The sequence below is a fragment of the Methylomonas paludis genome (genome assembly GCF_018734325.1).
Lineage (GTDB): Bacteria > Pseudomonadota > Gammaproteobacteria > Methylococcales > Methylomonadaceae > Methylomonas > Methylomonas paludis.
In genome coordinates this window covers 2,881,368-2,935,983 of the sequence record NZ_CP073754.1, presented here as the reverse complement: position 1 = coordinate 2,935,983, position 54,616 = coordinate 2,881,368, and the positions used below count along the sequence as shown (strand labels likewise).

Annotated in this window: 67 protein-coding genes and 5 tRNA genes (2 of these 72 only partly in view); 60 read left to right on the top strand and 12 right to left on the bottom strand. The window is 46.3% G+C overall.

The genetic code is table 11. From position 1 onward, the window contains the following. The 50 genes from ispE to rplQ form a co-directional block, all read left to right on the top strand. Positions 1–726, top strand: partial view of a 4-(cytidine 5'-diphospho)-2-C-methyl-D-erythritol kinase gene (gene ispE / locus KEF85_RS13270; RefSeq protein ID WP_246534950.1) — the 3' portion only. The gene continues 144 nt to the left of window position 1, outside the view; only the last 726 of its 870 coding nucleotides appear in the window; the start codon falls outside the window, past its left edge; it ends in the stop codon at positions 724–726. Between the two features lie 14 nt (positions 727–740). Next, positions 741–815: transfer RNA gene (locus KEF85_RS13265), tRNA-Gln, on the top strand. Positions 816–850: 35 nt separating this feature from the next. Beyond that, positions 851–1,804 carry a ribose-phosphate diphosphokinase gene (locus tag KEF85_RS13260; protein WP_215581320.1) on the top strand — a complete coding sequence of 318 codons (954 nt, stop codon included), beginning with the start codon at positions 851–853 and terminating at the stop codon, positions 1,802–1,804. 45 nt (positions 1,805–1,849) lie between these two features. Beyond that, the gene (locus KEF85_RS13255) at positions 1,850–2,443 is read left to right on the top strand and encodes a 50S ribosomal protein L25/general stress protein Ctc (RefSeq protein WP_215581318.1); all 594 of its coding nucleotides are present in this window, start codon (positions 1,850–1,852) and stop codon (positions 2,441–2,443) included. Positions 2,444–2,459: 16 nt separating this feature from the next. Beyond that, positions 2,460–3,026: an aminoacyl-tRNA hydrolase gene (gene pth / locus KEF85_RS13250; protein ID WP_215581316.1), complete on the top strand. Its 567-nt coding sequence runs from the start codon at positions 2,460–2,462 to the stop codon at positions 3,024–3,026. 130 nt (positions 3,027–3,156) lie between these two features. After that, positions 3,157–3,241 (top strand) — tRNA-Tyr (locus KEF85_RS13245). A 19-nt stretch (positions 3,242–3,260) separates the two neighbouring features. Next, positions 3,261–3,334 (top strand) — tRNA-Gly (locus KEF85_RS13240). A 22-nt stretch (positions 3,335–3,356) separates the two neighbouring features. Then, positions 3,357–3,432: transfer RNA gene (locus KEF85_RS13235), tRNA-Thr, on the top strand. Positions 3,433–3,467: 35 nt separating this feature from the next. Then, positions 3,468–4,658 (top strand): elongation factor Tu, encoded by a 1,191-nt coding sequence (gene tuf / locus KEF85_RS13230; RefSeq protein ID WP_215581314.1) that lies wholly within the window; start codon positions 3,468–3,470, stop codon positions 4,656–4,658. A gap of 29 nt (positions 4,659–4,687) precedes the next feature. Further along, a tRNA-Trp gene (locus KEF85_RS13225) sits at positions 4,688–4,763 on the top strand. A gap of 36 nt (positions 4,764–4,799) precedes the next feature. Further along, positions 4,800–5,180, top strand: coding sequence for a preprotein translocase subunit SecE (gene secE, locus KEF85_RS13220; RefSeq protein WP_215581312.1), 381 nt, complete (start codon positions 4,800–4,802; stop codon positions 5,178–5,180). Beyond that, entirely contained in the window at positions 5,180–5,713 is a 534-nt protein-coding gene (gene nusG, locus KEF85_RS13215) for a transcription termination/antitermination protein NusG (protein WP_215581310.1), read from the top strand. The genes secE and nusG overlap by 1 nt, the downstream gene beginning before the upstream one ends. Before the next feature lie 100 nt (positions 5,714–5,813). After that, positions 5,814–6,245, top strand: coding sequence for a 50S ribosomal protein L11 (gene rplK, locus KEF85_RS13210; RefSeq protein WP_215581308.1), 432 nt, complete (start codon positions 5,814–5,816; stop codon positions 6,243–6,245). Continuing rightward, positions 6,245–6,940 carry a 50S ribosomal protein L1 gene (rplA, locus tag KEF85_RS13205; protein WP_215581306.1) on the top strand — a complete coding sequence of 232 codons (696 nt, stop codon included), beginning with the start codon at positions 6,245–6,247 and terminating at the stop codon, positions 6,938–6,940. The genes rplK and rplA overlap by 1 nt, the downstream gene beginning before the upstream one ends. 193 nt (positions 6,941–7,133) lie before the next feature. Next, complete coding sequence (rplJ, locus tag KEF85_RS13200) at positions 7,134–7,628, top strand: 50S ribosomal protein L10 (RefSeq protein ID WP_215581304.1); 495 nt, start codon at positions 7,134–7,136, stop codon at positions 7,626–7,628. 51 nt (positions 7,629–7,679) lie between these two features. Continuing rightward, positions 7,680–8,051, top strand: coding sequence for a 50S ribosomal protein L7/L12 (gene rplL, locus KEF85_RS13195; protein WP_215581302.1), 372 nt, complete (start codon positions 7,680–7,682; stop codon positions 8,049–8,051). Between the two features lie 126 nt (positions 8,052–8,177). Then, positions 8,178–12,254, top strand: coding sequence for a DNA-directed RNA polymerase subunit beta (gene rpoB / locus KEF85_RS13190; RefSeq protein WP_215581300.1), 4,077 nt, complete (start codon positions 8,178–8,180; stop codon positions 12,252–12,254). Between the two features lie 61 nt (positions 12,255–12,315). Continuing rightward, a complete protein-coding gene (gene rpoC, locus KEF85_RS13185; RefSeq protein ID WP_343222096.1) occupies positions 12,316–16,527 on the top strand; it encodes a DNA-directed RNA polymerase subunit beta' in 4,212 nt (1,403 codons plus the stop codon). A 150-nt stretch (positions 16,528–16,677) separates the two neighbouring features. Continuing rightward, positions 16,678–17,052: a 30S ribosomal protein S12 gene (gene rpsL / locus KEF85_RS13180; RefSeq protein WP_013820393.1), complete on the top strand. Its 375-nt coding sequence runs from the start codon at positions 16,678–16,680 to the stop codon at positions 17,050–17,052. 13 nt (positions 17,053–17,065) lie between these two features. Continuing rightward, positions 17,066–17,536: a 30S ribosomal protein S7 gene (rpsG, locus tag KEF85_RS13175; RefSeq protein ID WP_215581298.1), complete on the top strand. Its 471-nt coding sequence runs from the start codon at positions 17,066–17,068 to the stop codon at positions 17,534–17,536. A 20-nt stretch (positions 17,537–17,556) separates the two neighbouring features. Further along, on the top strand, positions 17,557–19,641 hold the full coding sequence (fusA, locus tag KEF85_RS13170) for an elongation factor G (protein ID WP_215581296.1): 2,085 nt from the start codon (positions 17,557–17,559) through the stop codon (positions 19,639–19,641). A gap of 25 nt (positions 19,642–19,666) precedes the next feature. Beyond that, positions 19,667–20,857, top strand: coding sequence for an elongation factor Tu (gene tuf, locus KEF85_RS13165; protein ID WP_215581294.1), 1,191 nt, complete (start codon positions 19,667–19,669; stop codon positions 20,855–20,857). 5 nt (positions 20,858–20,862) lie between these two features. Continuing rightward, positions 20,863–21,174: a 30S ribosomal protein S10 gene (rpsJ, locus tag KEF85_RS13160; protein ID WP_013820389.1), complete on the top strand. Its 312-nt coding sequence runs from the start codon at positions 20,863–20,865 to the stop codon at positions 21,172–21,174. A 30-nt stretch (positions 21,175–21,204) separates the two neighbouring features. Further along, a complete protein-coding gene (gene rplC, locus KEF85_RS13155; protein WP_215581292.1) occupies positions 21,205–21,855 on the top strand; it encodes a 50S ribosomal protein L3 in 651 nt (216 codons plus the stop codon). 3 nt (positions 21,856–21,858) lie between these two features. Continuing rightward, positions 21,859–22,479: a 50S ribosomal protein L4 gene (gene rplD, locus KEF85_RS13150; RefSeq protein ID WP_215581290.1), complete on the top strand. Its 621-nt coding sequence runs from the start codon at positions 21,859–21,861 to the stop codon at positions 22,477–22,479. Then, on the top strand, positions 22,476–22,775 hold the full coding sequence (gene rplW / locus KEF85_RS13145; protein ID WP_215581288.1) for a 50S ribosomal protein L23: 300 nt from the start codon (positions 22,476–22,478) through the stop codon (positions 22,773–22,775). The genes rplD and rplW overlap by 4 nt, the downstream gene beginning before the upstream one ends. 31 nt (positions 22,776–22,806) lie before the next feature. Continuing rightward, positions 22,807–23,634: a 50S ribosomal protein L2 gene (gene rplB, locus KEF85_RS13140; protein ID WP_215581287.1), complete on the top strand. Its 828-nt coding sequence runs from the start codon at positions 22,807–22,809 to the stop codon at positions 23,632–23,634. 12 nt (positions 23,635–23,646) lie between these two features. Continuing rightward, positions 23,647–23,919, top strand: a complete 273-nt coding sequence (rpsS, locus tag KEF85_RS13135; RefSeq protein ID WP_215581284.1) for a 30S ribosomal protein S19 — start codon at positions 23,647–23,649, stop codon at positions 23,917–23,919. 9 nt (positions 23,920–23,928) lie between these two features. Further along, entirely contained in the window at positions 23,929–24,261 is a 333-nt protein-coding gene (gene rplV / locus KEF85_RS13130; protein ID WP_215581282.1) for a 50S ribosomal protein L22, read from the top strand. A gap of 12 nt (positions 24,262–24,273) precedes the next feature. Next, positions 24,274–24,945, top strand: coding sequence for a 30S ribosomal protein S3 (gene rpsC / locus KEF85_RS13125; protein WP_215581280.1), 672 nt, complete (start codon positions 24,274–24,276; stop codon positions 24,943–24,945). A 19-nt stretch (positions 24,946–24,964) separates the two neighbouring features. Beyond that, positions 24,965–25,378, top strand: coding sequence for a 50S ribosomal protein L16 (gene rplP, locus KEF85_RS13120; RefSeq protein WP_020484808.1), 414 nt, complete (start codon positions 24,965–24,967; stop codon positions 25,376–25,378). Next, the gene (rpmC, locus tag KEF85_RS13115) at positions 25,378–25,575 is read left to right on the top strand and encodes a 50S ribosomal protein L29 (RefSeq protein WP_215581278.1); all 198 of its coding nucleotides are present in this window, start codon (positions 25,378–25,380) and stop codon (positions 25,573–25,575) included. Before rplP ends, rpmC begins: the two co-directional genes overlap by 1 nt. Next, positions 25,572–25,835 (top strand): 30S ribosomal protein S17, encoded by a 264-nt coding sequence (rpsQ, locus tag KEF85_RS13110; RefSeq protein WP_215581276.1) that lies wholly within the window; start codon positions 25,572–25,574, stop codon positions 25,833–25,835. Before rpmC ends, rpsQ begins: the two co-directional genes overlap by 4 nt. Positions 25,836–25,865: 30 nt before the next feature. After that, the gene (gene rplN / locus KEF85_RS13105) at positions 25,866–26,234 is read left to right on the top strand and encodes a 50S ribosomal protein L14 (RefSeq protein WP_215581274.1); all 369 of its coding nucleotides are present in this window, start codon (positions 25,866–25,868) and stop codon (positions 26,232–26,234) included. Positions 26,235–26,249: 15 nt separating this feature from the next. After that, positions 26,250–26,564, top strand: coding sequence for a 50S ribosomal protein L24 (gene rplX / locus KEF85_RS13100; RefSeq protein ID WP_215581272.1), 315 nt, complete (start codon positions 26,250–26,252; stop codon positions 26,562–26,564). Between the two features lie 12 nt (positions 26,565–26,576). Further along, positions 26,577–27,116 carry a 50S ribosomal protein L5 gene (gene rplE, locus KEF85_RS13095; RefSeq protein WP_215581270.1) on the top strand — a complete coding sequence of 180 codons (540 nt, stop codon included), beginning with the start codon at positions 26,577–26,579 and terminating at the stop codon, positions 27,114–27,116. Between the two features lie 10 nt (positions 27,117–27,126). Next, on the top strand, positions 27,127–27,432 hold the full coding sequence (rpsN, locus tag KEF85_RS13090) for a 30S ribosomal protein S14 (RefSeq protein WP_215581268.1): 306 nt from the start codon (positions 27,127–27,129) through the stop codon (positions 27,430–27,432). Between the two features lie 30 nt (positions 27,433–27,462). Next, complete coding sequence (rpsH, locus tag KEF85_RS13085) at positions 27,463–27,858, top strand: 30S ribosomal protein S8 (protein WP_215581265.1); 396 nt, start codon at positions 27,463–27,465, stop codon at positions 27,856–27,858. A gap of 19 nt (positions 27,859–27,877) precedes the next feature. Further along, positions 27,878–28,411 (top strand): 50S ribosomal protein L6, encoded by a 534-nt coding sequence (rplF, locus tag KEF85_RS13080; RefSeq protein WP_215581263.1) that lies wholly within the window; start codon positions 27,878–27,880, stop codon positions 28,409–28,411. 9 nt (positions 28,412–28,420) lie between these two features. Beyond that, positions 28,421–28,774: a 50S ribosomal protein L18 gene (gene rplR / locus KEF85_RS13075; protein ID WP_215581261.1), complete on the top strand. Its 354-nt coding sequence runs from the start codon at positions 28,421–28,423 to the stop codon at positions 28,772–28,774. Positions 28,775–28,783: 9 nt separating this feature from the next. Then, positions 28,784–29,290, top strand: a complete 507-nt coding sequence (rpsE, locus tag KEF85_RS13070) for a 30S ribosomal protein S5 (protein ID WP_215581259.1) — start codon at positions 28,784–28,786, stop codon at positions 29,288–29,290. A gap of 3 nt (positions 29,291–29,293) precedes the next feature. Beyond that, the gene (rpmD, locus tag KEF85_RS13065) at positions 29,294–29,479 is read left to right on the top strand and encodes a 50S ribosomal protein L30 (protein ID WP_215581257.1); all 186 of its coding nucleotides are present in this window, start codon (positions 29,294–29,296) and stop codon (positions 29,477–29,479) included. Continuing rightward, positions 29,479–29,913 carry a 50S ribosomal protein L15 gene (rplO, locus tag KEF85_RS13060; RefSeq protein WP_215581255.1) on the top strand — a complete coding sequence of 145 codons (435 nt, stop codon included), beginning with the start codon at positions 29,479–29,481 and terminating at the stop codon, positions 29,911–29,913. The genes rpmD and rplO overlap by 1 nt, the downstream gene beginning before the upstream one ends. Then, the gene (gene secY / locus KEF85_RS13055; protein WP_215581253.1) at positions 29,914–31,236 is read left to right on the top strand and encodes a preprotein translocase subunit SecY; all 1,323 of its coding nucleotides are present in this window, start codon (positions 29,914–29,916) and stop codon (positions 31,234–31,236) included. 20 nt (positions 31,237–31,256) lie between these two features. Continuing rightward, the gene (rpmJ, locus tag KEF85_RS13050; protein WP_215581251.1) at positions 31,257–31,370 is read left to right on the top strand and encodes a 50S ribosomal protein L36; all 114 of its coding nucleotides are present in this window, start codon (positions 31,257–31,259) and stop codon (positions 31,368–31,370) included. Positions 31,371–31,451: 81 nt separating this feature from the next. Next, positions 31,452–31,808, top strand: coding sequence for a 30S ribosomal protein S13 (gene rpsM / locus KEF85_RS13045; RefSeq protein WP_215581249.1), 357 nt, complete (start codon positions 31,452–31,454; stop codon positions 31,806–31,808). Between the two features lie 25 nt (positions 31,809–31,833). Further along, positions 31,834–32,220, top strand: a complete 387-nt coding sequence (rpsK, locus tag KEF85_RS13040) for a 30S ribosomal protein S11 (RefSeq protein WP_215581247.1) — start codon at positions 31,834–31,836, stop codon at positions 32,218–32,220. 17 nt (positions 32,221–32,237) lie between these two features. Continuing rightward, positions 32,238–32,858: a 30S ribosomal protein S4 gene (gene rpsD / locus KEF85_RS13035; RefSeq protein ID WP_215581245.1), complete on the top strand. Its 621-nt coding sequence runs from the start codon at positions 32,238–32,240 to the stop codon at positions 32,856–32,858. Between the two features lie 19 nt (positions 32,859–32,877). After that, a complete protein-coding gene (locus KEF85_RS13030) occupies positions 32,878–33,885 on the top strand; it encodes a DNA-directed RNA polymerase subunit alpha (RefSeq protein ID WP_215581242.1) in 1,008 nt (335 codons plus the stop codon). Positions 33,886–33,902: 17 nt separating this feature from the next. After that, positions 33,903–34,283 carry a 50S ribosomal protein L17 gene (gene rplQ / locus KEF85_RS13025; protein WP_215581240.1) on the top strand — a complete coding sequence of 127 codons (381 nt, stop codon included), beginning with the start codon at positions 33,903–33,905 and terminating at the stop codon, positions 34,281–34,283. Between the two features lie 73 nt (positions 34,284–34,356). Here the strand turns inward: rplQ and KEF85_RS13020 are convergent, their stop codons facing one another. Continuing rightward, a complete protein-coding gene (locus tag KEF85_RS13020; protein WP_215581238.1) occupies positions 34,357–35,658 on the bottom strand; it encodes a replication-associated recombination protein A in 1,302 nt (433 codons plus the stop codon). Positions 35,659–35,905: 247 nt separating this feature from the next. Here KEF85_RS13020 and accA point away from each other — a divergent pair, with 247 nt between their 5' ends. The 4 genes from accA to KEF85_RS13000 all read left to right on the top strand — a co-directional run bounded on the left by accA (position 35,906) and on the right by KEF85_RS13000 (position 38,879). After that, positions 35,906–36,868 carry an acetyl-CoA carboxylase carboxyl transferase subunit alpha gene (gene accA, locus KEF85_RS13015; protein ID WP_215581236.1) on the top strand — a complete coding sequence of 321 codons (963 nt, stop codon included), beginning with the start codon at positions 35,906–35,908 and terminating at the stop codon, positions 36,866–36,868. Positions 36,869–37,030: 162 nt separating this feature from the next. Beyond that, complete coding sequence (gene tilS / locus KEF85_RS13010; protein ID WP_215581234.1) at positions 37,031–38,353, top strand: tRNA lysidine(34) synthetase TilS; 1,323 nt, start codon at positions 37,031–37,033, stop codon at positions 38,351–38,353. Positions 38,354–38,487: 134 nt separating this feature from the next. Beyond that, positions 38,488–38,685, top strand: coding sequence for a hypothetical protein (locus KEF85_RS13005; protein ID WP_215581232.1), 198 nt, complete (start codon positions 38,488–38,490; stop codon positions 38,683–38,685). Beyond that, positions 38,685–38,879 (top strand): hypothetical protein, encoded by a 195-nt coding sequence (locus KEF85_RS13000; protein WP_215581230.1) that lies wholly within the window; start codon positions 38,685–38,687, stop codon positions 38,877–38,879. Before KEF85_RS13005 ends, KEF85_RS13000 begins: the two co-directional genes overlap by 1 nt. Before the next feature lie 161 nt (positions 38,880–39,040). Here KEF85_RS13000 and apbC read toward each other — a convergent pair whose 3' ends face one another. After that, a complete protein-coding gene (gene apbC / locus KEF85_RS12995; RefSeq protein WP_215581228.1) occupies positions 39,041–40,132 on the bottom strand; it encodes an iron-sulfur cluster carrier protein ApbC in 1,092 nt (363 codons plus the stop codon). A gap of 287 nt (positions 40,133–40,419) precedes the next feature. Between apbC and metG the strand changes: the two genes are divergently transcribed. From metG to KEF85_RS12970, 5 genes are read left to right on the top strand one after another with little or no spacing between them, the layout of a single operon-like run. Further along, on the top strand, positions 40,420–42,465 hold the full coding sequence (metG, locus tag KEF85_RS12990) for a methionine--tRNA ligase (RefSeq protein WP_215581226.1): 2,046 nt from the start codon (positions 40,420–40,422) through the stop codon (positions 42,463–42,465). Positions 42,466–42,483: 18 nt separating this feature from the next. After that, positions 42,484–43,203 (top strand): glycosyltransferase family 25 protein, encoded by a 720-nt coding sequence (locus KEF85_RS12985; RefSeq protein WP_215581224.1) that lies wholly within the window; start codon positions 42,484–42,486, stop codon positions 43,201–43,203. Then, positions 43,194–44,429, top strand: coding sequence for an O-antigen ligase family protein (locus KEF85_RS12980; protein ID WP_246534947.1), 1,236 nt, complete (start codon positions 43,194–43,196; stop codon positions 44,427–44,429). The genes KEF85_RS12985 and KEF85_RS12980 overlap by 10 nt, the downstream gene beginning before the upstream one ends. Next, positions 44,429–45,178 carry a glycosyltransferase family 2 protein gene (locus KEF85_RS12975; protein WP_215581222.1) on the top strand — a complete coding sequence of 250 codons (750 nt, stop codon included), beginning with the start codon at positions 44,429–44,431 and terminating at the stop codon, positions 45,176–45,178. Before KEF85_RS12980 ends, KEF85_RS12975 begins: the two co-directional genes overlap by 1 nt. Beyond that, positions 45,171–45,995 (top strand): glycosyltransferase family 2 protein, encoded by an 825-nt coding sequence (locus KEF85_RS12970; protein WP_215581220.1) that lies wholly within the window; start codon positions 45,171–45,173, stop codon positions 45,993–45,995. The genes KEF85_RS12975 and KEF85_RS12970 overlap by 8 nt, the downstream gene beginning before the upstream one ends. A 10-nt stretch (positions 45,996–46,005) precedes the next feature. Here the strand turns inward: KEF85_RS12970 and fabG are convergent, their stop codons facing one another. From fabG to KEF85_RS12940, 6 genes are all read right to left on the bottom strand, one after another. Beyond that, positions 46,006–46,734 carry a 3-oxoacyl-ACP reductase FabG gene (gene fabG / locus KEF85_RS12965; protein ID WP_215581218.1) on the bottom strand — a complete coding sequence of 243 codons (729 nt, stop codon included), beginning with the start codon at positions 46,732–46,734 and terminating at the stop codon, positions 46,006–46,008. Then, on the bottom strand, positions 46,727–47,677 hold the full coding sequence (gene fabD / locus KEF85_RS12960) for an ACP S-malonyltransferase (protein ID WP_215581216.1): 951 nt from the start codon (positions 47,675–47,677) through the stop codon (positions 46,727–46,729). Before fabD ends, fabG begins: the two co-directional genes overlap by 8 nt. A gap of 11 nt (positions 47,678–47,688) precedes the next feature. Continuing rightward, positions 47,689–48,657: a beta-ketoacyl-ACP synthase III gene (locus tag KEF85_RS12955; protein WP_215581214.1), complete on the bottom strand. Its 969-nt coding sequence runs from the start codon at positions 48,655–48,657 to the stop codon at positions 47,689–47,691. Then, entirely contained in the window at positions 48,654–49,682 is a 1,029-nt protein-coding gene (plsX, locus tag KEF85_RS12950) for a phosphate acyltransferase PlsX (protein WP_215581212.1), read from the bottom strand. The genes KEF85_RS12955 and plsX overlap by 4 nt, the downstream gene beginning before the upstream one ends. Positions 49,683–49,767: 85 nt before the next feature. Further along, positions 49,768–49,956 (bottom strand): 50S ribosomal protein L32, encoded by a 189-nt coding sequence (gene rpmF / locus KEF85_RS12945; RefSeq protein WP_215581210.1) that lies wholly within the window; start codon positions 49,954–49,956, stop codon positions 49,768–49,770. 1 nt (position 49,957) lies between these two features. Beyond that, on the bottom strand, positions 49,958–50,479 hold the full coding sequence (locus tag KEF85_RS12940; protein WP_215581208.1) for a YceD family protein: 522 nt from the start codon (positions 50,477–50,479) through the stop codon (positions 49,958–49,960). Positions 50,480–50,549: 70 nt separating this feature from the next. Here KEF85_RS12940 and KEF85_RS12935 point away from each other — a divergent pair, with 70 nt between their 5' ends. Further along, positions 50,550–51,128: a Maf family protein gene (locus KEF85_RS12935; protein ID WP_215581206.1), complete on the top strand. Its 579-nt coding sequence runs from the start codon at positions 50,550–50,552 to the stop codon at positions 51,126–51,128. 11 nt (positions 51,129–51,139) lie between these two features. Here the strand turns inward: KEF85_RS12935 and KEF85_RS12930 are convergent, their stop codons facing one another. The 4 genes in view from KEF85_RS12930 to hemH are tightly spaced (at most 28 nt apart) and all read right to left on the bottom strand, a layout consistent with a single transcriptional unit that may run on beyond the window. After that, positions 51,140–51,712, bottom strand: a complete 573-nt coding sequence (locus tag KEF85_RS12930) for a lytic transglycosylase domain-containing protein (RefSeq protein ID WP_215581204.1) — start codon at positions 51,710–51,712, stop codon at positions 51,140–51,142. Positions 51,713–51,734: 22 nt separating this feature from the next. Next, positions 51,735–52,937: a formate-dependent phosphoribosylglycinamide formyltransferase gene (purT, locus tag KEF85_RS12925; protein WP_343222094.1), complete on the bottom strand. Its 1,203-nt coding sequence runs from the start codon at positions 52,935–52,937 to the stop codon at positions 51,735–51,737. Further along, on the bottom strand, positions 52,934–54,529 hold the full coding sequence (locus KEF85_RS12920; protein ID WP_215581201.1) for a MutS-related protein: 1,596 nt from the start codon (positions 54,527–54,529) through the stop codon (positions 52,934–52,936). Before KEF85_RS12920 ends, purT begins: the two co-directional genes overlap by 4 nt. A gap of 28 nt (positions 54,530–54,557) precedes the next feature. Beyond that, a protein-coding gene (gene hemH / locus KEF85_RS12915; protein WP_215581199.1) for a ferrochelatase crosses the window boundary here: on the bottom strand, positions 54,558–54,616 show its 3' end. Its footprint extends 919 nt past the window's final position; the window shows 59 of its 978 coding nt (coding positions 920–978); its start codon lies off the right edge, out of view; it ends in the stop codon at positions 54,558–54,560.

Sequence of the window (54,616 nt, the reverse complement as noted above, 5' to 3'; positions counted from 1 at the left end):
GACTGGCTGACATTCCATCCATTATCTGAGGATAAAGTCTGTTTACAAGAACAGATCCCAGGTGTTGCCGAGACGGATGAATTGACGGTGCGTGCGGCTAAATTGCTCAAGCAGCATACTGGCTACGCGGGTGGTGTCAGGATAGAGCTGGAAAAAAATCTGCCGATGGGCGGCGGTTTGGGTGGAGGTAGTTCTGATGCGGCAACTACTTTGGTGGTTTTGAATCGGCTTTGGGATTTGCGTCTGAGCCAGCAACAGCTCATGCAATTAGGTTTGCAATTGGGTGCAGATGTGCCGATATTTGTATTCGGCCATTCGGCCTGGGGTGAGGGAGTAGGTGAGGAATTACAAGCTATTACCTTGCCTGAGTACTGGTTATTGATCATAAAGCCAGATTGTCATGTCAATACAAGGCAGATTTTTTTAGCAGAAGGCTTGACAAGAAACAGTGCATCCATCAAAATGATCGACTTTATCGCAGGGGATTACAGTAACGATTGCACGGCAATTGTTACCAGTATGTATCCGGAAGTTAAAAACGCCATTAGGGCTTTGTCAGAGTTTGGCGAGGCCAGATTGACAGGGACAGGCGCTTGTGTGTTTGCAGTATTTGTTGATGAAAATGCTGCGCGCGCTGCTTATGCAGCGCTGCAAAGTGAGTGGGTTGTGTATTTGGCTAGAGGTCAAAACCAGTCGCCACTGTACAAGAAATTAGACAGGGAATAAGTCAATCAGTTAATTGGGCTGTCGCCAAGCGGTAAGGCACGAGGTTTTGATCCTCGCATACCTAGGTTCGAATCCTAGCAGCCCAGCCATAATCTCCATACGATCAAATCCCTGGGAGTCTTGAATGCGTGAGGCCTCGATAATGGTATTTACGGGTAATGCCAATAGAGCGTTGTCCGAAGGTATTGTGAGGAAGCTCAATATGCGTCTCGGCATGGCGACAGTTGGGCGGTTTAGTGACGGCGAGATTTATGTCGAGATAGAAGAAAATGTGCGTGGCCGCGATGTTTTTATCGTTCAGCCCACCTGCACGCCAACAAATGAAAATTTGATGGAATTGCTGGTGATGATAGATGCGATGAGACGGGCGTCAGCCGCAAGAATAACTGCCGTTATTCCGTATTATGGTTATGCGCGTCAAGATAGACGCTCCCGGTCAGCTCGGGTACCTATAACAGCCCGATTGGTTGCTGATATGATAGGTAATGCCGGTGCAGACAGGGCGCTGACAGTTGATTTGCACGCCGACCAGATTCAGGGTTTTTTTGGGATTCCGGTCGACAATGTATATGCGTCTCCAATTTTACTTGGTGATGTCTGGCGGCAAGAGTACGAAAATTTAATCGTGGTTTCGCCGGATGTGGGTGGTGTAGTACGTGCCAGGGCCTTGGCCAAGCGTCTTGATGATGCTGATTTGGCGATTATAGACAAACGCCGGCCTAGGGCAAATGTATCGGAAATTATGCATATCATAGGTGATGTAGAAAGCAGAACCTGTGTTATGGTCGATGATCTGGTCGACACTGCTGGTACTTTGTGTCACGCCGCTGAGGCTTTAAAAAAGCATGGTGCCAGTAAGGTGGTGGCTTATTGTACCCACCCGGTTTTGTCTGGCTCGGCATTATCTAATGTCAGGAATTCGGTGCTGGATGAATTGGTAGTAACCGATACCATTCCGTTGACGGAAGAGGCGTTGGCAATAGGTAAGATTAGGCAGTTAAGCGTGGCGGAAATACTGGCGGAAACCATACGACGCATAGCAGTCGGCGAGTCTGTTAGCTCGCTTTACGTTGATTAGATAAACAATTAAGTAGTGCTTGTATAACAGGCTTGTGGAGATAAAATGGCTAACGTTTTTGAATTTGTTGCGGAAGCCCGCAGTGGTTTAGGTAGTATTGCGGCGAGAGCTGAGCGTCGTCAAGGCAAAGTGCCTGCGGTAATCTATGGTGGTGAAAAGCAGCCGGAAAATTTGGTGCTGGATCACAATGAAGTAGTCAAGCATCTGGCTCATGAGGCGGTTTATTCGCACGTGCTGGATCTGAAAATCGGTGACAGAACTGAAAAAGCGGTGCTCAAGCATATTCAGCGTCATCCAGCTAGACCGCAAATCCTGCATATCGACTTTTTGAGGGTTGATAATACCCATAAATTAAAAGTGCATGTACCTTTGCATTTCATCAATGAAGCGACATCGGTTGGTGTAAAAAAGGGTGGTGTTGTTACTCATTTGTTGGTTGATGTAGAGGTTTTGTGTCTGCCTACTGCTCTACCGGAATATATTGAAGTGGACTTGGCGGCAGTTGATGCTGGTGCTACCATTCATTTGTCCGATTTGGTGTTGCCGCACGGTGTTGAGATTTTGGCCTTACAGCACGGTGCTGAGCATGATCACCCTGTTGTGCAAATTGTTAAAGCCAGAGCGTCTGACGAAGCCTAGGCAAAACTGGTCTTAAATGATAAAGCTAGTCGTTGGCCTGGGTAATCCAGGTCATCAATATGAAAAAACCCGGCATAACGTCGGGTTTATTTTTTTGGATGAGCTGGGTTTTACGTATCGGGCTGGCTGGTCGACGGTGTCACAGTTTCAGGGTGAAGTTGCCAGTTGTGTTATTGCTGGGCAGCAGTTGATTTTATTAAAGCCGCAGACTTTTATGAATAAAAGTGGTGGTGCAGTAGGTAAATTGTTGCGCTACTACAAGATTAAGCCGGAACAGATGCTGGTTGTGCATGATGAGTTGGAGTTGGCCGAAGGTGTCTGCAAATTAAAGCGGGACGGTGGTCATGCCGGGCACAACGGATTGCGTGACATCATTGCCAACATTGATAGTCGGGATTTTTACCGCTTACGCATTGGTATAGGTCGTCCGCAAACCGGGGCGAATATAGCTGACTATGTATTGTCAAAGCCCAGCCAGGATGGTCTTATTCAGTTGGAAAATGCGGTTCGTTTTGGTTTGGCTCATATGGATGAATTATTGGCAGCCAAGTTGGTAGAATTTAATCAACTGGCGCAAGTTTAGCCGGTCCAAGGCTGAATGTTTGCGTTTTGGCTGGCCTTGCCGAGTGGATTAAGTAAGAAAATATACAAAAATAAAAAAAATAGACTTGACCTAGGATAAGAACATAGGCATAATTTATTGATTAAATGAAGGAGGGGTTCCCGAGCGGCCAAAGGGATCAGACTGTAAATCTGCCGGTTCTACCTTCGGAGGTTCGAATCCTCCCCCCTCCACCATCTTATTTGAATTGGATCTGCGGGTGTAGTTCAATGGTAGAACTCCAGCCTTCCAAGCTGATTGCGTGGGTTCGATTCCCATCACCCGCTCCATCTCTTGATTAAAGTTTAAGATGCTCATATAGCTCAGTAGGTAGAGCACTTCCTTGGTAAGGAAGAGGTCACCGGTTCAAATCCGGTTATGAGCTCCAGTTTTTGATTGTTTCTGTTGTAGGGTGTTTTCGTAATGGCAAAAGAAAAGTTTGAAAGAAAAAAACCGCACGTTAACGTAGGAACCATTGGTCACGTTGACCACGGTAAGACCACATTAACAGCGGCATTGACCAAAGTAATGGCCGAGCTGCAAGGCGGCGAAGTAAAAGCTTTCGATCAAATCGACAATGCGCCAGAAGAGCGTGCGCGCGGTATTACTATTTCGACCTCGCACGTAGAATACGAATCAGCCAAACGCCACTACGCTCACGTAGACTGCCCAGGCCATGCTGACTATGTTAAAAACATGATCACTGGTGCGGCGCAAATGGATGGTGCGATTCTGGTTTGCTCTGCAGCGGATGGCCCAATGCCACAAACCCGTGAGCATATCCTGTTGTCAAGACAGGTTGGCGTACCTTATATCGTGGTATTCCTGAACAAAGCCGACATGGTCGACGATGCTGAATTGATCGAACTGGTTGAAATGGAAATTCGCGAACTGTTAAACCAATACGAATTCCCAGGCGACGACACCCCGATCATCGTGGGTTCAGCCCTGAAAGCCCTGGAAGGCGACACCAGTGAAATCGGCGTACCTTCAGTGGTCAGACTGGTAGAAGCATTAGACAGCTATATTCCAGAGCCAGAGCGGGCAATCGACGGTAAATTCCTGATGCCTATCGAAGACGTTTTCTCCATTTCCGGTCGTGGTACTGTCGTAACCGGACGTGTTGAGCGTGGCATTATTAAAGTAGGTGAAGAGGTCGAAATCGTTGGCATTAAACCAACCGTTAAAACCACTTGCACCGGTGTGGAAATGTTCCGCAAACTGCTGGATCAAGGTCAGGCAGGCGATAACGTAGGTGTACTGTTACGCGGCACCAAACGTGATGACGTTGAACGTGGTCAAGTATTGGCTCACGTTAACAGCATCAAACCACACGCACATTTCAATGCCGAAATTTACGTATTATCCAAAGAAGAGGGTGGTCGTCATACGCCATTCTTCAACGGCTACCGTCCACAGTTCTACTTTAGAACGACCGACGTAACCGGAGCTGTGGATTTGCCCGAAGGTGTGGAAATGGTTATGCCTGGCGATAATATCTCGGTAATCGTCAAACTGATTTCTCCCATTGCGATGGAAGATGGTTTGCGTTTTGCCATCCGTGAAGGTGGCCGTACCGTTGGTGCTGGTGTAGTTGCTTCCATCATCGCATAATACAGAGCAATAAAAGCAGGTTTCTGAATAGGTCAGTAGTTCAATTGGTAGAGCAGCGGTCTCCAAAACCGCAAGTTGGGGGTTCGAGTCCCTCCTGGCCTGCCACTCAGAAAATGTTAGATATTTTTACAAGTTAATTAAATGAATGCACAGGCAGAAGAAGTCACATCAGTAGTTGACATTGTAAAGCTGGTTCTATCGCCAATATTTGTGGTAGCCGGTGTCGTAGGGTTTTATTATTTCTCCGACTTGCAATTGTTATATAGAGTGCTGTTGCTGCTGGCAATAGTCGGCGCAGCCGTTGCTGTCAGTTTTAGAACTGCCAAAGGCCGTAGCGTTTGGGGGTTTATACTGGAATCTAAGCAAGAGTTTGCCAGGATCGTATGGCCCACACGTGATGAAGCAGTCCGTACAACCTTGCTGGTTATTGCAATGGTGTTTATTGTTGGATTGGTGCTTTGGTTACTCGACATGTTCTTGTTTTGGGGAATTCAGCTGTTGATGAACCAAGGAGTAAAATAATGGCCCTGCAATGGTATGTGGTACATGCCTATTCCAACTTCGAAAATAAAGTTAAGCAGGCCTTGGAAGAGCGCATAGTTCGTGATGGTTTGCAGGAATATTTCGGCAAAATCTTGGTGCCGACTGAAGAAGTAGTTGAAATGCGCATGGGTCAGCAGCGCAAAAGTGAAAGAAAATTTTTTCCAGGCTATGTTCTGGTGCAAATGGAATTGAATGACATAACATGGCATTTAGTCAGAAATGTGCCTAGAGTATTAGGTTTTATCGGTGGTGCATCCGATAAACCGTCGCCGATTACCGAAAAGGAAGCCATGGCTATCCTGAGTCGAGTTGAAGAAGGCGTTAATAAGCCTAGGCCAAAAGTATTGTTTGAAGTTGGCGAAGTGGTCAGAATTATCGACGGTCCATTCAAAGATTTCAATGGCAACATAGAAGAAGTTAATTACGAAAAAAGTCGTCTGCGCGTGTCGGTACTTATTTTCGGTCGTTCTACTCCTGTCGAGCTTGAGTTTGGCCAGGTAGAAAAAGTCTAATTAATTTTCTGAAGCGGTTTACGAATCCCTGCTATTCCACTGGCGGGGATTTTTGTTTGTTGGGGAGCTGAAAAGCGTTTGTACCCGTTGGGAGCATAAAATGGCAAAAAAGATTGATTCATATATCAAGTTACAGGTAAAAGCCGGTGAGGCAAATCCAAGTCCACCAATTGGCCCAGCGTTGGGTCAGCGCGGCGTCAATATCATGGAGTTCTGCAAAGCGTTCAATGCCAGAACTGTAGAAGTAGAAAAAGGCTTACCATTACCAGTTGTAATCACCGTTTATAGTGATAAAAGCTTTACCTTCATCACTAAAACACCACCTGCTACCGTATTGCTGAAAAAAGCTGTTGGTATCAAAAGTGGCAGCAGCAAACCGAACACCACTAAAGTTGGTACGGTCACTCGCGCCCAATTGGAAGAAATTGCCAAAACTAAAATGGAAGATTTGAATGCTGCAGACTTGGAAGCAGCGATAAAAATTATTGCGGGAAGCGCTCGCAGCATGGGTTTGAACGTGGAGGGCGTGTAATGGCTAAAATCAGTAAACGAGCTAAGGCTATCAAAGAAAAAGTAGTCAGAAGCAAGCAATACAGTGTTTCTGAAGCTGTTGGACTGTTAAAAGAATTTGCAAACAGCAAATTTGATGAATCAGTTGATGTCAGTGTTAACTTGGGTGTTGATCCTAGAAAATCCGATCAAAATGTTCGTGGTGCTTCAGTATTGCCAAACGGTACCGGTAAAACCGTGCGTGTGGCTGTATTTACCCAGGGCCCAAATGCTGATGCCGCGCGTGAAGCCGGTGCAGATATCGTCGGTATGGATGATCTGGCTGAACAGGTTAAAAGAGGCGAGCTGAATTTTGATGTCGTGATTGCCTCACCGGATGCTATGCGCGTGGTTGGTCAATTAGGTCAAATCTTGGGTCCTAGAGGCCTGATGCCTAATCCAAAAGTCGGCACTGTGACCGCTGATGTGGCAACTGCAGTGAAAAATGCCAAATCCGGTCAGGTCAGATACCGTACCGATAAATCCGGCATTATCCATTGCACCATCGGTAAAGTTTCATTTGATGAACTGTCGCTAAAACAAAACCTGGAATTTTTAATTGCAGATTTGAAAAAAGCCAAACCAACCGCAGCCAAAGGCATCTACCTGAAAAAAATCTCCTTGTCTTCGACTATGGGGCCAGGGCTGTGGTTAGATCAAACCAGTATTGATATTTAATACCAAATCAAATCGTAAGACTTTGGGTTGCCGTGTAAACGGCAGCCGTCAAAGACCGTAGGGGCCTCAGGCTTAATAATCCTACGCAGACGGAAGCTGGAGCCGCAAAGCTGGTGATAGGGACCGTAAGGGGCATCTGCAAAGATGCGTTTTATAGCTGCCGACGCAAGTTGGTAAAGTACCGGAGGTAGAAATGGCACTCAATTTAGATAGCAAAAAAGTTGTCGTAGAAGAAGTTGCTGAATTCGCCGCTAAAGCCCATTCAGCAGTAGCCGCTGAGTATCGTGGTTTAACAGTAACTCAATTGACGTTGCTGCGTAAAACTGCGAGAGAAACAGGCGTTTACTTACGCGTAGTAAAAAATACGCTGGCAAGACGCGCTGTTGCTGGAACAGAGTTTGAATGTATGCAAGCTGGGCTGGTCGGGCCGTTAATTCTGGCGTTTTCATTAGAAGATCCAGGTAGCGCTGCCAGACTTATTAGCGATTTTGCCAAAACCAATAACAAACTGGTTGCCAAAGTTGTGGCAATCGGCGGACAGGCCTTTGATGGTTCTGAACTTGAGCGCTTGGCAAGATTGCCGACTCGCGATCAAGGCATCAGCATGCTGATGTCAGTCATCCTGGCTCCTGTTGAGAAATTGGCACGCACTCTGGCTGAAGTCAGAGAGCAAAAGCAAGCTGCATAATTCACTTGGTTACAGTTAAATAACTCATATAAATTTTAGAGGAAATTCATAATGGCAATTTCGCAAGAAGATATTTTAGAAGCAGTCGCTAACATGACTGTATTGGAAATCGTTGATTTAATTTCAGCGTTTGAAGAAAAATTTGGTGTTTCTGCTGCAGCTGCTGTTGCGGTTGCTGCACCAGCTGCTGCTGCGGCAGTGGTTGAAGAGCAAACTGAATTTGATGTCATTCTGACCAGCTTCGGTGAAAACAAAGTATCAGTTATTAAAGCAGTTCGCGGCTTAACAGGCTTAGGCTTGAAAGAAGCTAAAGACGCTGTAGAAGGTGCGCCAACTACTGTTAAAGAAGCTGTCAGCAAAACTGAAGCTGAAGCGGCTAAAAAAGAGCTGGAAGCTGCGGGCGCTACAGCTGAAATCAAATAATTACTTTGATAGTAATTCAGGCATAAGCCTACCAAACTGGGCTGGCGGCATTCTGTCGTCGGCCTTTTGCTGTTTGTAAAACAGACAGTAGTAAATAATCTCTGACGAAGAAGGTATAGAAGCAATATGACCTATTCTTTTACCGAAAAAAAACGTATCCGTAATAATTTTGGAAAAGGTACTGAAGTACTTGAAGTTCCCTATCTTTTGGCAACGCAAATCGATTCGTATGCAAACTTTTTGCAATCCGGCATAGAGCCGGAGAAAAGACGTAATCAAGGTTTGCATGCCGCATTTTCAAGTGTATTTCCGGTAGTAAGTCACTCCGGATATGCGGTACTGGAATATGTCAAATATCGTCTGGGCGAACCTGCATTCGACGTAAGAGAGTGTCAGCAGCGTGGTGCTACTTTCTCGGCACCACTAAGAGTTTTAGTGCGCCTGGTCATCTATGATAAAGATGCGCCGGCCAGCACCAAGGTAGTCAAAGATATTCGTGAACAGGAAGTTTACATGGGTGAACTACCGTTAATGACCGAAAATGGTACTTTCGTCATCAATGGCACTGAGCGCGTGATTGTTTCGCAGTTACACCGTTCCCCGGGTGTGTTTTTCGACCATGATAAAGGCAAAACTCACTCCTCTGGAAAATTATTATTCAACGCCAGGGTCATCCCCTATCGCGGCTCATGGCTGGACTTTGAATTCGATCATAAAGATGCCGTATATGTGCGGATAGACAGACGCCGTAAAATACCGGCCACCATCCTGCTTCGTGCCCTGGGCTATGATAACGAAGCGATGATCAACATCTTCTTTGAAACCAACAAGTTTCTGTTGAGCAGCGACAAATTCATGTTCCAGGTGGTGCCTGAGCGTTTGCGCGGCGAAATGGCCGTGTTTGATATCAAACACGAAGGAAAAGTCCTGATCGAAGAAGGTCGGCGGATTACCGCCAAACACGTGCGCCAGCTGGAAAAAGCTGGTGTCAACGTAATTGAAGTGCCGCGCGATTATCTGTATGGCAAAATTCTCGGCCACAATGTCATTGATCAAAGTACAGGCGAATTATTGGCCAATGTTAATGACGAATTGACCGATAATCTGCTGCAAAAATTAATTGATGCCGGTATTGAAGAAGTCAATACATTGTACGTCAATGACTTGGATCGTGGCCCTTATATATCCAACTCCATGCGCCTGGACGCCACAACCAACCGGATGGAAGCGTTGGTTGAAATTTATCGGATGATGCGTCCCGGTGAGCCACCCACTGCAGAATCAGCCGAAAATCTGTTTGAAAACCTGTTTTTTACCGATGAGCGCTATGACTTGTCTGCCGTTGGGCGGATGAAATTTAACCGCCGCTTGGGTCGGGAAGAAATCGAAGGCACCGGCACCCTGAGCAATTCGGACATCATTGATGTGCTGAAAGAACTGATTAAAATCAGAAACGGCAATGGAACAGTCGATGATATCGATCATTTGGGTAACAGACGTGTGCGCTCTGTCGGTGAAATGATAGAAAACCAGTTCCGCATCGGTCTGGTCAGAGTTGAACGTGCTGTTAGAGAGCGTTTGACCTTGGCGGATTCCGAGGGCTATATGCCGCAGGAAATTATCAATGCCAAACCGGTTTCTGCTGCCGTAAAAGAGTTTTTTGGTTCCAGCCAGCTTTCCCAGTTTATGGATCAGAACAACCCATTGTCTCAAGTTACCCACAAACGCCGGGTTTCGGCACTGGGTCCTGGTGGTTTAGCCAGAGAACGAGCAGGTTTTGAGGTGCGCGACGTACATACCACCCACTATGGTCGGGTATGTCCTATTGAAACGCCTGAGGGACCAAACATCGGTTTGATCAACTCTCTTTCAGTCTACGCCAGAACCAATGAATACGGTTTTCTGGAGACCCCGTACCGCCGGGTAGTTAGTGGTACAGTGACTGATCAGGTTGATTATATTTCTGCGATTGAAGAAGGCGAATATGTCATCGCTCAGGCCAGTGTGGCCGTTGATGAAAACGGTAAACTGGTTGAGGGCTTAGTATCTTGTCGTTATAAAGACGAGTTTACCCTGGCTTCATCCGATACAGTACAGTATATGGATGTGTCATCAAAACAGATCGTTTCGGTAGCAGCATCCATTATTCCGTTCCTGGAGCATGACGACGCCAACCGGGCCTTGATGGGTTCCAACATGCAACGTCAGGCCGTTCCTACCTTGCGCGCGGAAAAGCCGCTGGTCGGTACTGGTATGGAACGTGTGGTAGCCAAAGACTCAGGTGTAACTGTAGTAGCTACTCGGGGTGGTCGGATTGAAGCCGTCGATGCAGCGCGTATCGTGGTACGGGTTAATGATGATGAAACCGTAGCCGGCGTACCCGGTGTGGATATTTATAATCTGATCAAATATACCCGATCCAACCAGAACACTTGTATTAACCAAAAACCGCTGGTGAAATTGGGCGATATCGTCACAAAAGGCGATATCCTGGCAGATGGTCCATCCACAGATTTGGGTGAATTAGCGCTGGGTCAGAATATGCTGATTGCCTTTATGCCCTGGAATGGTTACAACTTCGAAGACTCCATCCTGGTGTCGGAACGTGTGGTTAAAGAAGATCGTTTTACCACCATTCATATCGAAGAAAAAACCTGTGTGGCGCGCGAAACCAAACATAGTCCAGAAGAAATTACTGCTGATATTCCGAATGTCAGCGAAGAAGCCTTATCCAAATTGGATGAGTCCGGTATTGTTTATGTAGGTGCCGAAGTAAAAGGCGGCGATATTCTGGTCGGCAAGGTTACTCCTAAGGGTGAAACCCAATTGACACCGGAAGAAAAACTGCTGCGTGCCATTTTCGGGGAAAAAGCTGCTGATGTGAAAGACACTTCCTTGCGGGTACCTGGTAATGTTCGCGGTACAGTTATCGATGTGCAAGTGTTTACCCGTGATGGCGTCAAAAAAGACAAGCGTGCTTTGGAGATTGAAGAAGCGGAAATCAAACGCTACCGCCAGGATCTCGATGACCAGTTAAAAATTGTCGAACACGATATCTTTGCCCGGGTAAAAGCCTTGCTGGTTGGTAAAAAAGCTGAAAAAGGTCCACAAAACCTGAAAAAAGGCGAAGAAATAGCGCTGGATTATCTGGATACCCTGACCAACAGCGAACTGTTGAAAATCAAAACTCAGGATGAAGATGTCAATCTGCGCCTGGAAACCGTTGCCGAGCAAATTGAACAGCAACGCAAAGAGTTTGAAGAACGTTTCGAACAGAAAAAGAAAAAAATCACCATGGGCGACGACTTGGCGCCGGGTGTATTAAAAATGGTCAAAGTTTATTTGGCTGTGAAAAAGCGCATTCAGCCCGGTGATAAAATGGCCGGTCGACACGGTAATAAAGGGGTTATCTCCCAAATCGTGCCGATTGAAGACATGCCATATACCGCAGACGGTAACCCGGTCGATATATTATTAAACCCATTGGGTGTTCCATCGCGGATGAACGTTGGACAGGTGTTGGAAACTCATTTGGGTTGGGCAGCCAAAGGTCTGGGCATCAAGATCGGCAAAATGCTGGAAACCCAGGCCAAAATTGCTGAAATCAGAGGCTTCCTGGAGCAGATCTACAACTGCAGCGGCAGAAAAGAAGATTTACAATCGTTCTCGGATAAAGAAATTGTGGAATTAGCCGTTAATCTGGTTGGTGGTGTACCAATGGCCACTCCGGTATTTGATGGCGCCTCGGAAGAAGATATCCGTACCATGCTGAGACTGGCTGATTTGCCGGAACATGGTCAAACCGTGCTGTATGACGGCTTGACTGGTGAACCGTTCGAACGCAAAGTTACGGTAGGTTATATGTATATGTTGAAACTGAATCACTTGGTGGATGACAAAATGCATGCCCGGTCAACCGGTCCATACAGTCTGGTGACTCAGCAGCCGTTGGGTGGTAAAGCCCAGTTTGGTGGTCAACGTTTCGGAGAGATGGAGGTCTGGGCTTTGGAAGCATACGGAGCAGCCTACACCTTGCAGGAAATGCTGACGGTTAAGTCTGATGACGTGACTGGCAGAACCAGGATGTATAAAAATATCGTTGACGGTAATCATTCAATGGAAGCCGGTATGCCGGAATCCTTCAACGTATTGGTAAAAGAAATACGTTCGCTGGCGGTCAATATCGAAATGCGTGAAGATTGATTGCTGACTGAACGATACTGATTCAGAATAAAACCGGATAACATTTAAAGAGGATAAGCTCTTGAAAGATTTAATGAATTTCCTTAAGCGTCAAGGTCGTACCGATGATTTTGACACCATCCGTATAGGCTTGGCTTCTCCTGACATGATACGTTCATGGTCGTATGGCGAAGTTAAAAAACCAGAAACCATCAACTACCGCACCTTTAAACCAGAGCGGGACGGCTTGTTTTGCGCCAAAATTTTTGGCCCTATCAGCGATTACGAATGTTTGTGCGGTAAATACAAGCGTCTCAAACATCGCGGTGTGATTTGTGAAAAATGTGGTGTGGAAGTCACATTATCAAAAGTACGTCGGGAAAGAATGGGTCATATTGATCTGGCCAGCCCGGTTGCCCATATCTGGTTTTTAAAATCGCTGCCCTCCAGAATTGCATTGTTGCTGGACATGACCCTGCGCTCCATCGAACGGGTACTGTACTTTGAAACATTCGTGGTCACTGATGCGGGTATGTCGCCGTTGGAAAAAGGTCAATTGCTCAGCGACGAAGAGTATTTGAATGCGGTAGAAGAGCACGGCGACGATTTCGTGGCAAAAATGGGTGCGGAAGCGATTTATGATCTGCTGAAATCCATAGACCTGAAAGATGAAATTAACAAGCTGCGGGAAGAAATCAATTCCACTAATTCCGACACCAAAATCAAAAAACTGTCGAAACGACTAAAAGTCATTGACTCTTTGCTGGCCTCGAATAATCGTCCAGAATGGATGATTATGACCGTATTACCGGTATTGCCGCCTGAATTACGGCCTCTGGTACCGCTGGACGGTGGTCGTTTTGCCACTTCGGACCTGAACGACTTGTATCGCCGCGTAATCAATCGAAACAATCGTTTGACCAGGTTGCTGGATTTGAATGCGCCGGATATCATCGTGCGTAATGAAAAACGCATGCTGCAGGAAGCGGTCGATGCATTGCTGGATAATGGCAGACGTGGTCGCGCCATTACCGGCAGTAACAGAAGGCCGTTGAAATCTCTGGCGGATATGATTAAAGGCAAACAAGGCCGTTTCCGCCAAAACCTGTTAGGTAAACGGGTGGATTACTCCGGGCGGTCTGTTATCGTGGTTGGTCCAACCTTGCGGTTGCATCAGTGCGGTTTGCCTAAAAAAATGGCTTTAGAGTTGTTCAAGCCTTTTATCTTCAGCAAACTGCAGTTGCGTGGCCTGGCCACTACGATTAAAGCAGCCAAAAAAATGGTGGAGCGCGAAGGTGCTGAAGTCTGGGATATTCTTGAAGAAGTAATCCGTGAACATCCTGTATTACTGAATCGTGCACCAACATTGCACAGATTAGGCATTCAAGCATTTGAACCCATCCTGATCGAAGGTAAGGCCATTCAGTTGCATCCACTGGTGTGTAGCGCGTTTAACGCCGACTTTGACGGTGACCAGATGGCTGTGCATATTCCATTATCGGTGGAAGCCCAGCTTGAAGCGCGTACCCTGATGATGGCGACCAATAATATTCTGTCGCCTGCTAACGGAGAACCCGTTATCAACCCGTCCCAAGACGTGGTTTTGGGTTTGTACTACATGAGTCGGGAAAAAATTAACGCGGTAGGTGAAGGCAGTATATTTGTTGATTCCTCTGAAATTTTGAAAGCGCTGGACAGCAAAACAGTGGAGCTGCAGACCAAAATTCAGGTTCGTATCACCGAAAAACTGAAAAACGCCGAAGGCAAGTTCGATTCTGTAGTCAGTAGAAAGCAAACCACTGTTGGGCGTGCCCTGATTTGGGATATCGTTCCCGATGGAATGCCTTATGAATTGGTCAATGTCGATATGACCAAGAAAAATATCTCCAATCTGATTAACTACAGCTATCGTTATCTGGGTATCAAAGAAACCGTGATACTGGCTGATCAGATTATGTATATGGGTTTTAAATATGCTACCCGCTCCGGTGTGTCTTTCGGTATCGAAGATATGGAAATACCAGCCAAAAAGGCCGACATTATTCGGGCGGCAGATGCCGAAGTTAACGAAATCCAGAATCAATACGCTTCAGGTTTGGTAACCGATGGTGAGCGCTACAATAAAGTAGTGGATATCTGGTCTCGGGCAAATGATCAAGTTGCCAAAGTGATGATGGAAGGTCTGGGCGAAGACGAAGTTGTCGATGCCAAAGGTGATACCGTCAAACAAAAATCCTTCAACTCCATCTTTATGATGGCGGAATCAGGCGCGCGGGGTTCTGCCGCTCAGATTCGGCAGTTGGCTGGGATGCGTGGTTTGATGGCCAAACCGGATGGTTCCATTATTGAAACCCCAATTACCGCCAATTTCCGTGAAGGTCTGGACGTACTTCAGTACTTTATTTCTACTCACGGTGCTCGGAAAGGTTTGGCTGATACCGCACTTAAAACCGCTAACTCTGGGTATCTAACCCGGCGCTTGGTTGACGTTGCTCAAGATTTGGTGATTGCCGAAGAAGATTGCGGCACCCAAAACGGCTTGACCATGACGCCGATTATCGAAGGTGGCGACGTGGTGGAACCTTTGGTCGAGCGGGTATTAGGTCGGGTCGCGGCACATGATGTTACCGATCCATCAGGCGAAACCGTATTAATTGCGGCTGGCACCATGATAGATGAGAATCTGGTGGCTATCCTGGAAGATTATGGTGTGGATAAAATGTTGGTGCGTTCGGTTATTACCTGCGAATCCCGACATGGTGTTTGCGGTAAATGTTACGGACGCGATTTGGGTCGTGGTCATTTGGTTAATATCGGTGAAGCGGTCGGTGTGGTTGCGGCTCAATCCATTGGTGAGCCCGGCACCCAGCTGACTATGCGTACCTTCCATATCGGTGGGGCAGCATCTCGATCAGCGGCAGTGAGTAGTGTGCAGGTTAAATCCGGCGGTACCGTTAAACTGAATAACCTGAAAACCGTCAAAAACCGGGAAAACAATCTGGTTGCGGTCTCGCGTTCTGGTGAAGTTGGGGTCATGGATGATTATGGTCGGGAGAGAGAGCGCTATAAAATTCCTTATGGTGCAGTATTGTCTATCGAAGACGGTAGCGTTATCACTTCCGGTCAAATCATCGTTAACTGGGATCCGCATACTCACCCAGTTATTACAGAGGTGGACGGCTTTATCCAGCTGATAGATTTTATGGATGGTATTACCGTACAGGAACAATCTGACGATGTTACTGGCTTGACCTCGCGGGTAGTTACCGATCCTAAACAGCGTAGCTCGGCAGGTAAAGAATTGCGGCCTATGGTACGTCTGCTAGACGAACAAGGTGGTCAAATCAATCTGCCTGGTACCGATATCCCGGCGCAATACTTTTTACCCGCCGGCGCTATCGTAGGTGTCAAAGACGGTGGAGAGGTAAAAGTAGGTGATGTACTGGCCAGGATTCCTCAGGAATCCAGTAAAACCCGTGATATCACCGGTGGTTTGCCACGGGTTGCGGATTTGTTTGAGGCTCGTAAAACCAAAGATCCGGCTATATTGGCCGAAGCGACTGGTATTGTCTCCTTCGGAAAAGAAACCAAAGGTAAACAGCGCGTCATTATTACTGATTCAGAAGGTGAGCAATACGAGACCCTAATTCCTAAATGGCGGCATATCACCGTATTCGAAGGTGAGTTTGTGGAAAAAGGTGAAACCATTGCTGAAGGTGAATTAACGCCGCACGATATCCTGAGGTTACGCGGTATAGAAGAACTGGCAGATTATCTGGTTAAAGAAATTCAGGATGTCTACCGCTTGCAGGGTGTGAAAATCAATGACAAGCACATTGAAGCTATCATCCGGCAAATGCTGAGAAAAGTCGAAATCACTGCATCTGGTGAAACCGACTTCGTTAAAGGTGAGCAAGTAGAGCGTAGTCTATTGAATGCAGTGAATGATCAGGCCGAAAAGGATGGCAAAATACCAGCCAGCTATGATTCTATTTTGCTGGGTATTACCAAAGCCTCACTGGCTACCGAATCCTTTATCTCGGCGGCATCCTTCCAGGAAACCACCAGAGTACTCACAGACGCAGCGGTACGCGGTATCAGTGATGGTCTGAATGGCTTGAAAGAGAATGTGATTGTCGGTAGATTGATACCTGCTGGTACCGGTTTGGCGTATCACGAACAGCGCCGGAAAAGAAGAGGCACAGATAATTTGGCGGTTAACGATTCGGCTGCGCAGGCAGCTGAAACCGTCAATGTTGAAGAAGCTTTGAAACAAGCGTTAAATATTGAGTAGAAGTAAACAAAAAATTCTTGACCTTGTGTGGCAGTGGTTGTATGATGATCTGCTCACATGAGTCAAGAGATTTAGGTCTGGCAGCAGTGATCGGCGCCCGTATAGGCGCTGATTTTGTTTGTTACAAATTGCATAACGGAGTAGTTAAGAATGGCCACGATCAATCAGTTGGTCCGTAAGCCTCGTGCTAAAAAAATTGAAAAAACCAATGTTCCAGCGTTGGAGGCCTGTCCGCAAAGACGAGGTGTTTGTACGCGTGTGTATACCACTACGCCGAAAAAACCTAACTCGGCTTTACGTAAGGTAGCCAGGGTAAGATTGACCAACGGGGCTGAAGTCAGTAGCTACATTGGTGGCGAAGGTCACAATCTTCAGGAGCACTCTGTGGTTCTGATCAGAGGTGGCCGGGTTAAAGATCTACCTGGTGTGCGCTATCACGTGGTACGCGGCAGTCTTGATACTTCGGGTGTCAAGGATAGAAAGTGCGGGCGCTCCAAATATGGCGCTAAGAGACCTAAGAAATAAAGGCTGGTAACAAATGTCAAGAAGAAGAGTAGCAGCAAAAAGAATAGTCAATCCGGATCCGCGATTCGGTAGTGATATGTTGTCAAAATTCATGAATATGATCATGGAGAGCGGCAAAAAATCAGTTGCGGAAAAGATCGTATACGGTGCTTTGGATGTCATCGAAAGCAAAGGGCATAAAGAGTCGCTTGAATTGGTGGCAAAAGCCCTGGAAAACGTTCAGCCACGTGTGGAAGTAAAATCCAGACGGGTTGGCGGTGCTACTTATCAGGTGCCGGTAGAAGTACGTCCAGCCAGAAGACAGGCTTTGTCTATGCGCTGGTTGATAGATGCGGCGCGTAAACGTAATGAAAGAACCATGTCGGCTAAATTGGCTGGTGAATTGCTTGATGCCTCTGAAGGTCGTGGTGCAGCAGCTAAAAAACGTGAAGATACCCATAGAATGGCTGAAGCTAACAAAGCATTTGCACATTATCGTTGGTAATCGATCAGAAGGTTGGCAGGGTGGCTAGAGTAACACCTATAGAGCGCTATCGTAATATAGGCATCATGGCCCATATTGATGCCGGCAAAACCACCACTACAGAGCGGATCCTGTTTTATACCGGTGTCTCGCATAAGTTAGGGGAGGTGCATGACGGCACTGCCACAATGGACTGGATGGAGCAAGAGCAGGAAAGAGGTATTACTATTACTTCAGCAGCAACTACATGTTTCTGGCTAGGTATGGAAAAGCAGTATCCTCAGCATCGCATCAATATCATTGATACACCGGGACATGTCGATTTTACCATCGAAGTGGAACGGTCATTACGGGTTCTAGATGGTGCCTGTGCAGTGTTTTGTGCAGTAGGTGGTGTAGAGCCGCAATCAGAGACGGTTTGGCGGCAGGCTAATAAATATCATGTGCCGCGCTTAGCCTTCATCAACAAGATGGATAGGGTAGGGGCGAATTTTCTTCGGGTGGTTGAGCAAATCAAAACCCGTTTAGGTGCCAATGTGGTGCCGGTACAATTGCCGATAGGCAGTGAAGAAAATTTTATTGGTGTCGTAGATTTATTGCGGATGGAAGCAATTTATTGGGATGATGCCAGTATGGGCTTGGTATTTAGAACAGAGCCGGTTCCTGCAGAAATGCGGAATGACGCTGAAAAATGGCGTGAAAAGATTATTGAAGCAGCGGCTGAAGGAAGTGAGGCGCTGACAGAGAAATATTTAGAAGAAGGTGTGCTGAGCGATGCTGAGATCAAACAGGGTATCAGGTCGCAAGTATTACTGAACAAGATAGTGCCAGTGTATTGTGGGTCGGCCTTTAAAAATAAAGGCGTGCAAAGCTTATTGGATGGCGTGATCGATTATTTGCCGTCGCCCTTAGACAAAGAAGCGGTCAAATGCGCAGACGCAAGTGTAGAACGGACCGCTGATGATCAGCAACCGTTTGCAGCTTTGGCATTTAAAATTGCCACGGATCCATATGTTGGCATATTAACTTTTATTCGGGTTTACTCCGGGGTTTTAAAATCCGGCGAGGCAGTATTAAATGCCGCGAAAAATAAAAAAGAACGTATTGGTCGTATTGTACAGATGCATGCCAATAGTCGTGAAGAGTTAGCTGAAGTCAGGGCCGGTGATATAGCTGCTGTGATAGGCTTAAAAGACGTAACGACTGGAGATACGTTTTGCGACATAAACGCGCCGATTGTGTTGGAGCGCATGGAGTTTCCCGAACCGGTGATCTCGATAGCGGTAGAGCCAAAAACTAAGGCTGACCAAGACAAAATGGGTGCGGCCTTGGCAAGGTTGGCACAAGAAGATCCCTCCTTCCGGGTGAGTAGCGATGCTGAATCAGGGCAAACTATCATTTCCGGGATGGGTGAATTACATCTGGAAATTATTGTTGACCGGATGAAGCGCGAATTTAATGTCAGCGCCAATATTGGTGCGCCACAGGTGGCGTATCGGGAAACCATTAAAAAAACCGTTGAATGCGAGGGTAAATTTATCCGGCAATCCGGTGGCCGCGGTCAGTATGGGCACGTGTGGCTAAGGCTGGAGCCTAATGAATTAGGCGCAGGTTATCAGTTCATAAACGCAGTTGTCGGTGGTTCGATTCCAAAAGAATACATACCGGCGATTGATAAAGGCATACAAGAACAGATGGAAAATGGCATAATAGCTGGTTTTCCGGTTGTGGATGTAAAAGTTAGCTTGTTCGATGGGTCATATCATGATGTGGATTCGAATGAAATGGCTTTCAAAATAGCAGGATCCATAGGCTTCAGGGATGGCGCGGAAACTGCAAATCCAGTGTTGCTTGAACCCATCATGAAGGTTGAGGTGGTAACACCCGAAGACTATATGGGTGAGGTAGTCGGTGATATTGCGCGGCGTAGAGGCATGATACACGGAATGAGTGATCTGCCGGCAGGAAAAGCCATAGAATGCGAAGTACCACTGGCCGAAATGTTTGGATACGCGACCGATCTTAGGTCAGCGACTCAGGGAAGGGCAACATATAGTATGCAGTTTGAAAAATATAACGAAGCACCTGCAAATATTGCGGAAGCTATAATTAGAAAAGTATCTTGATTCCAAAATTATTAGGTATTGACTCATGGCAAAAGAAAAATTTGAAAGAAAAAAACCGCACGTTAACGTAGGAACCATTGGTCACGTTGACCACGGTAAGACCACATTAACAGCGGCATTGACCAAAGTAATGGCCGAGCTGCAAGGCGGCGAAGTAAAAGCTTTCGATCAAATCGACAATGCGCCAGAAGAGCGTGCGCGCGGTATTACTATTTCGACCTCGCACGTAGAATACGAATCAGCCAAACGCCACTACGCTCACGTAGACTGCCCAGGCCATGCTGACTATGTTAAAAACATGATCACTGGTGCGGCGCAAATGGATGGTGCGATTCTGGTTTGCTCTGCAGCGGATGGCCCAATGCCACAAACCCGTGAGCATATCCTGTTGTCAAGACAGGTTGGCGTACCTTATATCGTGGTATTCCTGAACAAAGCCGACATGGTCGACGATGCTGAATTGATCGAACTGGTTGAAATGGAAATTCGCGAACTGTTAAACCAATACGAATTCCCAGGCGACGACACCCCGATCATCGTGGGTTCAGCCCTGAAAGCCCTGGAAGGCGACACCAGTGAAATCGGCGTACCTTCAGTGGTCAGACTGGTAGAAGCATTAGACAGCTATATTCCAGAGCCAGAGCGGGCAATCGACGGTAAATTCCTGATGCCTATCGAAGACGTTTTCTCCATTTCCGGTCGTGGTACTGTCGTAACCGGACGTGTTGAGCGTGGCATTATTAAAGTAGGTGAAGAGGTCGAAATCGTTGGCATTAAACCAACCGTTAAAACCACTTGCACCGGTGTGGAAATGTTCCGCAAACTGCTGGATCAAGGTCAGGCAGGCGATAACGTAGGTGTACTGTTACGCGGCACCAAACGTGATGACGTTGAACGTGGTCAAGTATTGGCTCACGTTAACAGCATCAAACCACACGCACATTTCAATGCCGAAATTTACGTATTATCCAAAGAAGAGGGTGGTCGTCATACGCCATTCTTCAACGGCTACCGTCCACAGTTCTACTTTAGAACGACCGACGTAACCGGAGCTGTGGATTTGCCCGAAGGTGTGGAAATGGTTATGCCTGGCGATAATATCTCGGTAATCGTCAAACTGATTTCTCCCATTGCGATGGAAGATGGTTTGCGTTTTGCCATCCGTGAAGGTGGCCGTACTGTCGGCGCCGGTGTTGTTGCTTCAATCATAGAGTAAGCAGAATGGCAAATCAAACTATACGTATCCAATTAAAAGCGTTCGATCACAAGTTGATTGATCAATCGGCAGGTGAAATTGTCGAAACTGCAAAGCGCACCGGTGCCCAAGTTAAAGGCCCGATTCCTTTGCCGACCAGAAAAGAACGTTTTACCATATTGATTTCTCCGCACGTTAATAAAGACGCGCGGGATCAATATGAATTGAGAACTTACAAAAGATTGCTTGATATTGTAGAGCCAACCGATAAAACCGTAGATGCCCTGATGAAACTGGATCTGGCGGCTGGGGTTGATGTTCAAATTAAGCTTAAATAAAGCGAAGTTATATTTTAGAGGGATTGGCAGATGTCAATAGGTCTTGTAGGTCGTAAATGTGGTATGACCCGAATTTTTGGTGAAGATGGCGTTTCCGTGCCAGTAACAGTATTGCAAATAGAATCCAATCGGGTGATTCAGGTGAAAGACCTGGAAACCGATGGTTATCGGGCAATTCAGATTGCGGCAGGAGATGTGAAATCTTCGAAAGTCAATAAGGCGCTGGCCGGACATTATGCAAGTGCAAATGTCACTGCGGGTCGCGGCTTGTGGGAATTCAGATTAAAAAGCGACGAAGGTCAAGAGCTGTCTGCCGGTTCCGAATTAAAAGCTGACGTGTTCGCGGCGGGTCAAATTGTGGATGTCTCAGGTACTAGTATTGGTAAAGGTTTTGCCGGTACCGTGAAAAGACATAATTTTAGAACACAGGATGCCACTCACGGTAACTCGCGTTCACATCGGGTACCTGGTTCAAATGGTATGAACCAAACTCCGGGCCGGGTTTTCAAAGGCAAAAAAATGTGTGGACAAATGGGTAATGTTAAAACAACCGTGCAAAATCTGACTATTCATTCTGTAGATTTGGATAGAAATTTGATTTTGGTCAAAGGTGCTGTCCCAGGTGCGAAAGGCGGTGACGTCATAATCACACCCGCAGTAAAAAAAATAAATAAAGGTTAAATTATGAGTTTGCTAGTACCTGCAATCGGCAATCAAGATTCTGCCCAAGCACTGGATGTTTCAGAAGCGGTGTTCGGTCAGGATTTTAATGAAACTTTAGTACATCAGCTGGTGACAAAATACCTTTCAGCAGCGCGCGCCGGTACTAAAGCCCAAAAAAATCGTGCTGCAGTTAGCGGCGGCGGTGCCAAGCCTTTTCGGCAAAAAGGTACAGGCCGTGCGCGTGCTGGTACCACACGTGGGCCAATCTGGCGTACTGGTGGGGTAAGTTTTGCTGCTCAGCCTAGATCATTTGATCAAAAACTGAACAAAAAAATGTATAAAGTCGGTATACGTTCAATATTTTCTGAGTTGTTAAGACAAGATAGATTGGCAGTATTTAACGATTTTGTCCCATCTGCACCCAAAACAAAAGAATTCCTGGGCAAAATTAAAGGAATTACTGAAGGCAGATTACTGATTGTTGCGGATGAGCTGACTGATAATTTGATATTGGCTGCCAGAAACCTGCCCAATGTGGCCATACTGACTCCAATCAGTGTTGATCCGGTATCTTTGGTTTATGCCGATAAAGTAATTGTAAGCACGACTGCTTTGAAACAAATTGAGGAGCGTTTGGCATGAGTAGCGAAAATATATTATTAGCCAACGTGTTGTATGCACCTATCGTATCCGAAAAAAGTGCAAACGCTGCGGATCAAAGCAATCAATTTGTTTTTAAGGTTAAAAAGACAGCTACCAAGCTGCAAATTAAAAAGTCCGTAGAATTGATGTTCGGTGTTAAAGTCGAATCTGTTCGCGTACTGAATGTAAAAGGTAAAATAAAACGTTTCGGACGTTCTATAGGTAAACGCTCAGACTGGAAAAAAGCATATGTAAAATTGCAGTCTGGACACAGTATTGAATTAGCAACGGCTTAATTTAAAAGATCAATAGGAGCGGTAGAAAAGCATGGCTATTCTAAAATCAAAGCCGACATCTCCAGGTTCTCGGTTTGTAGTAAGTGTACAAAATAATGATTTGCATAAGGGTAAGCCATTTGCACAACTACTCGATAAAAAGAGCAAAACTGGTGGTCGGAATAATTCTGGAAGGATAACAACACGACACATCGGTGGTGGACATAAAAAATTCTACCGCATTGTTGACTTTAAAAGAGACAAAACCGACATCCCGGCCGTCGTGGAACGGATCGAATACGATCCTAATCGTACAGCTAACATTGCATTAATCTTGTTCAAAGATGGCGAGCGTCGCTATGTAATTGCCCCTAAGGGTATCGAAGTTGGTCAGGAGCTGTTAAGCTCGGAAACCACACCGGTAAAGCCTGGCAACTGCATGCCATTACGCAATATGCCGCTGGGTACAACCTTGCATTGTGTGGAATTGAAACCAGGTAAAGGTGCACAAATCGCCAGAAGTGCTGGTACCTCAGTACAATTGGTCGCCAAAGATGGAGCCTACGTCACCTTACGTTTACGTTCAGGTGAGATGAGAAAAGTCATGGCTGATTGTAAAGCTGTGGTAGGTGAAGTTTCCAATTCCGAGCATAATCTGATATCGCTCGGCAAAGCGGGTGCAAAAAGATGGCGTGGTGTCAGACCAACCGTGCGCGGTGTGGCGATGAACCCGGTCGATCACCCACATGGCGGTGGTGAAGGCAGAACATCTGGTGGTCGTCACCCAGTATCACCTTGGGGTACACCCACTAAAGGTTATAAAACTCGTAAAAATAAACGTACTGACAATATGATTGTTAGACGCCGTAAGCAAAAATAAGAGGTATCAGACGTGCCGCGTTCAATTAAAAAAGGTCCATTTATTGATCATCATCTGCTTAAAAAAGTAGAAGAAGCAGTGAGAACAAATAATAGGAAACCAATTAAAACTTGGTCGAGAAGATCGATGATCAGCCCGGATATGCTGGGCTTGACCATAGCAGTGCACAATGGCAAGCAACATGTTCCTGTCTTGATTTCAGAAAACATGGTCGGTCACAAGTTGGGGGAATTTTCGCCAACCAGAACCTATAAAGGCCATATTATTGATAAAAAATCGAGATAAGGAGTTAATATGGAAGTTTCAGCCAAATTAAGCAATGCACCTTTATCTGCACAAAAAGCCAGATTAGTTGGTGACCAAATTCGCGGCCTGCCTGTTGAGAAAGCCCTGAACCTTTTGACTTTCAGCTCTAAAAAAGCCGCCGGGATTATTAAAAAAGTCCTGGAGTCGGCTATTGCCAATGCGGAGCACAATGAAAGCGCTGATGTTGATGAGTTGCGTGTTTCAACAGTTTTTGTGAATGAAGGCACAACCTTAAAAAGAGTAAGCGCGAGAGCCAAAGGCCGAGCCAATCACATACTCAAAAGAACATGTCACATAACAATCAAAGTATCAGAAAACTAATAGAGGTATAAGATGGGTCAAAAAGTTCATCCTACAGGCATACGCCTGGGGATAGTTAAAGATTGGACTTCCAGATGGTATGCAAATAGCCAGAATTACCCGATTTTTCTGTTACAGGATCTGAAAGTTCGCGAGTATATTAAAAAGAAGTTGGCACACGCATCAGTTAGTCGGGTACAGATTAATCGGCCGGCTAATAACGCTAATATCACCGTGCACACAGCGCGGCCTGGTATCGTTATTGGTAAAAAAGGTGAAGATATCGATGTTTTGAGACAAGAAATCTCAAAAATGATGGGCGTCCCCGTTCAGTTAAATGTTGAAGAAATCAGAAAGCCTGAATTGGATGCTTATCTGGTGGCAGAAAGCATTGCTCAACAGTTGGAAAAACGTATTATGTATCGCCGCGCCATGAAACGTGCCGTGACCAATACCATGCGTTTAGGTGCAGAAGGAATAAAAATCACCGTTGCCGGTCGTCTGAATGGTGCAGAAATTGCTCGTACCGAATGGTATAGAGAAGGTCGGGTGCCATTGCATACCTTACGTGCAGACATTGATTACGGTACAGCTGAAGCGAAAACCACTTACGGAATTATAGGCATCAAAGTCTGGATTTTCAAAGGTGAAGTATTCGACCTGGATGCTCACACAGCATCCCTGAATGCTGATTCTAAAAAATAGTTGAAGGGATCATAAGAAAATGCTTCAGCCAAAAAGAACTAAATTTCGTAAACAACACACCGGCAGAAATAACGGTACAGCCCTGCGCGGCTCTTCGGTCAGCTTCGGTGAGTATGGATTAAAGTCGGTAAGTCGTGGTAGAATGACTGCCCGCCAAATTGAGGCGGCACGTCGTGCTATCAGTCGGCATGTGAAACGGGGTGGGAAAATCTGGATCAGAATTTTCCCTGATAAACCGATCACTAAAAAACCATTGGAAGTGCGGATGGGTAAAGGTAAAGGTAGCGTTGAATACTGGGTGGCACAGATTAAGCCTGGTACCATGCTGTTTGAAATTGAGGGCGTCTCGGAAGAGTTGGCCCGTGAAGCCTTTGAACTTGCAGCTGCAAAATTGCCGGTTAAAACAACATTTTCTGCACGGACTATAATGTAATGAATGCGACAGAATTGCGTACCAAAACCAAAGAAGAGTTAAACACAACACTTTTTGAATTAGCTCGTGAACAGTTCAATTTAAGAATGCAAAAAGGAACTGGACAACTCGCCAAATCAAGCCAGGTTAAACAGGTAAGACGTGATATTGCCCGTATCAATACCATTTTAAGTGAAAAGGCGAGAGTTAATGTATGAGCAATAATGTAGAAAAAGTCCGCACCGTCACTGGTCGGGTGGTCAGCAATAAAATGGATAAAACCGTAGCTGTATTAGTAGAGCGTTTGGTGAAACATCCTGTGTACGGTAAATATGTAAAAAGATCTACCAAATTTCTGGTACATGATGAAGCCAATCAATGTCAGGAAGGTGATATCGTTTCTATTACATCCAGCCGGCCAATTTCTAAACGCAAAACCTTTACGTTGGTAGAAGTTTTAGAAGCTTCTAATAAATAATTAATCGAACTACAAGTTAGGTAATTCAAAATGATTCAGATGCAAACTAGCCTTGACGTCGCCGACAACAGCGGTGCCAAAAAGGTCATGTGTATCAAAGTACTAGGTGGTTCACACCGGCGTTATGCTGGTATTGGTGATATCATCAAAGTAAGTATTAAAGATGCCATGCCTAGAACCCGGGTTAAAAAAGGGGATGTATATAACGCCTTAGTGGTAAGAACCCGTAAAGGTGTGCGCAGAGCAGATGGTTCTGTGATTCGTTTTGACGGAAATGCGGCAGTCATTTTGAACAACCAGCTTCAGCCTATAGGCACACGTATTTTTGGACCGGTTACCCGCGAATTAAGAGGAGATAAATTTATGAAAATTATATCTCTGGCGCCAGAAGTTTTATAAGTAAAGGTACCAAAAATGCAAAAAATTAAGCAAGGCGATGAAGTTATTGTCATCACCGGAAAAGATAAAGGCAAATTAGGGAAAGTTGCAAAAATATTGGAAAATAACAGGATTATCGTTGAAGGTGTTAATAGAGCGAAAAAACACCAAAAAGGTAATCCTAATCTGGGCGTTTCAGGCGGAATCGTCGAAAAAGACATGCCCATCGATATATCCAATGTGGCTTTATTCAATCCTAAGACAAAAAAAGCAGATCGTGTCGGTTTTAGATTTGATGAAGGAAAAAAAGTCAGATTTTTTAAATCAACCAACGATGTTGTCAGTCTCTAAGGGGATAAAGTTATGGCAAGACTAGAATCAAAATACAAACAGGAAATTATCCCTGCATTGCTGGAACAGTTCGGTTACCAAAGTGTAATGCAGGTGCCAAAGCTGACTAAAATCACCCTGAATATGGGTGTAGGTGGTGCAATTGCCGATAAAAAGGTATTGCAATCCGCTGTAGCAGATATGGAAAAAATTGCCGGCCAAAAAGCAGTAGTTACCTTGTCCAGAAAATCAATTGCTGGATTTAAAATTCGTGACAACATGCCGATTGGTTGTAAGGTTACCCTGCGCGGTGCCAAAATGTACGAGTTTTTTGATCGTTTGATCACCATTTCAATTCCGCGGATCCGGGATTTTCGTGGTTTAAATTCTAAAAGTTTTGATGGACGCGGTAACTATACTCTGGGCATTAAAGAGCAAATTATATTTCCTGAAATAGATTACGATAAAATCGACACCCTGCGTGGTTTGGATATTTGTATCACAACAACCGCCACTACAGACGAAGAAGGTTTGGCGTTGTTGAAACTATTCAATTTTCCATTTAAAAACTAAGGGCGATATTATGGCTAAGAAATCTATGATAGCGCGCGAAGTAAAACGCGCTAATTTGATCAAAAAATATAATGCAAAACGTAGCGCATTAAAAGAAGTGATCAGATCACCAAACACTTCTTATGAAGAAAAAGAAAATGCTCAAATCCAGCTGCAAAAATTGCCTAGGGATTCCAGCGCATCACGGTTACGCAACCGCTGTAACCTGACGGGTCGTCCGCATGGTTATTACAGAAAATTCGGTCTTAGCCGGAACAAGCTCAGGGAAGCCACAATGCGTGGTGATGTACCCGGCTTGTCAAAAGCTAGTTGGTAATTTCTGGTCAGTGGTATTTGGAGAAATAATATGAGCATGACAGATCCAATAGCAGATATGTTGACCAGAATTAGAAATGGTCAATCTGCTGGAAAGAAAAGTGTAAAAATCCCTTCATCAAAATTAAAACTGGCTATTGCCAAAGTTTTAAAAGAAGAAGGCTATATTACAGATTATAAAGTTGAAGCGAACGGTTCCCATTCCGAGATGACGGTTGAATTAAAATATTTCAATGGTGTACCGGTTATTGAAAACGTCAAACGCATCAGCCGGCCTGGTTTAAGAATTTATAGATCGAAAGATGAACTGCCTAAAGTGTTAGGTGGTCTTGGCATCGCTATAGTCTCGACCTCAAACGGTGTTATGACTGATCGTGCTGCCCGTGCCATTGGTCACGGTGGCGAAGTTCTCTGCACCGTTTGCTAGGAAATAATAGGAGATATTTATGTCAAGAGTAGCTAATGCTCCAATTACAGTACCCTCAGGTGTGGAAATCAATCTGAGTGAGAATTTAATCCAGGTCAAAGGCAAATTAGGTGAATTGAGTTTCGGTATCCGCGATTCTCTTGAATTGGATATTGATGCCGATTCAATCAGAATTAAATGGAACGACAACGTCAAAGGTGCAAAAGCCTTGGCTGGTACAGCTCGTGCCTCCATTAACAATATGGTTAAAGGCGTTTCCGAAGGTTTTGTTAAAAAAATGTTATTGGTTGGTGTCGGTTATAGAGCACAAGTCAAAGACAATTTGCTGACACTTTCTTTGGGATACTCAAATCCGGTCGAATATCCAATTCCTGAAGGGGTAACTATTGAAGCTCCAACGCAAACTGAGCTTTTGGTAAAAGGTAGCGACAAACAAAAAGTCGGACAAGTGGCATCAGAAATAAGAGCCTTACGGCCGCCAGAACCTTATAAAGGTAAAGGTGTGCGGATTGCTGATGAATATGTTGCTAGAAAAGAAGCTAAGAAAAAATAGGTAACCGTGATGGAAAAGAAATCTTCCAGAAGTAAAAGAGCTTTAAAAATAAGAAGCAAAATTAAAAAGTTGGACGTTAACCGCCTGACTATCCACCGTACTTCCCTGCATATCTATGCGCAGGTGTTAAGTAGCGATGGTAAATCTACCCTGGCTGCTGCATCAACCGTGCAAGGCGAAGTAAAATCCGCTGTTAAAAACACCAGTAATATTGAAGCCGCAATTGAAGTGGGTAAATCTATTGCTGCAAAAGCGATTGCTGCTGGCGTGACTGAGGTTGCATTTGATCGCTCAGGATTTAAATATCATGGTCGCGTCAAAGCATTAGCAGATGCTGCACGTGAAGCCGGATTGAAATTTTAGGGGAATATTATGGCAACAGCACCAGCTCAAGGTAGTACAGACGGTTTGCAAGAAAAATTGGTTTCCGTTCGCCGCGTGGCAAAAGTAGTAAAAGGTGGTCGGGTTTTTGGTTTTGCGGCGCTGACAGTTGTTGGCGATGGCGATGGTCGCGTTGGTTATGGTGTTTCCAAAGCCCGTGAAGTACCAGTCGCGATTCAAAAATCACTGGAACAGGCGCGCAAGAATATGCGCAAAGTAGCACTGAAAGAAGGCACTCTGCAATATTCTGTTATGTCAAATACCGGAGCGGCCAAAGTTTACATGCAGCCTGCTTCTGAAGGTACCGGAATTATTGCCGGTGGCGCTATGCGCGCTGTCTTCGAAGTGGTAGGCGTACATAATGTCCTGGCTAAATGTATAGGTACCAGTAATCCTATCAATGTGGTAAGAGCCACAATTAATGGTCTTACTTCCATGCATGATGCCAAGCATATTGCATCGAAACGCGGTTTGAGCGTTGAACAAATTACAGGGTGATATATGTCAGTCAAAACATTAAGTGTCACGATGACTAAAAGCAAACATGGTCGCTTAAAAGACCATCAACTTTGCTTGAAAGGTTTGGGTCTGAGCCGGATCCGCCAAGTCGTCAATGTCATTGATACCCCAGAGAATCGCGGGATGATCAATAAAGTTGCATATATGGTTAAAGTTGAGGAAGTCTAATGTATTTAAATGCTATCCAAGCAGCACCTGGCTCCAGAAAAAAAGCTAAGCGTGTTGGTAGAGGTATAGGCTCAACTGATGGTAAAACCTGCGGTAGAGGCCATAAAGGTCAAAAAGCACGTAGCGGTGGCTATCATAAAGTTGGTTTTGAAGGTGGTCAGATGCCTTTACAACGTCGTTTGCCAAAAGTGGGTTTTACTTCGCGTACCAAAAAATTTACTGCAGAAGTAAGATTGAGCGAGCTGAATGGTTTGGGTGTTGATGTCATTGATTTACAGGTATTGATTGACAGTAATGTCGTTCCGGTTTTTTCTAAAAAAATCAAACTGGTCAACACCGGCACCGTTACTAAATCGCTGACATTAAAAGGACTCAATGTAACAGACGGTGCTAGACTGGCAATTGAAGCTGCTGGCGGCAAAGTTGAGGCATAAGTGAGTACTAAAGGCTATGATATTCCAGCTGGAAAATTTCGTTTCGGCGAATTAAAATCCAGATTGCTATTCGTATTGGGCGCATTTGTTGTCTACAGAGTCGGTGCGCATATTCCGGTTCCCGGAATTGATCCGAACGCATTGGCAACCATGTTTCAGCAACAGTCCGGATCCATTTTGGACATGTTCAATATGTTTTCGGGTGGCGCTTTAATGCGTTTAAGCCTGTTTGCACTAGGGATTATGCCTTATATTTCGGCTTCCATCATTATGCAGTTAATGACGATTGTCATTCCTGCTATGGAACAGCTGAAAAAGGAAGGTGAGTCAGGACGGCGCAAAATTTCGCAATACACGCGTTATGGTACCGTAGTTTTGGCCATGTTTCAGTCCGTTGGTATATCGTTAGCCCTGGAAAATCAGACAGCGGGTGGTCTGGCTGTAGTGATACAACCCGGCTTAGGTTTTGTAGTGGTTACCACCATTACCTTGGTTACCGGTACCATATTTTTAATGTGGCTGGGTGAACAGGTTACCGAACGCGGTATTGGTAATGGTATTTCGCTAATTATCTTTGCCGGTATCGTTTCCGGCTTGCCACATGCTATCGGCGGTACGCTGGAATTGGCCAGAACCGGTGAAATGAACAGCGCCTTTATTATCGTGCTGTTTGCTCTTGCCGTTGCGGTTACAGGTATTGTGGTATTTGTCGAGCGCGGTCAACGGCGTATTTTGATAAATTACCCGAAAAGACAGCAAGGCAATAAAATGTATGCTGGGCAAAGTTCGTTTTTGCCTTTGAAGCTTAATATGGCTGGCGTAATTCCGCCTATTTTTGCCTCCAGTATCATTTTGTTTCCGGCCACTATTGCCGGGTGGTTTGGTAATGTAGATGGCTTTGGCTGGTTGCAGGATATATCGACAGTATTGTCGCCAGGTCAGCCAGTTTATGTGCTTTGTTACGCCATAGCCATCGTGTTCTTTTGTTTTTTCTATACCGCGTTGGTCTTTAATTCAAAAGAAACTGCGGACAATCTGAAAAAATCAGGGGCTTTTTTACCAGGGATCAGACCAGGTATTCAAACCACTAAGTATATTGATAAAGTCATGACACGTTTGACCTTAATAGGTGCGGTGTACATTACTTTAATTTGCTTGCTGCCAGAATTTTTGATCGTTTACTGGAACGTGCCTTTTTCATTTGGTGGCACTTCATTATTGATTATCGTCGTCGTTGTCATGGATTTCATATCACAAATGCAAACGCACTTGATGTCTCAACAATATGAAGGTCTATTGAAAAAAGCGAACCTGAAAAAATAACAAATTATTGGAGTTAAATTATGAAAGTGCGAGCATCCATAAAAGCAATCTGCAAAAGTTGCAAAATCATTAAAAGAAACGGAGTAGTGAGGGTTATCTGTAAGGATGGCCGCCACAAGCAACGTCAAGGTTAGATTTTTTTGCAAATTATTTTCAAGGCTGATATAATAATCGGCTAAACTTTATATTTATAGTACCGATCTGGGAGTATCTGAATGGCGCGTATTGCCGGTATTAACGTAGCTGATCACAAACATGCGGGTATTGCGTTAACCGCTATTTATGGCATTGGCAGACAAACTGCAAAAGAAATTTGCAGTGAACTCGGAATTGAAGCGAGTGTAAAAATTCGTGAATTGTCCGAAGAACAGGTTGAGTCTATCCGTAAGATTATAGCTGGAATGACAGTGGAAGGCGATCTCAGAAGAGAAGTCTCTATGAATATAAAGCGGTTGATGGATCTGGGTTGCTATCGCGGCATTCGTCATCGCCGTGGCTTGCCCTTAAGAGGCCAGCGTACACGCACTAACGCTCGGACAAGAAAAGGTCCTAGAAAACCCGTCACTAAATAAGATTCAAGAGATATAAGGTAAGTAGATGGCAACTCAAAATCGAGTAAAAAAGCGGATAAAAAAAGAAGTATCCGATGGAATTGTGCATGTACATGCATCCTTTAATAATACTATTGTGACTATCACTGATAGAAAAGGCAATGCACTGTCCTGGGCAACCTCCGGTGGCTCTGGTTTTAGAGGGTCAAGGAAGAGCACGCCATTTGCTGCACAGGTCGCTGCGGAAAAAGCTGGCGCCGTCGCTCAAGAATATGGAATGAAAAACCTGGATGTTTTGATTAAAGGTCCTGGCCCAGGTCGGGAATCAGCGGTTAGATCGCTTAATAATCTAGGTTTTAAAATAACAAATATTGTGGATGTTACGCCTATCCCGCACAACGGATGCCGTCCACCAAAGAAACGTCGTGTTTAGGATATTGGAGTAATTAAATGGCAAGATATCTTGGGCCATCCTGCAAATTAAGTAGAAGAGAAGGCACTGATTTATTTCTCAAGAGCAGAGGTAAATCGCTAGAAGGTAAATGTAAGTTGGATCAGCGTCCCGGACAGCATGGTGCGAAACGTACCAGAAACTCCGATTATGCTATTCAGTTACGTGCAAAACAGCGTCTGCGTCGGATTTATGGTGTTCTTGAGAAACAGTTCAGAAACTATTATAAAGCGGCTGACCTCCAAAAAGGTGCAACCGGTCAGAATTTGCTGAACTTTCTGGAGTCGCGTTTAGATAACGTTGTGTACCGTATGGGCTATGCCTCTACTCGTGCCGAAGCCAGACAATTAGTATCGCACAAAGCTATTCAGGTCAATGATCAAACCATCAACATTGCGTCTTACCAATTAAGCGCAGGTGATCAGGTTAAAATTCGTGAAAAAGCTAAAACCCAGCAACGTATTAAAGATTCTTTGACAGTGACTGAGCAATACGGCTTTCCATCATGGGTAGAAGTTAACCCAAAAGATATGAGCGGTATTTTCAAAGCTGTTCCAGATCGCGCTGAATTAGGTTCTGATATCAACGAGCAGTTAGTTGTTGAGCTTTATTCCAAGTAATCATTCCAGGATTTAAACTATGCAGAGTTCCATTGTTGGTCTTTTGAAGCCTCGGTTAGTTGAGGTAGTCAGCGAAACGGCCAACCATTCGAGAATTGTGATCGAACCGTTAGAGCGCGGCTTTGGGCATTCCTTAGGTAATGCACTCAGACGCGTTATGCTTTCTTCTATTCCAGGATGTGCAGTAACCGAATTAGCTATTGATGGTGTGTTGCACGAATTTACCACCATTGAAGGTGTTCAGGAAGATGTTATTGATATCATCCTGAATTTAAAAAAATTGGCTGTAGTAATACACGGAAAAGATGAAGTTACCTTGACGCTTTCCAAAAAAGGCGTTGGTAAAGTAACGGCTCGTGATCTGGAGATACCGCATAACGTTGAGATCATAAATCCGGATTTGGTGATTGCCAACATTACTCAAGATAGTGCCTTCAATATTCGAATTAAGGTTGAGCGTGGTAGAGGTTATGTGCCGGCTAGCGTCAGAAAAGAACAATTTGAAGATGCGCCAGTTGGTGTGTTGATGGTTGATGCGGCATTCAGCCCGATTATCAAAGTGGCTTACCATGTTGAAACAACGCGGGTAGAACAGCGCACAAATCTGGATAAATTAATTATTGAGCTGGAAACCAACGGTACTGTTGATCCTGAGCAAGTCATTAAACTGGCGGCTTCAATATTGCACGATCAGCTTTCCGTCTTCGTTGACTTTGAAAAAGTTAATGAACAGGTTTATGAAGAAGAAATTATCGAAGAACAGGCTTTTGATCCCGTTTTATTAAGACCTGTTGATGATCTGGAGTTAACCGTACGTTCGGCGAACTGCTTAAAAGCTGAAAATATTTTCTACATAGGTGATCTGATTCAGCGTACCGAAGTTGAGTTATTGCGTACGCCTAATCTGGGTAAAAAATCATTAACCGAAATAAAAGACATATTGGCTCTGAAAGGTCTGTCTTTGGGTATGCGCCTAGAAAACTGGCCACCTGAAAATTTAGCAGATCAATCCCAAGTTGGAATTTGAAATTAAGGCATTAAGCAATGAGACATCGTAAATCTGGAAGACAGTTAAATAAAAATAGCAGCCATAGAAAAGCTTTATTCAGCAATATGGCCGTTTCTTTGTTCAAGCATGAGTTGATCAAAACCACTTTGCCTAAAGCAAAAGAACTGCGCATGTTGGCAGAACCGCTGATTACTTTATCTAAAGAAGATTCAGTGGCTAAACGTCGTCAGGCTTTCGCTAAATTACGTGACAGAGACATTGTTACCAAATTGTTTAATGAGCTGGGCCCACGTTATCAAGCCCGGAACGGCGGCTATTTGCGTATCATTAAATGTGGTTTTAGAAGTGGTGACGATGCACCTATGGCATATGTTGAACTGGTCGATAGACCAGATGCCAATCCAGTCGCAGAATAAAGATTATTCTACACTGCCAAACCCTGGGTTTATCTTGTATAAGCTCGGGGTTTTTCGTGTCTGCCGTCCTAGTTTAAAGTTTTCGCAGGAATTCCAATTTCTGCTTAATCTTGATTTCAAGTCCGCGTTCCACTGGCGCATAATAACGACGACCTTTTAGTTTTTCCGGAAAATAATTTTCACCGGCGGCATAGCCATGTGTTTCATCATGGGCATAACGATAATCCTTGCCGTGGCCCAATTCCTTCATTAGTTTAGTTGGAGCGTTGCGGAGATGATCTGGTACTTCCAGCGAACCGGTATTGCGTACATCAGCCATCGCCGCTTTGTAAGCAACATATACCGCATTGCTTTTCGGCGCACAGGCCATATATACCACTGCTTGAGCTAAAGCCAGCTCACCTTCTGGAGTACCCAGGCGCTCATAGGCCTGGGTGGCATCTAAAGCCATTTGCAAGCCACGTGGATCAGCGTTACCGATGTCTTCACTGGCCATGCGTATTACTCGCCTGGCAATATATAAAGGATCACAGCCGCCATCCAGCATCCGGCACAGCCAATAAAGCGCCGCATCCGGGTCGGTGCCGCGTACAGATTTGTGTAGGGCAGAAATCTGATCATAAAAAATATCGCCTTGTTTATCAAAACGATTAGCATGACCTTGCAGCGCTTCATTGACAATTTCATAGTCAATCACTTCCCGGCCTTGGCGGGTTTCAGCTAAATCGGCGGCAATTTGCAGGATGTTCAAGCAGCGTCTGGCATCGCCATCTGCAGCCTTACCAATCAAAGCAACTACCGCATCCTCCACGCTTAGGTGACGGCTGCCCAGGCCATGTACTTGGTCGGTTAAAGCTCGATGGATCAAAATATTTAAATCCTCGGCATCAATGCTACGCAGTACATAAACCCGTAAACGTGATAACAAGGCGTTGGTCAGCTCAAAAGATGGATTTTCAGTGGTTGCGCCAAATAAAATAATCGCACCGCTTTCTATCGGTGCCAATAAAGAATCTTGCTGGCTTTTGGAAAAACGATGGATTTCATCAATAAATACTACCGTTTTCATGCCGGTGGTGACTTTAATTTGCTCTGCTTCGCTGACTGCTGCTCGAATGTCCTTAACGCCTGCCATCACCGCTGATAATTCAATAAAATGGCTATCGGCACTGGCGGCAATAATTTTAGCCAAGGTGGTTTTACCAACGCCAGGCGGCCCCCAAAACACCAGAGAATGTAATAAGCCATTATCAATGGCTGTGCGTAACGACTTGCCTGGCGCTAATAAATGTTGTTGGCCAATAATTTCGCTAACACAGGTTGGGCGCATACGCGCCGCCAAAGGAGCCTGATTTAATGGATGCTGAAGATTCATGGCAAAATTATAGGTTATATCAAGGCTTAAGATTTGAGTTTTAGCTAAGCAAATGGGTATGGTAAGCGAGTACTTATCTGGCATGATGTTATTGAATTTCTTGTAATCATACTTCGGTTTAAGCTGATTGAAGTATCGGTACGGCCCCCAAAATGAAAAACCTGGGAGTGACTGGTAAAAATGTTAGGCAATCCGGGGTTTTTTCATTAGAATTAGCGCCACTTTACCGTTTAGCCAGACCAATACCATGGATTTAAAGTTTTTAGATTTTGAACAACCCATCGCCGAACTGCAAGCCAAGATAGAAGAATTGCGTAAAGTCGAACTTCATAACAATTTCGACATTTCCGAAACTCTTAAGCAACTTGAACAAAAATGCGAAAGCCTAACCGAGACTATCTTTACTGATTTGTCTGATTGGCAAATGTCGCAATTATCCCGGCATCCCGGCCGTCCATATACCCTGGATTATATCTCACTGATATTCACAGATTTTCATGAGTTGCATGGTGACCGTACTTATGCCGATGATCCGGCCATTGTTTGTGGTCTGGCCCGATTGAATGGTCAGGCTGTCGTTGTGATAGGCCATCAAAAAGGCCGTGACACCAAAGAAAAGATTTATCGGAATTTCGGTATGCCGCGTCCGGAAGGTTATCGCAAAGCGTTGCGGGTGATGAAACTGGCCGAACGTTTCCAGTTGCCGATTATTTGTTTCATCGACACACCGGGCGCTTATCCTGGTATTGGCGCTGAAGAGCGCGGTCAGAGCGAAGCCATCGCCCGTAATTTGTTCGAGATGGCCAAACTGAAAACTCCGATTATTTGCACTGTCATTGGTGAAGGTGGTTCGGGTGGTGCTTTAGCCATTGGTGTTGGTGACCGCTTGCTGATGCTAGAATACAGCACATATGCGGTAATATCACCGGAAGGTTGCGCCTCCATACTCTGGAAAAGCGCTGATAAAGCCCAATTAGCAGCAGAAGCGATGGGGATTACCTCAGATAGAGTGCGTGAGCAAGGTCTGTTGGACGAGGTGATACGTGAACCTATCGGTGGCGGGCATCGCAATTTTGAAAAAGTAGCGGCCAACGTTCGGGAAGCGTTGTTACGTCATCTCGATGAATTAAATTACGAAGCTCAGCAAATGGATCGCCTGTTGGAAAAACGCTATCAACGCATCATGCGCTTTGGCTCTTATTATGAATAAACTTTAGTTTATCAGCCATCCTAAGGGCCGATTTATCGGCCTTTTTGTTAGCGGAAAGCTCACAAGATGGAGTCGATCGGAAAGTGGTGTTATGCTCGACACAGACGCTGAGCCAATCGTTTCGCTGAGCGCTACCAGCCCAACCCAAGCTGACGGAACATCATGACTGAACTTGCTTTTTCGTGTGTGGCCGATCTGCTGGAGGCTGACACCAAAAATATCCTGATTGCCTATAGCGGCGGCCTGGATTCTCAAGTGCTGCTGCATTTATGTGCCGCCCAGACCGCACTCAAACCTAAACTAAGTGCTGTTCATATTCATCATGGTCTGCAATCAGCGGCTGATGTCTGGGCCGAACATTGTCGGCGGCAATGTGAGGCAAATGGTGTTAACTATATAATGCTAAAAGTTAATGCCACACCTCAAGTTGGCGAAAGTCCCGAGGCCGCTGCTCGACGCGCCCGCTATGCAGCCTTGCAGCAGTTGGTCCAAGCTGACGATATGTTACTTGTTGCCCAGCATCGTGAAGATCAGTTGGAAACTGTATTATTGCAACTGTTTAGAGGCAGTGGCCTGGCCGGTCTGGCTGCCATGCCGGTCAGTATGGCATTTGGCAAAGGTAAATTGCTGCGACCGCTTTTGCATATCGCCAAACAGGACATTCAACGTTACGCTCAACGCCATGCCTTACAATGGCAGGAAGATCCCAGTAATCAAAGTAATGATTTTGACCGAAATTATTTACGTAATCAGATTATTCCCTTATTAAAGCAACGCTGGCCGGCATTGGACAAAACCGTGGCCCGCACTGCCAGTCATTGCGGGCAGGCCTGGCAAATTCAGCAGGAATACTTGTCAGACTGCCTGAATGATCTGCTTGATCCTCAGGATCAAGGCTTCAATTTGGCTAAATGGCAGCTAATGGCAAGCCCCAGGCAAGCTTTAGCCCTGCGCAACTGGTTAATTAATATTGGGCTAAGGCCGCCTAGTCAGGCGCAGTTGCAAGTTATCATCACCCAGCTTATTCCGGCTCGGGATTCGGCCCTGCCACAATTGTTGATACAGGGACATACCATCCGTAAATATCGGCAGAAACTGTATTGCTTACCGGTTCAGGCGCAGAATCTGGATGTGCTTGAGCCTATTACCTGGCCGCCGCAAATTACGCAGCTAGCCATAGCCAACCTTGGGCAAGTGAGTTGTGATCTGGCTGATATGGGTATCGATAGGCAAATCTGGCAAGCCGGCACGGTGGTTATCAGCTTTCGCCACGGCGGCGAAAAACTTAAACTATCTGGCAGAGTAGGTCATCACCGCCTGAAAAATCTGTTTCAGGAGGCCGGTGTGCCACCCTGGCAAAGAGACAAATATCCACTTATCTATATTGACCAACGTCTGGCTGCTGTTGCCGGCTTATGGGTCGCAGAATGGGCTTGGTCGGTAGCACCGGGCAAATGTTATCAATTACACTGGCAACCCAACTAAAATACATCTTATCTTGGGGCTGGCCGGTTAAGTGCAACAGCCTATAATAATACACCCGTGCTTTTTGACAGCAAGGTATTCCCAGGGTGGACAAAGGGCTTAAAATATATTCAAAACAAAGTAGTGGAGGCGCAATGGTTCCTGAGATTATGCAAGTAGTCATTGTCGGCATGATGATACTAGTGCCGACTTTTCTGATTTACAAAAAAGCCGGATTCAATCCATTATGGGCGGCGCTGGTGTTTTTACCGGGTTTTGGCCTGCTGATCATTTTTTTGCAATTAGCGTTTTGGCCCTGGCCAAATGCCAAGTCGACTACGGAGCATGATTAATGGATTTATTAACTGTTTTGTTGCCAATATTCGTGCTGTTTTGCTTGTGGTTGGGTTATCGAATACTGCAAAAAGCCGGTTTTGCCGGGGTATGGACTTGGGTATTATTAGTGCCCATCGTCAACATTATCATGATTTGGGTATTTGCTTTTAGCCACTGGCCCAAGCAACGCGGTAATTCTGAACTGGATTGAAGTCTTATGGCCTGCAAGGTGTAACGGCTTTGTTTCGATAAGCGACTTAGGATAACAAAGCTTAGTTTGGGTGAAAAGCCGGGATGTTAATTTCGCGCCGGGTAAGCTGTGGAGGTAGGTGCGGGGCCTTTCCGTGTCGCCCCGCTGCCAAACCGTTGGTCTCAGGTATTTTGAATGACAATATTGGGAAATCTACCACTGTAATCCCGGGCTCGTAAGGCCAGCTTAGCAGCCATTTTGCGGGCAATGGCTTTGTATATTTGTGCTGGCCGGCCTTCCGGATCGGCGGCCACGGTTGGTCTACCGCTATCGGCAAATAAACGGATATTGATGTCTAGCGGCAAGGAGCCCAACAGGTCCACCTGATTTCTGATGGCCATCGCTACCCCGCCACCTTGACCGAATATGGCCTCTTCATGTCCGCATTGGCTGCAGATATGGATGCTCATATTCTCCACCAGGCCTAAAATCGGCACATTAACCTTTTCAAACATACCTAGGCCGCGCTGGGCATCAATTAAAGCTATGTCCTGTGGCGTGGTGACTATAACCGCACCGCTGACTGGAATTTGTTGAGCCAGTGTCAGCTGAATATCCCCTGTGCCCGGCGGCAGATCGATAATCAGATAATCCAGATCAGACCAGTGGGTTTGAGTCAGCAATTGTTGTAAGGCGCCGGTAACCATGGGGCCACGCCAAATCATAGGCTGATCGGGGTCCACCAAATAGCCGATGGAAATAGTTTGAATGCCAAACGAAACTTTGGGCTCCAGAAACTTACCATCCAGACTTTCCGGTTTACCGGACAAACCGAGCATGGTTGGAATGCTGGGCCCGTAAATGTCAGCATCGAGAATGCCCACGGCCGCTCCTTCTGCGGCCAGCGCCAAGGCTAAATTCACTGCGGTGGTGGATTTGCCTACTCCACCTTTGCCGGATGCCACGGCAATAATGTTTTTTACATTGGGTAGCGGCTTAAGGGCTTTCTGTACGGCGTGCGACAGAATATTAATCACCACCTTAACCTCAACGTTGCCTACACCCTCCAGGGCTTGCAAGCGAGCTTCCAGTTGAGCTTGTAATTCAGCTACATAACTTTTGGCTGGATAGCCCAGTTCTATCACCAAGCTAATGTCATTTTGGTCAATAACCAGCTTTTTCACCGATTTAGCCGAGACCAGATCAGTTTCGACATTAGGGTCGATAAAGTTTTTCAGTAAATTTTCGACAGTGGATTTATCCAGACTAGCCATGCACAACTCCGTACGCTTAAAATAACCAAGTAAAATAGTGTGAATATGATAACCCTTAATCGACAGGGATTCTAACTGATTCCCCTGGCATGATCCGCATCACTGTATTTCTGGATGGTATATGGCTCATCAAGCGGCAAACATAGAAATATGTGATGGCTGGGCGTGGTTTGTTAAAATAACCAGTTGCCTAGCATTAATTATCTGAGTATAGCCAATTCAAGCCTTAAAACCCTATTCTATGCCATAATTAATTCACTATTATTTAGTTATTTGTCACCTAGTCCATGTCCGATAGAAAAATTCTTGTTACCAGTGCACTACCTTATGCCAATGGCCCTATCCATCTGGGGCACCTGGTTGAGTATATCCAAACTGATATCTGGGTCAGATTTCAAAAAATGCGTGGTCACGAGTGCTATTACGTTTGTGCTGATGACACCCACGGCACGCCGATTATGTTGCGTGCAGACCGCGAAGGCATTAGTCCGGAACAATTGATTGCCGAAGTGGAACTGCAACATCGTGCCGATTTTGCCGATTTTGGCGTTGCTTTTGATCATTATCACAGTACCCATTCCCCAGAAAATAAAATCTTGTCCAGTGAGATTTATCGGCGTCTGCGCGATGGCGGTCATATCAGTAGTCGAAGCATTACTCAGGCCTATGATCCAGTCAAAAACATGTTTTTGCCTGATCGTTTTATTAAAGGCGATTGTCCCAAGTGCGGAGCCACCGATCAGTATGGCGATAATTGCGAAGCCTGTGGGGCCACTTATGCGCCTTTAGATTTAAAAAATGCTGTTTCTGCATTGTCGGGTGAAAAACCTATCGAAAAGGATTCCGAGCATTATTTTTTCAATCTGGGCCACTTTGCCGAAATGCTCGGTGCCTGGACTACTGCTGGGCACTTACAGGCTGAAGTCAGTAACAAAATGGCCGAATGGTTGGAGAACGGCCTGCAGGATTGGGACATTTCCCGCGACGCTCCCTATTTTGGTTTTGAAATACCCGATGCTCCCGGTAAATATTTTTATGTTTGGCTGGATGCCCCTATTGGCTATATGGCCAGCTTTAAGGCCTTGTGCGACCGCCAAAACCTGGATTTTGATGCTTATTGGCAAAAAGATAGTCAGACTGAGCTTTATCATTTTATCGGCAAAGATATTATCTATTTTCACGCTTTATTCTGGCCGGCTATGCTTTACGGAGCTGGACTACGTACTCCCAGTGCAATTTATGCCCATGGCTTTTTGACGGTGAACGGCGAAAAAATGTCCAAATCGCGCGGTACTTTCATCAAAGCCCGCACCTATTTGGAACATTTGCATCCAGAATATCTGCGCTATTATTTTGCCGCCAAACTCAGCGCCGGTGTGGATGATATTGATCTGAGTTTTGACGACTTCACCCTGCGGGTAAATGCCGATCTGGTTGGCAAAGTGGTTAATATTGCCAGCCGTTGCAGCGGTTTTATCAATAAGCGTTTTGAAGGTCTGCTGGCAGCAGAGCTTGCCGAACCAGAGCTGTTTCAAAACTTTATTGCCGCTAATACCAGTATCGCCGAGCTTTACGAAAACCGTGAATTCGGCAAAGCCATGCGCGAAATTATGGCGCTGGCCGATAAAGCTAACCAATATATAGACGAGAAAAAGCCTTGGCTGATTGCCAAGGAAGAAGGTCGGGACGCAGAGCTTAGCGCGGTATCAAGCATGGGCTTAAATCTATTCCGTTTGCTGGTGGTTTACTTACAGCCGGTATTGCCGGGATTAGCAGCTAATGCTGCTGCTTTTCTGAATATAGAGCCTAAGCAAAGCTGGCCGAGTCAGGCGCAGCCCTTGCTGAATCATAAAATCAACAGCTTTACGCCATTGATGACACGTATCGAGGCCGACAAAATCGCAGCCATCATCGAAGCTTCCAAAGAAGATTTGAGTGTGACGGCCCCAGTCAGCAAAACCAGTCAGGCCGATAGCACAAACCAGGTCGACATAGAGCCGATTGCCGCCAGTATCGAACTGGATGACTTCAGTAAAGTGGATTTGCGCATTGCCCGTATTATTGAGGCTCAAGCAGTGGAGGGGGCGGAAAAATTGCTGCAGCTCACTGTCGATCTGGGCAATGAAACCCGTACCATTTTTGCTGGTATCAAGACTGCTTACAGTCCGGCACAATTGGAGGGCAAACTAACCATTGTGGTCGCCAATCTTAAACCACGCAAAATGCGGTTTGGTGTTTCCGAAGGCATGGTGTTAGCGGCCGGCCCAGGCGGTAAAGATTTATGGGTATTATCACCTGATCAAGGCGCTCAGCCAGGCATGCGGGTCAAATAAAAAGCCTTGAGAACGACTATGGATAATAAGCCACTCAAGCGGATATTAGTACTAAACGTCAAGCAGTTTAACGAACGCCGCCAGTTTATGCAGCAGCAACTGGCAGTCCAAAATTTACAAGCAAGCTTTGTTTTTGACTGGGATATAGACGATTTAACCGACGAAATCCTCAGTCGTTACTTTGTTGAGGATAACAGCCTATCCCCCGGCCAACAGTCCTGTGCCTTAAAGCACATTGTGGCTTTACAGCAGGCAGCAGCAGCAGATGGCATGGTGCTGGTACTGGAAGATGATGCCGTGTTCGCCGCAGATTTTAAATTAGGCCTGGAGCGGGCTTTGGCCCAGCGCCAGCAGTTTCCGGGGCCTGCCGTGGTCTATATTGGCTCTGGCGGCAATTTTTTTACCCCGAAAAGCCAAAGAAAGCCTGGGCAATTTCTTTACCCAGGCTCACGCGGACGTTTTACCGATTCGTTTCTCATCGATAGCGCTACTGCACAACTGCGCTTAAACTGGATAGAGACGCATAAAATGACAAAGGGCATCGACAATCAGTTTGATGAAATGGATAGACAGCTTAACATCCAGATACTTTGGTTGGAGCCGCCTGTTGTGGAGCAGGGCAGTAAAAACGGTCTATTCAATAGTGCCTTGGAAGCAGCTCCCCCATCCTGGCTGAAAGCCATCCTGTTTCGCTGGGAAAAACTAAGGCGTAAATATATTTATCAACTATGGCGTTAAAACCAATTTATATGTTGACCTATACCCGATTTTCCAAAATATCGCAGCAGTTATGTCGTTATTTGATTATTCTGGCAGCAATGTCCGCTCCGATTTCCACCATGGTTTGCAGTATTGCCTGTGTCGGTATTATCGTCACCTGGCTACTGTCAGGCCAGGTTATCAGCGGTTTGAAAATAGCCTATCAACACCCGGTAGGTAAAGCTATTCTAATATTTGTTGGCTGGTTGCTGATCAGCATGTTTTATGCAGATACCAGTGCACAGACCAAATTAACCACCTTATTGAGCTGGCAAAAATTATTTTTTGTATTTATTTTGCTGGGTTTCTTTTATCAGGCAGATTGGCAGCGGCGTTTTGTCTATAGCTACTTCATTTTTATGAGCTTGGCGGCGTTAATATCACTGCTGTGCTGGTTTGTGAAGTTCGGCACATTTGATCAGTCACCCGGCATCATCATGACCAACTATGTTGCCCAGAGTATCGCCCTCATAGCTGCCTTGCTGTGCGCAGTGTTTCTATTAAACAAACCGGATTCCGGCGTGCCTAAAGCCTATTTATGGCTAAGCAACGCCTTGTTTGTGATCAATATTTTTATTATCAGCCCGGCCAGAAGCGGCTATATTGCCTTGCCACCGGCGCTGATATTTGCCGGGATCTATTTTTACGGCTTTAAAAAACTGCCGCAGTTAATAGCCATACTGTTTAGCATCATAATGATAGCAGGCTTGAGCTCAAGCAATTTACAGCAACGCATCAAACTTGGCTTGCAGGAACAAACCAGTTATCAAACCAGTGCTTCCGAAACCTCCATAGGTTTAAGGATGATCTTCTACAAGAATACAATGGAATTGATTAGCCAGAATCCGCTTTGGGGTTATGGTACTTCTTCATTTGAGTCCGTCTATAGTCATTATGCGGCTGCGCAGAGTTCTGATTGGCACGGTGGTAAAACCGGTGACCCCCACAATCAATATCTGTTTATTTGGCTGGAAAACGGTTTAGTAGGCTTGATATTGTTTGGCTTTTACATTTATTATGCTCTTAGAGTGGGGTGGTATCATCCTGCTTATGGGCAGATCGCCGCCGGATTTTTAATAGCCATTTGTGCGTCCAGTTTGTTTAATTCCCACTTTAAAACCTTTCCAGAAGGCAATTTATTGGCCTTTTTTATGGGCGCACTGCTAGCGTTGCCGCCTAAATCTACTAAAGCCGGTTTAGATTGATGCTCAGCGTCATCATCATTACCCGTAACGAACAAGAGCACATAGGCCGGTGTCTAGCATCCGTGACTTGGGCCGATGAAATCATCGTGTTAGATTCGGGCAGTACTGATAATACCGTGGCCATTAGCAAGCAATATACCTCAGCTGTTTACCAGACAGATTGGCCAGGATTTGGCCCGCAGAAACAGCGAGCCTTGCAAAAAGCTAGTCATGACTGGGTTTTGTCGCTGGATGCTGACGAAGAAATCAGTCCAGCCCTGCAACAAGAAATGCAACAGGCAATGCAACTATCCGGTATTCAGGGCTTTTATATACCCCGTCTATCCAGTTATTGCGGCAAACAAATCAAATATGGCGGCTGGTGGCCAGATCCGGTGCTCAGGCTGTTTCGTCGCGAGACCGGCCAGTTTAGTGACGATGTTGTCCATGAGCGGGTTATCGTCAACGGTATTGTCAAACACTTACAGCAGCCAATATTGCACGAAGCCTTTACCGATCCCAGTGAAGTGCTGGATAAAATAAATCATTATTCCACTCTGGGTGCCGAAAAACTCTACAAACAGCATCAGCATGCCAGTTTGGCGCGCGCCATTGGCCGGGGCATCTGGACGTTTATCCGCACGTATTTGTTAAAAGCCGGCTTTTTGGATGGGGCAGAAGGATTAATGTTGGCGATATCCAATGCCGAAGGCAGCTACTACAAATACCTAAAGCTGCGGAATATACATAAACAATCCCAGCATGACTAAGCTGATTTCGGTCATCGTGACCACCTACAATTGGCCAAGCGCACTAGCTGCCTGCATAAACAGCTTGCTGGCCCAGTCTGATAGACATTTTGAGATTATCATTGCCGATGATGGTTCTGGTGCAGATACCCGGCAGTTAATAGCCGAATTAAGCACAGACTCCCCGCTCAGTATTCGTAGTGTCTATCATCCTGATCAGGGGTTTAGAGCGGCCACCATCAGAAATAAAGCTGTTGCCGAGAGCCGTGGCAGTTACTTGATCTTTCTGGATGGCGATTGCGTAGTGTTTCCGCATTTTATTCAGCGCCATCGCCGCTTAGCAGAATCAGCTCATTTTGTGCCGGGTAATCGCTTGTTGATTAGCGAACAATACACCAATCAGGCCTTGCAGCAGCAAATTCCTTTGCATTTGCAAAATACGCTGTTTTTTATGCGTTGCAAACTGAGCGGACAGATTAATCGTATCTTGCCTTTGCTGTATTTGCCATTTAGTAAACCACGTTATCTTAGACCCAAATACTGGCAACAAGCCATGACTTGCAATCTAGGAGTCTGGAAACAAGATTTTATCGCCGTGAACGGGTTTGATGAATTATTTCAGGGATGGGGGTATGAAGATTCAGACTTGGTGATACGCTTGATTCATCAAGGAATCAAGCGTAAAGAAGGCCGGTTTGCGGTGCCGGTTTTACACCTTTGGCACCCGCAAAACGACAGAAGCCGGCACGATCCCAACTATGCCCGCTTATTACAGCGCCTGACGGATAAAACATGTATCCGTAGTGAAGCAGGCATAGATCAATATTTACAGATCTGACTGGTTCAGCTTAGGGCATATACATGCCGCCGTTGACATGCAAGGTTTCACCGGTTATATAAGCGGCAGCTTCAGAAGCTAAAAAGCTGACGGCATGAGCAATTTCTTCGGGTTGACCCAGGCGGCCCACGGCAATTGCAGATAGCAACTGAGTTTTAATTTCAGCTCCTAGCTCTTTGGTCATATCGGTGTCAATAAATCCGGGTGCGACAGTATTGACAGTAATACCGCGTGATCCGACTTCCTTAGCCAGTGATTTGCTAAAACCCACCATGCCGGCTTTGGCTGCGGCATAATTGGTTTGACCGGCATTGCCGGTAGCACCAACCACCGAAGAAATATTGATAATACGGCCATAACGGGCTTTCATCATGCCGCGCAATACCGCTTTGCTCATCCGAAAAATTGAGGTGAGATTGGTGGTGATAATATCGTCCCATTCATCGTCTTTCATCCGCATCAACAAGTTGTCGCGGGTAATGCCGGCGTTATTGACCAGTACGGCTGGTACCCCGAAATTATCGGTAACAGTTTTAATGAATTCCTCAATTTCAGCCGCATCGGCTACGTTTAGTTTATAGCCTTGGCCCTGCTCGGTCAGGTACGCTGAAATAGCGGCTGCTCCAGGTTCGCTGGTGGCAGTTCCCACCACAAAAAAACCGTCTGCCGCCAGTTTCTCGGCGATAGCGCGGCCTATTCCCCGGCTGGCACCGGTCACGATAGCGAGTTTTTTAGCCATTTAATTGTTCCAGAACTGAATTTAGAGATTCGTTATCAAAGATAGCCGCGTGGTTGGCATCGGCAGCAATACGTTTGTTCAGACCCAGCAGGACTTTACCGGGACCGCACTCGATAAAGGTGGTCACACCTTGAGACTCGATGAACTGCAGACTTTCCACCCAGCGCACTGGTTTAAACAGCTGCTCTTTAAGCGCAGTGCGGATCGCATCCGGACTAGTGTGAGGCAGAACATCAGCATTGTGGATCAGTTGAGTATTAGGTGCATGAATTTCGATAGCTTGCAACAAGGCGTAGAGTTGCTCGGCGGCACCAGCCATCAGCGGACAGTGGGAAGGTACGCTGACCGGTAATTTCAGGGCGCGTTTGGCACCCGCAGCTTTCATGGCCACTATGGCACGATCTATCGCCGCTGTTTCACCGGCAATCACAACCTGACCAGGGGCATTGAAATTAGCAGCTGAAACGATTTCGCCATTGGCAGCAGCGGCGCACACATCAACCACTTGTTGATCTTCCAGGCCGATAATAGCAGCCATGGCGCCAACACCGGCCGGCACGGCTTCCTGCATCAGCCGACCACGCTCAGCAACCAGCTTGATGGCGTCGCCAAAGGCGATCACACCGGCGTTGACCAGTGCGGTATATTCGCCCAGACTATGGCCCGCCAACCAGGCCGGACGTACAGTCGAATTTTCAGTCCAGACCCGCCACACGGCGACCCCGGCTGCCAACATGGCTGGTTGGGTAATTTGAGTTTGATTCAATTCGGCATCGGGACCGTTACTGACCAGATCCCACAGCTGATAGCCCAGCACATCGGATGCTTCGGCAAAAGTGTGTTTGACCACCGGGTAGCTGTCAGCCAGTTGCGCTAACATGCCGACGGCTTGTGAACCTTGGCCTGGAAAGACAAAAGCCAGATTTTGATTTTGTTGACTCATGGTGATAATTCCTAATACTTAAGCAAAGCGGAGCCCCAGGTGAATCCGGCACCAAAAGCTTCCATTAATACCGTATGACCGCGCTGGATGCGACCATCGCGCACGCCCTGATCAAACGCCAGCAACAGTGAAGCGGAGGATGTGTTGCCCTGATTTTCCAGGGTCAGGATAACTTGCTCCATACTCATGCCCAATTTCTTTGCGGTAGCAGCAATAATCCGGGTATTGGCCTGATGTGGTACCAGCCAGTCGATATCAGTCTGTTGTAAACCGCTGGCTGCCAGCGTTTCATCGACGATACGGCCCAAGGTATTAACCGCAACTCTAAACACTTCGTTGCCGCGCATGTGGATATAAGCGGCTTCGTTTTGATTAGCGGCTGCGGCAACCTGGGGATTGGGGCAATACAGCAGATCTTCGTAGCTGCCGTCAGAATGGATATGGGTTGCCAATAAACCGGGTTGCTTCGCTGCAGCCAACAGAATGGCACCGGCCCCATCACCGAACAGAATGCAGGTAGTACGGTCTGTCCAGTCAGTGATGCGCGAACAGATTTCCGAGCCGACGATCAACACTTTTTCGGCCATGCCGGTTTTAATATATTGATCAGCAATACTTAACGCGTATATTGAGCCTGAACAAGCCGCCTGGATGTCAAAACCGACCCCTTTTTGGATTCCCAGCCGTTTCTGCAATAAACAGGCAGTGCTGGGATAAATGCGTTCCGGGGTACTGGTGGCAACGATAATCAGATCAATTTCCTGAACATCAATCCCAGCCATATCGATGGCCTGCCGGGCAGCAGCTTCAGCCATGCTGGAGGCCGTTTCATCATCAGCGGCTATATGACGGTTTTTGATGCCGGTACGCTCGTAAATCCAGCTGTCGCTGGTATCTACCATGGTAGACAGATCATCATTACTGCGGATTTTGGCAGGCAAATAGCCGCCCGTGCCAATTACATTGGCCCAACGTGTCATGCGCTCACCTTTTGTTCCAAAGCTTTCTCAATCTTCTCGCTGATTTTGCGTATCACCGCTTGCCTGACTTCAACTTCGGCCAAATGAATCGCTGTTTCAAAAGCCAGGGCATCAGCACCGCCGTGGCTTTTTATCACCAGACCGCGTAAGCCAATGAAACTGGCACCATTATAAAGACGAGGATCAATACTATCCTTAAAGGATTTCAATACCGGATAGGCAATCAAGCCCACCAGTTTAGTCAGGATGTTTTGGGAAAAACTGTCTTTCAATTTGACGCTGATCATTTTCGCCGCGCCTTCAATGGACTTTAGGGCAATATTCCCGGCAAAACCATCGGTGACGATTAAATCAACTTTAATATGGCCGGCATTGATGGAATTGCCTTCCACATAACCGATATAGTTCAAGCTGGAGTTTTCCAGTAATTTAGCGGCGGCTTTGACCTGGACATTTCCTTTCATATCCTCTTCGCCTATATTGAGCAATGCCACCTTAGGTTTGTCGATATTCTCGACAGCCTTGACCACTTCTTCGCCCATGACCGCAAATTGGTAGAGTTGTTCCGCGCTGGAATCGACATTACCACCCAAGTCCAACATATGAGTATGTCCATACAGGGAAGGCAGAGTCGAAATAATGGCTGGACGTTCGATGCCGGGTATCATTTTTAACACAAAGCGGGCCGTGGCCATTAACGCCCCGGTATTACCGGCGCTGACACAGGCATCGGCCAGGCCTTGCTGAACCAGATTGATAGCCACCCGCATGGAAGAGTCTTTTTTGTTTTTTAAGGCTTTTTGCGGGGCCTCGTCCATCTCAACCACTTGGGATGCGTGATGGACGGCAATACGGTCTTTGAAAGTAAGTTTGGCATCGGCTAATAGTCCGTTCAAGACTATTTCGTCGCCAACCATAATCAATTTCAGATCCGGATTTTTTCTTAAACAGGCCAGTGCTGCGGGGACGGTCACTTTAGGACCAAAATCTCCGCCCATGGCATCAATTGAAAGAGTTACACTCACGCTTAGGATTAGCTCCTGTAGTCGGAAAAGCCGACAACAGTGGGTAATGCGCCGGCTTTACGTGGTTATGGCTGAAGATTATTAATTAATCTTCGTCAACAATGCCGCCGCCAATAATTTGACGGCCTTTGAAATAACCGTCTGGAGTCATGTGATGACGCAGATGTACTTCACCTGTCAAGGGGTCTTGCGCCAGGGTTTTGCCAACTAATGCATCGTGTGAACGACGTTGACCGCGTCTGGAGCGCGATACTTTACTTTTTTGTACTGCCATTTTAATCTCCGGTGTTTTTAAGTTTTGCTAAAACAGAAAAAGGGTTATTCGCCTTACTGGGTTTAGATTCTAATTTATCATCGCTGGGCTGAACGTTTCGACCGCTTAGGCAGTTATGCTCATGCTTGGGATAGTCCGGCAAGGCCAGCAATATTTCATCTTCAATCAAGGCGCTTAGCGATATTTTTTCGCCTGTCAATAATAACGGTTCGCAATCCAGGCCAAGTTTGTCTGCTTCCTGTAATGAAGACACTACAGCCAGCTTAAAACGTTGCTCAAGCGGCCAGGCAAAGCCCTGCAGACAGGATTGACAAGCCAGATTCAATGTGGTTTTTATATGTCCGGATACTGTTGCCAGCTTGCCGGTTTTGGCAAAAACCACTTCAATTGCGACATCGCCTGCCGTATCGGCGAGTAAATCAGATAAGCGCTCAAGATCGGCAATTTTAATTGCGCCCACCAGCTCACTACGTCTTTCAGCGAGCAAAATGGGATCTATAAGTTCGGGTAATTTATCTGACATAACTGTAGAATGATACAGCTTAGCTTCTGTTGCGTCAAATACACACTTAACTAATTCTATTTATTTACCTATGTCTACCCTTGTACTAGCCTCTGGATCAGCTTATCGGGCCGAGTTATTGGCTAAACTCCAACTTGATTTTATCAGTTTTAACAGTGAAGTGGATGAGTCTCCCCAACCCGGAGAAAATCCGGCACAACTGGCTATAAGACTCGCTCAAGCAAAAGCCAGAGCGGTCGGGGTGATGTTTCCCCATGGCTTGATTATCGGTTCCGATCAGGTGGCCTTGTGTGGTACCCAGCTTCTGGGTAAACCCGGCCAGCGCCAGCCGGCAATAGCCCAATTACAGGCTCAATCCGGACAATGTGTGGAGTTTTATACCGCAGTCAGTGTTTTTGATGCCAGCCGTAATAGGTGTCTGACAGATCTGGACATTACCAGAGTCTATTTTCGCCAGTTAAGCCTGGAACAGATAGAACATTATGTTGATCTGGAACAGCCCTATGCCTGTGCCGGCAGTTTTAAGGCCGAAGGCTTGGGGATTGCCTTGTTCAGTGGAATTGAATCCAGCGATCCCAGTGCCTTGATTGGATTACCCCTGATAAAACTGGTTAGCTTGCTAGCCAGATTCGGCGTGACAGTCCTGTAAAGCGGAATAGTTCAGCCTTTGGCGTAGAGACTGAGCACATGCTCAACGTAATGCATGGTTTCTGGATAGGGTGGGATATTGTAATGATATTTCATCACCGCCCCTTCTCCGGCGTTATAGCCGGCCACCGCCAGTTTTAGATCCGAATTGAACATGGCCAACAAATCTTTAAGATAACGAGCGCCACCGTCTATATTCTGTTCGGCATCGCGGCGGTCGGCTACCCCGTAGCGCACAGCCGTGTCGGGCATCAGCTGCATTAAACCAACCGCCCCGGCGGGTGATTCGGCATTGGCGTTATAAGCTGATTCGGCTTGGATCACGGCGTGGAGTAATTTTACATCCAGATTATGTTTGGCAGCCGCTTTAGCCACCAGATCACTGTATTTTTGCTTGTTTTGCGACACAAATTTCAAATCTTGCGGATAGCTGCGTGGCGGGGTGCGGAATAACAAATGGTAGCCGTTGTCAGTACGCGGCTTATTGGTGTAAGTAATCAAGCCATTACCGGCTATCTGCTTGTAAACATCAGCGCCGGCATTACTGCAAACCAGCATTAGGCAACTGATTTTAAGCCACGACATGACAGCATGCTCCGCAATTACCCTAACCGGCGCTACTGATGCCGATCAACCCGGCAGCCTGCACGGCATGGTTACGGGCTTCATCCACGCAGGCGGCAGTAGCCAGTGCCACCCCCATACGTCGGCTGACAAAGGCTTCCGGTTTACCGAACAGACGAATATCCGTGTTTGGTATTTGCAGGGCCTGATCCAGTCCGCTATAAACGATATCCTGACTGTCGATGCCACCCAGTATCACCGCACTGGCGGCAGTATGGGTCAGCTTGGTATCGACCGGTAGCCCGAGAATCGCGCGGGCATGCAGATCAAATTCATTCTGACGTTGACTGACCAGTGTCACCATGCCAGTATCATGCGGGCGCGGACTGACTTCGCTGAACCAGACCTGATCGCCTTTGATAAATAATTCCACGCCAAATAAACCCAAACCGCCCAGTGCGCCGGTAATATCGGCGGCAATCTGTTGGGAGCGGGCTAGCGCCTTGTCGCTCATGGCCTGCGGTTGCCAGCTTTCCCGGTAATCACCCTGTTCCTGGCGGTGGCCTATCGGCGCACAGAACTGAGTTTCGACCTGACCATCCGCATTAAGCGCCCGCACGGTGAGCAAAGTAATCTCAAAATCAAACTCAATCTTGGCTTCCACGATCACTTTACCTGTATCGGTACGACCGGCGGTTTTGGCGTAATCCCAAGCCGCCTGGAGTTGATCGGCCGACTTCACCATGGATTGGCCCTTACCGGATGAGGACATGGTCGGTTTAATAAAGCAGGGGTAGCTTATTCCGGCATTTACAGCCGCTTGTAACTCGGCAAAGCTTTCCGCAAAAGCATAGCGCGAAGTAGGTAAGCCCAGTTCCACGGCGGCCAGTTGACGAATACCTTCCCGGTTCATGGTCAGCTGAATGGCGCGAGCATTGGGTACTATAGTGGTTTGGCCTGTTGTTTCCAGTTCCGCCAGCGCGTCAGTAGCAATCGCTTCCAGTTCCGGAATAATGTAATTCGGGCGTACTTCGTCTATCAGCGTTTTTAGTGCCGCCGCATCGGTCATATCAATCACATAACTGCGGTGGGCCAACTGCATGGCTGGGGCATGGTCATAACGGTCAACGGCAATGACTTCTACGCCATAGCGCTGTAAGGAAATTGCAATTTCTTTGCCCAGCTCACCGCTGCCCAATAACAAGGCTTTGGTGGCGCTGGCCCGGCAAGGTGTACCAATGTTCATAACGATTGAGCCAGATAGTTATCAATATCTTGTTTGGAAAAACCAATTTTTTTCGCAACCCGGTCAGCATGGCTGACTCTGGAAATGCCGGCCACCAGTTTAAAGGTGGGCAGTTCATCGGCAAATTCCACTTGCCAGGGGCTGACAGCGGCGCGTCTGACAAACACATCCACCAATTGATGGTTATGGGTAATCAGGATTGTACTATTCGCTTTACGGTAAAAACCATCCAGCACATCGGTAGAAGACTGCATTTTTTCCTCAAACGTGGTGCCTTCAGCCATTTCATCCAGTATCACCAGACTGTTAGGTGTGCTGGCTAAAAAAATGTCACGGGTGCGTTTCAGTTCGGTGCCAAAGCGGCCTTCACCGTCATCCAGATGGCTAATTTCCGGTGCTTGGTAAAAAATACGGTCCGCTACACTTAACTCGGCAGCACTGGCCGGTACAAAACAGCCTATTTGCGCCAATAACTGGGTTTGGGCGATGGTTTTGCAAAATGCGGTTTTGCCGCCACTATTGGGGCCGGTAATAAATACCAGTCTATCGCTGTCCAGCTCGAAATCATTGCCGACATATTCTGGATGACGATGCCCCAATACCGGATTTTTGGCCGCTTGCAGTTTGATACTGTGTTGAGCGGCAGCACTGATTTTTGGTAACACTGTGGTGCTGCCGTAATCTTCACCATATTTAATAAACGACAATAATTCGTCCAACTGGCCCAGGCCATCCAACAGCTCTCCTAAAGCCGCTGAACTCCGGTATAGCTCGCGTAATGGGATAATGCAGTTGTCGCGGTCATAGCCGCCGACCACCGGGATATAAACCAGCAGCATCGGCAGAAAAAATACCGAACCGATCGCAATGCCGTCCTTGCCGACTTTGAACATGTCGCCGGGAAAATACTCAATCAATGCCCATAACAGCGCACACAATAAACCGATTAATACCGGCTTAAATAGAGTAGGGCGAAAGACGGTGGCCGGCGACAAGGAATGTTTGCGTTCTTCTTTGCTTTGCAGGCCTTTTTCGCTGTTGTAAACAGGGCCCCGCATCAACGAATATTCATTGCTTTGCGCAAAACCGGCAATTTTGGCGTAGATGCTTTGCAGATAAGGGCTTTTTGGGGTTTCCGAACCCTGGATAGCGTCTACCAGATGCAAAACAAAGCGTATGCCCCGGCTATACTGTTTATAACCGTAGCCTTCAATATGGTGTTTTTCCCTGGCGGTACCAAAAGAACCCAAAAATTCGCCAAACAGCAGCAGATACAAATTGGCTTCGCCGGCGGCGGCCTGATTAACAATATGTTCAACATTGCTTCTCACCCCCGGTTCTTCCAGAATTTCCCGCACGGCCGCCTGTTTGGCGTTAATAGCATCAGCATCGGCCAGGGGGTGAGTCAGGGAGCGATACAATATAGTTTGGCCTGCCAGACTGGCTGCGTAATTAACCGTGTCAAACAGCTCATCAACCTCAATAGTATTGAAAGCAGCCTGATCCAGCACCCCGGCACCGGTTGGCGGCGGTGTGCTGCTGCGCGGGTTAGGCCAAGTGTCATTCCAGCTTTGTAAGACATTTTGTTGCATACTCGCCCCCGGTTTTATATTCCTGCCTCTACTGGGCAGGTATGGTTAATTGGAAGATTACTTCGGCATGAATATCGCTGTCATTCA

Bases quoted from the DNA above. Each gene is read 5' to 3' on its own strand.
- tuf (WP_215581314.1), top strand. From the start codon at position 3,468: ATGGCAAAAGAAAAGTTTGAAAGAAAAAAACCGCACGTTAACGTAGGA.
- rpmJ (WP_215581251.1), top strand. From the start codon at position 31,257: ATGAAAGTGCGAGCATCCATAAAAGCAATCTGCAAAAGTTGCAAAATC.
- tuf (WP_215581294.1), top strand. From the start codon at position 19,667: ATGGCAAAAGAAAAATTTGAAAGAAAAAAACCGCACGTTAACGTAGGA.
- rplL (WP_215581302.1), top strand. From the start codon at position 7,680: ATGGCAATTTCGCAAGAAGATATTTTAGAAGCAGTCGCTAACATGACT.
- KEF85_RS12920 (WP_215581201.1), bottom strand. From the start codon at position 54,529: ATGCAACAAAATGTCTTACAAAGCTGGAATGACACTTGGCCTAACCCG.
- KEF85_RS12940 (WP_215581208.1), bottom strand. From the start codon at position 50,479: ATGTCAGATAAATTACCCGAACTTATAGATCCCATTTTGCTCGCTGAA.
- rplE (WP_215581270.1), top strand. From the start codon at position 26,577: ATGGCAAGACTAGAATCAAAATACAAACAGGAAATTATCCCTGCATTG.
- rpsQ (WP_215581276.1), top strand. From the start codon at position 25,572: ATGAGCAATAATGTAGAAAAAGTCCGCACCGTCACTGGTCGGGTGGTC.
- rpsC (WP_215581280.1), top strand. From the start codon at position 24,274: ATGGGTCAAAAAGTTCATCCTACAGGCATACGCCTGGGGATAGTTAAA.
- KEF85_RS13255 (WP_215581318.1), top strand. From the start codon at position 1,850: ATGGCTAACGTTTTTGAATTTGTTGCGGAAGCCCGCAGTGGTTTAGGT.
- rplV (WP_215581282.1), top strand. From the start codon at position 23,929: ATGGAAGTTTCAGCCAAATTAAGCAATGCACCTTTATCTGCACAAAAA.
- rpsN (WP_215581268.1), top strand. From the start codon at position 27,127: ATGGCTAAGAAATCTATGATAGCGCGCGAAGTAAAACGCGCTAATTTG.
- rplR (WP_215581261.1), top strand. From the start codon at position 28,421: ATGGAAAAGAAATCTTCCAGAAGTAAAAGAGCTTTAAAAATAAGAAGC.
- fabG (WP_215581218.1), bottom strand. From the start codon at position 46,734: ATGGCTAAAAAACTCGCTATCGTGACCGGTGCCAGCCGGGGAATAGGC.
- rplO (WP_215581255.1), top strand. From the start codon at position 29,479: ATGTATTTAAATGCTATCCAAGCAGCACCTGGCTCCAGAAAAAAAGCT.
- rpmC (WP_215581278.1), top strand. From the start codon at position 25,378: ATGAATGCGACAGAATTGCGTACCAAAACCAAAGAAGAGTTAAACACA.
- fabD (WP_215581216.1), bottom strand. From the start codon at position 47,677: ATGAGTCAACAAAATCAAAATCTGGCTTTTGTCTTTCCAGGCCAAGGT.
- rplK (WP_215581308.1), top strand. From the start codon at position 5,814: ATGGCAAAAAAGATTGATTCATATATCAAGTTACAGGTAAAAGCCGGT.
- metG (WP_215581226.1), top strand. From the start codon at position 40,420: ATGTCCGATAGAAAAATTCTTGTTACCAGTGCACTACCTTATGCCAAT.
- rpmD (WP_215581257.1), top strand. From the start codon at position 29,294: ATGTCAGTCAAAACATTAAGTGTCACGATGACTAAAAGCAAACATGGT.
- rplN (WP_215581274.1), top strand. From the start codon at position 25,866: ATGATTCAGATGCAAACTAGCCTTGACGTCGCCGACAACAGCGGTGCC.
- rpsG (WP_215581298.1), top strand. From the start codon at position 17,066: ATGTCAAGAAGAAGAGTAGCAGCAAAAAGAATAGTCAATCCGGATCCG.
- rpsJ (WP_013820389.1), top strand. From the start codon at position 20,863: ATGGCAAATCAAACTATACGTATCCAATTAAAAGCGTTCGATCACAAG.
- apbC (WP_215581228.1), bottom strand. From the start codon at position 40,132: ATGGCTAGTCTGGATAAATCCACTGTCGAAAATTTACTGAAAAACTTT.
- KEF85_RS12975 (WP_215581222.1), top strand. From the start codon at position 44,429: ATGCTCAGCGTCATCATCATTACCCGTAACGAACAAGAGCACATAGGC.
- rplW (WP_215581288.1), top strand. From the start codon at position 22,476: ATGAGTAGCGAAAATATATTATTAGCCAACGTGTTGTATGCACCTATC.
- accA (WP_215581236.1), top strand. From the start codon at position 35,906: ATGGATTTAAAGTTTTTAGATTTTGAACAACCCATCGCCGAACTGCAA.
- rplD (WP_215581290.1), top strand. From the start codon at position 21,859: ATGAGTTTGCTAGTACCTGCAATCGGCAATCAAGATTCTGCCCAAGCA.
- rpmF (WP_215581210.1), bottom strand. From the start codon at position 49,956: ATGGCAGTACAAAAAAGTAAAGTATCGCGCTCCAGACGCGGTCAACGT.
- KEF85_RS13030 (WP_215581242.1), top strand. From the start codon at position 32,878: ATGCAGAGTTCCATTGTTGGTCTTTTGAAGCCTCGGTTAGTTGAGGTA.
- KEF85_RS13005 (WP_215581232.1), top strand. From the start codon at position 38,488: ATGGTTCCTGAGATTATGCAAGTAGTCATTGTCGGCATGATGATACTA.
- rpsK (WP_215581247.1), top strand. From the start codon at position 31,834: ATGGCAACTCAAAATCGAGTAAAAAAGCGGATAAAAAAAGAAGTATCC.
- rplA (WP_215581306.1), top strand. From the start codon at position 6,245: ATGGCTAAAATCAGTAAACGAGCTAAGGCTATCAAAGAAAAAGTAGTC.
- rpsD (WP_215581245.1), top strand. From the start codon at position 32,238: ATGGCAAGATATCTTGGGCCATCCTGCAAATTAAGTAGAAGAGAAGGC.
- rplP (WP_020484808.1), top strand. From the start codon at position 24,965: ATGCTTCAGCCAAAAAGAACTAAATTTCGTAAACAACACACCGGCAGA.
- rpsL (WP_013820393.1), top strand. From the start codon at position 16,678: ATGGCCACGATCAATCAGTTGGTCCGTAAGCCTCGTGCTAAAAAAATT.
- rpsH (WP_215581265.1), top strand. From the start codon at position 27,463: ATGAGCATGACAGATCCAATAGCAGATATGTTGACCAGAATTAGAAAT.
- rplC (WP_215581292.1), top strand. From the start codon at position 21,205: ATGTCAATAGGTCTTGTAGGTCGTAAATGTGGTATGACCCGAATTTTT.
- KEF85_RS12935 (WP_215581206.1), top strand. From the start codon at position 50,550: ATGTCTACCCTTGTACTAGCCTCTGGATCAGCTTATCGGGCCGAGTTA.
- KEF85_RS12985 (WP_215581224.1), top strand. From the start codon at position 42,484: ATGGATAATAAGCCACTCAAGCGGATATTAGTACTAAACGTCAAGCAG.
- rplF (WP_215581263.1), top strand. From the start codon at position 27,878: ATGTCAAGAGTAGCTAATGCTCCAATTACAGTACCCTCAGGTGTGGAA.
- rpsE (WP_215581259.1), top strand. From the start codon at position 28,784: ATGGCAACAGCACCAGCTCAAGGTAGTACAGACGGTTTGCAAGAAAAA.
- secE (WP_215581312.1), top strand. From the start codon at position 4,800: ATGAATGCACAGGCAGAAGAAGTCACATCAGTAGTTGACATTGTAAAG.
- KEF85_RS12955 (WP_215581214.1), bottom strand. From the start codon at position 48,657: ATGACACGTTGGGCCAATGTAATTGGCACGGGCGGCTATTTGCCTGCC.
- rpsM (WP_215581249.1), top strand. From the start codon at position 31,452: ATGGCGCGTATTGCCGGTATTAACGTAGCTGATCACAAACATGCGGGT.
- KEF85_RS13260 (WP_215581320.1), top strand. From the start codon at position 851: ATGCGTGAGGCCTCGATAATGGTATTTACGGGTAATGCCAATAGAGCG.
- tilS (WP_215581234.1), top strand. From the start codon at position 37,031: ATGACTGAACTTGCTTTTTCGTGTGTGGCCGATCTGCTGGAGGCTGAC.
- rplQ (WP_215581240.1), top strand. From the start codon at position 33,903: ATGAGACATCGTAAATCTGGAAGACAGTTAAATAAAAATAGCAGCCAT.
- pth (WP_215581316.1), top strand. From the start codon at position 2,460: ATGATAAAGCTAGTCGTTGGCCTGGGTAATCCAGGTCATCAATATGAA.
- purT (WP_343222094.1), bottom strand. From the start codon at position 52,937: ATGAACATTGGTACACCTTGCCGGGCCAGCGCCACCAAAGCCTTGTTA.
- KEF85_RS12930 (WP_215581204.1), bottom strand. From the start codon at position 51,712: ATGTCGTGGCTTAAAATCAGTTGCCTAATGCTGGTTTGCAGTAATGCC.
- rplJ (WP_215581304.1), top strand. From the start codon at position 7,134: ATGGCACTCAATTTAGATAGCAAAAAAGTTGTCGTAGAAGAAGTTGCT.
- KEF85_RS12980 (WP_246534947.1), top strand. From the start codon at position 43,194: ATGGCGTTAAAACCAATTTATATGTTGACCTATACCCGATTTTCCAAA.
- KEF85_RS13020 (WP_215581238.1), bottom strand. From the start codon at position 35,658: ATGAATCTTCAGCATCCATTAAATCAGGCTCCTTTGGCGGCGCGTATG.
- KEF85_RS12970 (WP_215581220.1), top strand. From the start codon at position 45,171: ATGACTAAGCTGATTTCGGTCATCGTGACCACCTACAATTGGCCAAGC.
- rpoB (WP_215581300.1), top strand. From the start codon at position 8,178: ATGACCTATTCTTTTACCGAAAAAAAACGTATCCGTAATAATTTTGGA.
- KEF85_RS13000 (WP_215581230.1), top strand. From the start codon at position 38,685: ATGGATTTATTAACTGTTTTGTTGCCAATATTCGTGCTGTTTTGCTTG.
- nusG (WP_215581310.1), top strand. From the start codon at position 5,180: ATGGCCCTGCAATGGTATGTGGTACATGCCTATTCCAACTTCGAAAAT.
- rplX (WP_215581272.1), top strand. From the start codon at position 26,250: ATGCAAAAAATTAAGCAAGGCGATGAAGTTATTGTCATCACCGGAAAA.
- rplB (WP_215581287.1), top strand. From the start codon at position 22,807: ATGGCTATTCTAAAATCAAAGCCGACATCTCCAGGTTCTCGGTTTGTA.